We start from the raw sequence: 56008 nt of genomic DNA, 5'->3' as shown, positions 1-56008 counted from the left end.
ACCCGTCAGTGAGCTCACCCGTTTCCGGGTGGAGGTGGCGGCCGACGTCCAGGAGGACACCTCGCGACACCGGAGCCGCCGCGGCGTGCTCGATGCCGGTTACGAGGTCGCCGTCGCTGGTGACGACGTCGCCAGCCCTGCGCCCATTCCAGGCTGAACCGTGATCGAAGATGTGGCCCAGCCCGTCCCATTGGGTGGAGCACTGGAGAGGCATGGAGATCACGTCGTCAGCCCCGCCAAGTCCGTGAGGAAAGCCTTGCGTACCCCGCTCGGCATCCGTTCCCGTGTCAAGCATCGTGTGGACGGGGTTTGTCCGGCGACGCCATCCCTTCTGCGGCCCGTTCATGTCGAACGGTTGCGAAAGTGAGATGACTTCGCCTTCCCGTACCAGGGCAGCTGCCTGCTTCCGCTTGGCTGCGTCGATGAAGTTCAGGGTGCCCAGGACATCGTCCTCACCCCATCGGCCCCAGTTCCGGTAGGCCTTGCCACGGCGGGAGATTTCACCTTCAGGGTCGTTGCGGTCCAGCGATGCCGGATTGTCCAGGTTCATTGCCGACCCTTACGCTGACTCATCGACAGGTTCGGCCACACAGCGCACTACCTGGGTGCCGAGGCCTTGGATGCTGCCCGTCATGACGTCGCCGTCCCGGAGGAGCCTTCCCCAATGGGCGCCGTTGCCCGCCGGGCTTCCCGTCAGGAGGAGATCGCCGGGCAGGAGCGGCATGTTCTGCGAAGCGGCTGAAACCAAGGCGGGGATGTCGAAGAGCAGATCATCCGTGGAGGCGTCCTGCATGACGTCACCATTGAGCTCGAGCCGCACCTTGAGCTTGGCGGGATCCACGAACTGCGCCGGGACCAGGAACGGGCCGGTGGGGAGGAACCCAGGAGCGTTCTTACCGCGGTACCAATCGGTGCCAATCTCCTTCATGTCCCGGCGGAAGACCAGGTCACGGGTGGTGATGTCATTGACCACTGTGTAGCCAGCAACGTGCTGCATCGCTTCCTCGCGGCTTACCTTGAAGACTTCTTTGCCAATAACCACAGCAAGTTCCAACTCCCAGTCGTGTTTCTCGCTGTAGCCGGGGAGAACCAACGGAACGTCGTCGCCGACAACGCAGGCAGGAAGCCCGATGAAGAAGTAGGGCTCACCGTTGGCCTGGCGATCGTCCATCATCTTGCCTGCCCATTCGCGCGCTTCCTCGGGAGTGCGGGGGTCAGCCTTGTCCAGGCCCGCTACGACGAGGTCGATCACATGGGTTCTGTAATTGGCACCGGTCTGCAACACCTGCCGCGGCTCGACGGGCGCCGTCAAAACCACGCTGTCCAGCGGAACCCACGCATCCTCGTTTCCCGTGAGCTCTTCCAAACGGTCCCAGTCGGGTGCGCTCAGGAAATCGTTGAGGCTTGCAGCCCCGAGTTCCCTCTCACCGAGCGCCCGGATCCGGTCTCCGGCGATAAGACCCAGCAGCACTGCGTCCTCTTCCCGGTAACGCGCGAGTGCGAACGGTGCTTCCAACTGGCCTGACGACGTCGTCATGAACGTAACTCCCCTCGTGGGCCATCTTCGGCCCACTTCATTTAATGTCGGAATTCGACATAAGTAAATCAATTTCTGGTTATAGCGCTTATCACCGATGTGAATGCCCAAGTAGAGCCAGGGCTGCCGCGCACCAGGAACAGCAGTTTCCGGTGCGCGGCAGACTCTAGCCCTGCCCCTGGCGTGCGTAAGGGTTGAACAGCGCTTCCTTGATCTCGTCCGGCACGCCTTCTTCCGTGGCGCTGGGACCGTCTGCCGGCGGGAAGGACTCAGTCATGGACATCGGCATGGCACCGTTACGGTACATGTTGTTCGAGCCAAGCGACGGGGTCCAGGTGTTCGGCTCCCAGTCCGGAACATAGTTCCGGTATCCGCCGGTGTTCAGCTCGATGCGCAGGCTGGAGGGCTCACGGTAGTAGAGGAAGTTCTGCTCCCCGATGCCGTGGATGGAGGGACCGTACTCGATCGGGACGCCATTCTCGATCAGCGTGTCCGCAGCGATCAGGAGTTCCTCGCGGGTGTCCACCCAGAAGGCATAGTGGTTGATGCGGCCGGCCCTGGTGGAGCCATCCAGAACGACGCCGAGGTCATGGGACTTCTCGTTGGTTGTCAGCACGGAGAACACGGAGATGGGTGCTTCGTCCAGGACCGTGCGGGCCATGATCCGGAATCCAAGCACGTCGTTGTACCATTTGGCAAAGCCGTCCACGTCGGACGTTGCGACGGTGACGTGGTCCAACTGGCGGGGCGCGCCGGCCACCATGCTGCGGCGGGAAGGGCGGTCAGGGTAGGTCGAGAGCTCCTTACCCTCCCCCTGGTGGCGGGTAACATCCCAGTGCAACGTCATGCTGTGGCCCCATGGCCCAACGAAGCGGTAGGCGCGTCCGATGCCGTGGACATCAATCCACTCGCCGGTGACTCCGGCGGCCTCGATGCGACGGACCGCCTCATCGAGAGCCTCGGCACTCGACGTGCGCCATGCCATCGTGTCCAGTGCCGGTTCTGTGCCGGGGACCACCACGACGCTGTAGCGGTAGTAGTCCCCCCAGCAGCGGAGATAGACGGCGCCGTCTACGCGGTCCACAACTTTGAGGCCTACCTGGTTGACGTAGAAGTCAACGGAGGCCTCGACGTCGGGGGTCGTGATGGCTACGTAGGAGAGGTGGGAGAGAAGCTTGATCATCTTCGATCCTTTCAATGGTTTTGTGAAGCTGCCCACATCAAGTCTCAGCGTCGCATGCACATCAGGGAAGACGATATTGCCTATGCCGCAGATCAGCCTTGGTTATGCAGCCCGAGGAGTTGCACTGCAAGCTCCCGATCCTCGAGCAGCATCTCGATGTCATTGGGGCCTACTCTCGAACGGGACGCTTCAACCGCCCTGCGAAGAGTCAGCCGAGCCGACGATTCATAGCGAACCGGCGCCAGCAATCCCCCGTCCGCGGTGGTTGTTGTCACCGCGACCTTGTCCCCAGTCCTGCCCCACTCCACCTCCGTGCGAACCTCGCCCAAAGCCATCACCTTGAACTGCGGGTGCTGCGCCGTATCTGCGGGCAGCCGGGTCCTTAGTGTCACTGAGACCGGCCCTCCGGGAGCCTGCGCCTCAAGTAGGAACATTCCGGAGCTGCCGGCAACACTACGGAGTGGGCCACCAGCCAGGGTGGCCGCCCACCGCACGGCATCTCGCAGCACACTTTCGAGGCTCGAGGAAGGTGCCGCACATTCCACCGTCACCAACGTGGCTACGGTCTCCGCCCTCAGTACGAGTGCGTCGCCCAGTACGTCCGGGCGCAATCGGTGCCGCTCCACCAAAATTGGCACGCTCGCACGTGTGACGGCGGCCACCGCCGCCGACGGAACATCCTGTGGATCAGCGACCATCACCGCAAGGGCCCCTGCACGCTGCGCATCGAGCACGGTATCCCACCAAGCGCCCCGTCCGTCAACAGCTACGATGGCACTCTGCCAGGAAGCGCTGGGGCGCACACTTTCGGACAGTTCAACTATTGCCGCCTCGTAGCTCCAGGACGTTGCCGCTACAGGCAAAGCCGTCTTCAACGGAGCACCCCCGCAGTCATAGCAGCGTGAATTTGCTCTGCCACCTGGAGTGGATACAAGGCATCCTCCAGGATGTCGTCGTAGTCAACGGGCGCGGCTCCCTCGAGGAGGCTCGCGAAATACCGCCACTCCTCCTCGTAGCCATCATCGGGGGTTGTCGGATACTCCGTCCGGGACCCGTCCGCATGCATTACCGCCAACGCCCCGCTTCCCGCGTGAACGAAGGGCGGCGTGTAGTCCAGGTCCACCTGAAGGTGGGACGTAGAGAACGTGACTCGCCAGAGGGCATCCGGACCTGCGGGGAGCATGGTGAGGGCCAGTTGAACGGTCACGCTGCCGGCCCTGTATCCCACGGCGTACCCGATCGGCGGGATGAAGCGGGCATACTCGACGCTGTCAATGCGCGGCGCGAAGCGCCGGACTGCGGGAAGGTCGTGGACGGCCAGGCCCGTGATCAGTTGCTTGACGACGCTTGCGGCAACAGTGGGGTTTCCGGTGTCGGGTCGCCCACGCGCGGGCGACTGAAAGGGGCCCCCTTCCGAGACCACCTGGTGATAGCGGTCATTAGGCGGAAGCGCGAGAGTCACCGTGATGGCTTCGACCGGGTGCCCGTCTAGTAGGCGCTGGGCCCGCTTCCAGCCGGGATCATGCGCGTGATTGGTGCCCACCATCATGACGGCGCCGGCCGAGCGGCACGCGGCCACCACCTCAAGCACCTCCTCTGCGCTGGTGGCCAACGGTTTCTCACAAAAGATGGCCCGCTTCCCTGCAGCCACAGCTGCAAGGATCTGCCGTGCATGCTCCGCTGGCGGGCTGCATACTGCCACCACATTGACTTCGGGGTCGGCGAACAGATCCCGCTCCCCCACCGACCACTTTGCGTCCTGGGACTCCGCAAGCGCTTGCGCCCTTCCACTGCCGACGTCGGTGAAGTGCACTGGTCGGAACAGGTTGCCCAGGCGCGCGATCGTGGGGATGTGCAGGGCAGCTACCCCCGGACCAGCCCCGAGAAAACCTATGTTCCATGTCATGTCCCACTCCTTTTGTCAGAATTATTCCTAAGTATTTGCGATTTTGGCTATAGACACTGGAAATCCGCACCTTAGTGTCTGCTTTGTGGGAGAATCTGGAGCTATGACCACAGATTCGACGCTTCGCTTCGGCGCACAGACCGACGAAGTCACCAGCCTGCTCCGCATCGTCAACCTCGTGCGCACCGGCGAAGCAACCACCCGACCCGAAATTGGCCGCGTGACAGGCCTGGGCCGGGGTGTCGTGACGCAGCGGGTGGATCAGGCCATCCAGATGGGCTTCCTGGGGGACGGCGAGTTTGGGACTTCGTCCGGCGGCCGGGCACCGCGGACGCTCCGCTTCCGTTCGGAGCAGGGGCGCATCATTGTCTGCGCCCTTGGCGCCCTCCACATCAGGGTGGGCTATGCAGAACTGGATGGCGACATCATTGACCAGCGGCACCGGGAGTGGGACATCTCCCGGGGGCCGGCTGAAACATTGCAGGCTGCCATGGATCTTCTGGACGAACTCCTCGGCGAGGCCGCAACCTTGCCGGTTTGGTCCGTGGTTGTAGGGGTTCCGGGTCCCGTGGACTTTGAAAGCGGCCGACCCGTTGCACCGCCGATCATGCCGGGATGGAACGGCTACGACATCCGGCTGCCCTTCGAGGAGCGCTTTGACGCTCCCGTGTGGGTGGATAACGATGTCAACCTGCTCGCCTTGGGCGAACGGGCCCGCCGTCGGGACGCCTACGCCGACCTCATTTACTGCAAGATTGGCTCTGGAATCGGCGCGGGACTGCTCTCGCAGGGTCGGATTCACCGGGGTGCCAACGGCGCTGCAGGGGACATCGGCCACGTCCGCGTTCCGGATTCGGATGCTGTCTGCCGGTGCGGCAAAGTTGGCTGCCTTGAGGCCGTCGCCGGAGGCTGGGCTCTGATCCGGGACGCAGAGCTCGCCATCAAAGAAGGCGCTACCGGTCCACTCGCCGCCTCAGTTGAGCAAGGTAGGGCCCTGTCACCGGAGACCATCGCCCTTGCAGCCAACAGCGGCGACGGACTGGCGGTGCGGTTGCTTCAGAGTTCCGCGCGTGTCGTCGGTGAGTCAATCGCCGCCCTCGTCAACATGTTCAATCCCGGAGTCATCGTGATCGGCGGCGCCATGGCATCTGCCGGCGAAGTATTCCTCGCGGAGGTAAGGCAAAGGGTGTACGAGTTGTCCCTGCCGCTTGCCACGCGGGACCTCCGGATCCAATTGTCCGTCAACGATGAGCGGGAACCGTTGCGTGGCGGCATCGAGCTGGCGCGCGAGCAGCTCTTTGAAACCACTTTCCCGCGGTGGTTCGCGCAGGGCAAACCCCGGCCGGCCAGGACCATGGCCCTGAACTAAGGCGAGCTCCTCCTGCAATTGCTACGCGACGTCCCGGGCCGCGCCAGCAGATCCTTCGCAGGTTTCTCGAATCCAGGACTCCACGTGGATGGGAAGAACCAGCGGCCCATCCCCGCCGCCCCGTAGGTACGGAACCAACAAGTTAAAGTCCACTGACACGTGATGCCTGCCCTCAGATTTTCGCCGAGAGACCGGCCCGGCGGGGAAGGCCAGCACCAGCCTGTCCTGGATAAACCACCAGCCGGACTCGTTAATAAGTGAACCCGCCGGAACCGTGCGATCGCGAAGCCTAACGTTCACATCTTCACTGGGCGCCGAGTACCCGTCCGTTGTCACGGTGATCCCGGAGATGCAGGACAACGGCATGGAGCGGATCCACGGCAGGCCCAACCGGAGCTCGTAACCACCAGGGGTTGCAGTTAGGGCGCCGTCATGTAAAGCGTTCTCCAACATCTCCTTCTCCTTTGTCTGAAAGTGACATAAGTTTGTCATTAAGATACTTATTTGGAAAGGATCATCATGGAAGCCACTTCGCCTCCCAGGTGGACCACCGCGGCCAGTTCCTTCAATTGGGCTCCGGAGATCATCTCCGCCCAACGGAGCAGCCAGGACATTGTGACCGGCATCGCCGGGAACAAGGTGGCCAGCGTCATCGAACTGGAGCCCGGACTGTTGTGGCGGACATTTCCCGCGCCACAACACCACGAGGTTGACGAATTCCGGACTGCGCTCCAGGCAGCGGGCGGTCAGGTCAGTATTGTTGGTTGCAGTCTGGACGATTTCACGACGACGTCGGACCGCCGCACCACTGGCCAGCGCCTTGAGTTCCTGGTTCCGCAGCTGGACGCCGCACGCCGTGTCGGGGCATCGGGCGTCCGGCTCCCGATTGGTCAGGCGGGACCGAAATTGCTTGGATTGCTTCAGCCGATTCTGCACGATCTTGATCTGGTGCTGTTTGAGGAAATCCAAGGGCAGCAGAGCCCCCTCAATCCTCAGGTAAGGCCAGCCCTCGATCACATTTCCGCATTGGATGATCGCCGAATCCGGGTATTGGTGGACATCAGCATGCTGATGCCCGCGCTGCCTGTCACCTACCTGGAAGAACTGTCCGAAGGGGGCCTATCCCCCGTCTTGTGCGGGCTGCTCGCGCGAGACTGGAAGGACCCTTCCATCAACGATGCGGTGATGTCAGCACTGCGCTCCGGGACAATACCGGCCAGAGTGCACACCTTGTTCATGAACCTGCTCATCCGGTTCGGACGAAGCGAGGCCTCTGATCTTACGGACATTCTCCCGCTGGTGGGTGCGTTTCACTTGAAGTTTTGGGACCTTGACGATGCCGACAACCGCGTGTCCCAGCCGTTGCTGGAACTGGGAAGGCTGTTGGACCAGCACGGATTCACCGGCACGCTGACCAGCGAATGGGGCGGTCACGAGTGGCTTCAGGACGATCCGAGCGACATGACCCGGCGACATCTGGCGATGGCGCGTAATGCGCTGGCTGCCGGCGCAGGTGACCGCCTCGGCCAGTAGTTACCCGCATGACGGGGCGTCAACCTGGCAGCACGGCGGACCAACCGCCGTCGACCATCAGGTTGGCCCCCGTCACGTAAGAGGCTTCGTCAGAGGCAAGGAAAAGGGCGCATCGGGCCACCTCTTCAGGTGCACCAATGCGCCCCAGCGGGATGTGCACGGCGATAGCGTTCATGGGATGTCCCGGGGCCAAGAGATCGCCCTCCGTAGCTGACGTGCGAATCATGCCAGGGCTCACTGCGTTGACGCGAATACCGACCGGCGCTCCTTCGGCGGCAAGCTGCTTGGTCATGGCCACCACGGCGCCCTTGGCGGCGGTATGTGCCAGGCGCCCATTGGTGACGGAGCCGGTGACTCCGGCGGTGGACCCCACCAGCACGACGGCGGCTCCTCCGGCCGCGGCCAACTGTCCCCAAAAGTGCCGCACGGGTAGAAAGACGACATCCATTTCGTGCGCCACGTTCCACCGCCAATCGGCAAAGGAGATCTGCTCCACGGGGGCGAAGCGGGTGGCGGCCGCGTTCGCGTAGAGGATATGGACCCGTTCGTGGGCACCGGCCACATTGGCAGCCCAGCTGGCGACAGCTTCGTCGTCGGTAAGGTCTACGCTCGTACTTTCGGCCCTGCCACCGGCTTGCCGCACCATGTCAATGGTGGCGGCAGCGCCGTCGTCGTTCATGTCACACCCCACGACGACCGCCCCCTCCTCCGCAAACGCGAGAGCGGCCGCGCGGCCCTGGCCGCTGGCGATGCCGGTGATAACGGCAGTTTTACCTTCGAGCCTGAGTCTGCGCGACCGCATGGTCATCCCCTACTTTGTGCTGAAAGCGGCGTCGAACGCCGCAGCGGAGGGCTCGTACGAGGATAGCTTCCGCACGAAACCCAGCGCCTCCGGTGCGCCAACCAAGCGATTCATGCCCGCATCTTCCCATTCCACGGACAAAGGACCTGCGTAATCGATAGCGTTGAGCATACGGAAGGAGTCCTCCCACGGAACGTCACCGTGGCCCGTGGAAATGAAGTCCCAGCCACGGCGAGGATCAGCCCATGCAAGATGGGAAGACAGTCGACCGTTGCGGCCGTTGCTGAGACGTTTTTTCGTGTCCTTACAGTGAACGTGGTACACGCGGTCGCGGAAGTCCCACAGGAATCCGACGGGGTCGATGTCCTGCCAGACCATGTGGCTGGGATCCCAGTTCAGTCCGAAGGCCTCGCGGTTACCGATCGCCTCCAGAGCGCGCTGAGTGGTCCAGTAGTCATAGGCAATTTCGGAGGGGTGGACTTCGTGGGCGAAGCGCACTCCAACCTCGTCGAAGACGTCCAGGATGGGGTCCCACCTGTCCGCGAAGTCCTGGTAACCGGCGTCGATCATCTTCTCGCTGGCAGGCGGGAACATCGCCACGTATTTCCAGATGGATGAGCCTGTGAAGCCGGTGACCGTCTTGACGCCAAGTTTCGCAGCCAATCGGGCGGTATTCTTCATCTCCTCGGCGGCCCGGCGGCGCACCCCTTCGGGATCGCCGTCGCCCCACACGATGTCCGGAAGGATGTCCCGGTGCCGTTGGTCGATGGGATCGTCACAGACAGCCTGGCCCTTAAGGTGGTTGGAGATGGTCCAGACCTTGAGCCCGTTGCGCTCCAGGATGTTGAGCTTGTCCTGGATGTAGGCATCGTCATCCCAGCGCCACGGGTCGAGGTGGTCTCCCCAACAGGCAATTTCCAGCCCGTCGTAGCCCCACTCGCCGGCGAGTCTGGCCACCTCCTCGAACGGCAGATCGGCCCACTGCCCTGTGAAGAGGGTGATTGGTCGTGCCATGTCAGTGTCCTTCCTAGGCTTCCACCCGGACGTCCGCGGCCACGCGTGTCCAGGCAGAGTCGTTGTCTGAGCTGCGTTCCACGGCTTCCAGTACGCGCTGAACCCGCAGGCCATCGGCAAAGGTCGGGTGCGGATCCGTGTTCCTGTAGATGCCTTCCACGAGATCCTTGACCTGGTGGGAGAAGCCGTGCTCGTAGCCCAGCATGTGTCCGGCCGGCCACCACGCAGCGACGTAGGGATGAACGGGTTCGGTGACCAGGATCTTGCGGAAACCCTGCTGATCGGCCGGGGCGGTCCGGTCGTAGAATTGGATGCTGTTCAGGTCTTCCAAATCGAAGGCCAAGGCACCCTTGTCGCCGGAAACTTCGATGGAGAGTGCGTTCTTCCGCCCGGTTGCGAAGCGCGTGGCTTCGAAGGTAGCCAGCGCCCCGGAGGCAAGTCGTCCTGTGAAGATGGCAATGTCATCCACAGTGACCTGCCCGTACCCGGCAGTCGCCTTCGCGGAAAGTCCCGATCCGCTACCCAGGAGCGGCCGTTGTTTGACGATGGTATCCAGCACGCCGGAGACCTGTTCGACGTCCATCCCGGTAACGAACTCCACCAGGTCGATGGCGTGGGCTCCGATGTCCCCCAACGCGCCGGAGCCTGCGTGTTCTTTCTGGAGCCGCCATGCCAAGGGCATGTCCGGATCCACCAGCCAATCCTGACGGTAGGAAGCGCGGACGTGGGCGATCCGACCCACCGCGCCTTCGGCGATGAGCTGGCGCAGGAACGTCACGGCCGGCACCCGACGGTAGGTGAAGCCCACCATCGCTTTCACTCCCTGCGCCGCGGCACGTTCAGCAGCGGCCGCCATGGCTTCTGCTTCCGCCACGGTGTTGGCCAATGGCTTCTCGCACAGGACGTGCTTGCCTGCCTCCAAGGCGGCGAAGGCGATCTCCGCATGGGAATCGCCGGGAGTCACAATGTCCACGATGTCGATGTCATCGCGGGCGATGACATCCCGCCAGTCAGTGGCCGATTCGGCCCAGCCCCATTTACTGGCCGCGGCGGCCACCGCCGTTGCGTCCCTGCCAACGATGACAGCCATCTGGGCATCAAGCGGAAGATCGAAAACACGCGGTGCCGTCCGCCAGCCCTGGGAGTGGGCAGCGCCCATGAACCCATAGCCGATCATGGCCACCCGGAGGCTTGTCATGCGAGCACAACTTTGCGCTCAACCGCCACCCGGTTGCCCACGTAGCGCATGGGTGCGATCTGCATGTACAGCAGGCGGAGGGTCAGGATGACTTCGACGTCGATTTCCTCACCGGAGTCGGGGACCCGGTCCAGCGGGATGATAATGTCCGGCTTGTCGGCCACGAACCACAAGGTTTCCCATTGTTCCGGGAGTTCCTCAATGGAGTAGCTTCTTCCCTGCAGTTCGAACCGCAGGGCGGACTTGGGAATTTCAACACCATTGACGGTGGCGGCGACATCATCCACGGCGGAGAGCCACAAGCTGCGGTACCAGGGCAGCTGCACGGAGACAGAGATGCCCTCGGGGTGCCGGCGGACGTCAGCGTCCTGGAAAAGGGAGTTATGGGTTGCCATGATGATCCTTACTCAAAGGTCTCGACGAAGGTTTGATGCGGTACCGGCGGCTGCGGCTCCAGTGTCTGCCGGGCCGTCGGGTTGTACGGGTGGTATTCGCTGGGCACGGGTTCGTCCGCGGGCGGCATGAAGACGGGCTTGCCATCGTCCCCGAAGTACATGAGGTCCAGCGCGAAAGCGTGCTGATTCTTTTCGGCGAAGCTGATCCAGTTCTCTTCGAATGGTGCCCGCAGGAGCTCGTAGCAGCGGAACTTCCAGATCTTCCACTCACCGTCTTGGCGGAGGAAGTCCACGGCGTATTTGCACCACACCCAGTGTGCCCAGACTTTCTTTCCCAGGACTTCGCCCGGAGAGTACATATAGTCCGGGCTTTCCTTAGCAACGTCCGGGTCCGTCAGGCCCGATTCATTGCCGGTCATGATCCAAACGCCCTTGGCGGTTTCGCCGTCGGCCGCAACTTCGATGACCGGGGTTGTGGTGTAGTGCAGGATCAGCTTGCCCTCCGGGTTCGGACGGCCCTGGTGGTAACGGATAACGCTGTCGTAGTCCGTGTACTGCCCCGCGTTCGTGTAACGGGCCCGGACGCCGGGAGTTCCCGGCTTCACCCACAGAGGGATGATCTGCTCGTCCTGGAAAGCGTTGTGCAGGTACATGTAGCGGTTGAACAGGTTCTCGATGTCGCCGCGGTCGTTCGCGCGGCGAGCCAAACGTTGGGCTTCCTTCAGTTCGGTTTGGAGCTGCTGGATCACCGCGCTGAGGTCCGTATCGGTTGCTGGCATGGACATCTCCCTAGGCCGGCACTACGGCGTCTTCGATGGCGCGGCGCATGAGTGCATGCTGCTTCTTGACGAGGTCGATCGGGTCCGATTCGCCGAGGTCGGCAAAGGCGTGGCCTTCCCACTCGCTCGAAAGGAAGCCTGTGTAGCCGCCCTTGACGAACTGGCGGACAATGCGCGGGATGTCCATGGCGGGCTCGTTGCCGTGCTCGTCGATGTCGTAGAACTTGGCGTGAACATGGAACATCTGCGGCATGATGTCCAGCCACTCCTCGGGTGCCACCAGCCCGTGCATGTTGAACGCCAGGCGGGTGAAGGGCCCCAGGTTCGCCGGATCGAAATTTTTGGAACGCAGGTAGTCCTCGAACTCCTGGTTGCGTTCCTGCATGGGAAGGGGCTTCTTCCAGATCTCCTGCATCACCGCGAAGTGTTCCTGCGGCAGCCCCATCTCGGTCAGGGTCCTGTACAGGGTAGGCGAAAGGCTGTGCATCGTGGAGCTGAAGTCTGCCGTGAAGCCCAGCCGCTCGCTTCCCAGCTCTTCATACATTTCCCGTATCTGGAGGATCTTGGGGTCGTTCGGTCCCTGCGGGGCGTGGATTTCGTAACCGAGCTTCTGGTCGTACTTCTCCGCGAGCGGCAGGAGGCGGCGCAGCAGCTCCTTGCCAGCGGATCGAATGACGATCTTGTTGAAGCCCAAGGTGTTTGCCGTCTTCAGCTGGCGCGCAAAGAAGTCGAACTCTTCGTCCGGGGTCATGTCCCGATCCTTGCGGCGGCCCATGTCCAGATTGGTGCCCACCGCGCTGGGGGTCAGCCCGTATCGGTCCATGCTGTCGCGCCACAGCTTGACGAACTCAGCGTCGACGTCCGGGTAGGTGCGCAACATCTGTGCGATGTTGAATTCGACGCCGGGGCCCAGGCCTTCATCAGCGACGGCCTTGATGAGTGTCTCGGGCGTGTAGTGGCCCGCGGCGAATTCGGAGGTCAGGGAGTAAAGGGTGATTCCAAGCTCGATACCCGAGCCTGCGATGCCTGTAGACATGTTCTTATCCGTTCGTATCAGCCGAGGACCGGCTGGGTGAGGTGGCTGTTGAGGATGCTGCGGGCTTCAGCGGGATCGGTGATCATCCTGGAGCCGGCGTTGGTCGCAGCTGAGCGCTGGACGGCCTGTTCGCCCCGGATGATGTCGAAGGGATCCTCCCAGTTGTTCCAGTGCCAGCCCTCGTACTCGCTGGAGATCGCACCGGAGTAGCCGTTCTCCACGAGTTGGCGGACCAGGTCACGCACCGGAACGGATGGTTCCTCACCGTTCTCGTCGATACCGAAGAACTTGCCGTGGACATGGCGGATGTGGGGCATGATCTCCAGCCAGGTATCAATCGGCGCAGGGCCAAAGAGCCCGGTTCCGTTGATGGCGAAGTCGATTCCGAGGTCCGGACGTCCATTGCGGGCGGCCAATCCGATGAAGGCGCCGAAGCGCTCGCCGTGGACTTTCTGCGTGATGGGCGGGCCCTCAGCGTAGAAGCCGTTCCACAGTTCCACGACGTCATGGAGGAGCTCTTCCGAGGCGCCGCGGCGGCGGTACGCCTCGAGCAGCGATGGAGCGAAACCGCTGACTGTGGCTCCCCAGTCTGCGGTGAAACCGAGCAGCGGCGAGTTGAGCTTTTCGTACCGGTCGCGCAGGGCGAGGATGCGCTCGTGGGCACCGTGCTGGTCCGCGTGGACCTCCAGCGCGAGGGTTACGCCGTACTGTTCCGCCACGGGGAGCAAACTTTCCATGGCATCGGGCGTCAGGGAGATCTGTACTCGCGCGATCGGGAAACCGAGCCTGGATGCGACCTCGATCTGCTTGCGCATGTATTCCACGAGTTCGTCGTGGTTCATCAGGCGGTCCCTGCGGATGCCGGTGTCAACGTTGATGGCAAGCGAGGTGGGAACCAGGTCGACTTCGGCTACGAGGTCGCGGAAGTGACCCACGAAAGAGTCCTCCACCCGGTCCGGAAAGCCTCGCAGGCTGGAGAAGCCGATGATCTCGAGCCCGGGTCCGTAGCCTTCGGAGGCAACCTTGCGGATCAGGCTGTCCAGGTCGTATTGGCGGCTATGGAAAGCCCTTGTGAAGCTGTAGAGGGTAACGCCCTGGATGGGCGTGCCGAGGCCGGTCATCGCTGTCCTACCTTCATGGTCTTGGTGTTGTTCTCTTCGATGTGCAACACGCCGTGGTCGGTGATGATGTAGGGGATGTAGAGCTTGAGATCCACGCGGACTTCATGCTCGGCGTCCGTGTCGGTGATCGGCAGCTCGCCGGACAGGACGGCTGAATCCAGAGGGAACCACCATTCGTTCGTTTCTTCGACGAGTTCAGCGAAGCTGAACGTGCGGTTGTTCATGGTCCAGCGAAGTGATTCCTCAGGAGCAGCAACACCATCGATGGTGAGCGCGGCCCCGGCAATGCACGAACCCGGAAGGGCCCGATACCACGGGATACGGACTTCGACGGCGGTTCGGCCCGCCTCGGTTGTGAGCGTTCCCTGCTCGATCATGCGGTCGGCAATCATCGGAAATCTCCTTGTCTCACTGGGAGCAGCAGTGCCCCTCAGCGACTTTTTCCTTATTTAGTAATTCTATTGTCTGATTCTGACATAAGTAAAGTGGCAGCTAAATTCCGGGCGATTCTGCGTGCTCCACGAACAGCCAAAGCGACCGCCGTCAGGGTTGGATTACACGCCGTCGCCGTGGGGATGACCCCATTGCCGGCCACAAAGAGGCCCTCGACTCCCCAGATTTCGCTGTCCGGCGAGCACACACTCTCGCCATCGTCGGATGCACCCATTCGGGTAGAGCCCTGGTAGTGCAGGGACGAACCCGGCGGCAGGACAAACGGCCGGTCGTCCAGGGGAAGGCCTACGGCATTGCCGAGCCGGACGATCTCGCTCTTTGCCTGTTCAATGACCTCGTGATCGCGGTCCGTCAGGCGGTAGTGGATGCGTATGGCCGGCATTCCGTACGCGTCGCGCTCGTCGTCGTCGAATACCACACGGTCATCGCGCTGGAGGTCCTTGGCACAAAACAGGCCCAGTCCCACGATGGAGCCGGGAACCACTGGATCGTCGTCTGCCAGGGGAACCGGTGAGGCGTCCAGCTGCATGATCTGGCCATGGAACGGAACGTCGTCGGAATACGGAACCCAGGCAACACCACTTTGCCGGGTAAGCCCGCCGTGACCGTTCGACTCAGCCGTCTCGGCAACAGTGACGCCTTCCAGCCGGCTGGCAAAGACTATCTGCGGTTGGTCATTGAGGTAGCGGCCAAGGGCGTCCGGTTGAACGCCGGAAGCCCACAGCAGTTGCGGGGTCCGCAGTGCGTCGGCCGCCACGACGACAAAGCGGGCGGCAACGTGATGGCTGCTGCCAGTCCGGCGGTCCTGTACCTGCACACCCACTGCCCTGCCGCCGTCGAGCATCACCTTGGTGACCAGCGATTCGTCGAACAAGTCAAAGCGTGGGTTGTTTCGGGTAGCTTCGCCCATGACGACGTCTGCTCCGGACCACATGAGGCGGCCGTCCGGCTCGCGGTGGACAGCCAGAGGCATGGGTTGGACACGGCGGGCGGACTCGCGCCCATCGTCCACTGCCGCGGCTAACTTGCTGAGGACAATGTCCGAGAAGGGCGCATCATCAAAAGCGTGCGTCGTGACGCCCAAGAGGCGTTCGGCATCGTCCAGCAAAGCGTCGAGGTCCGGCAGGAATCCAATAAGTTCCTTGCCTGCGGGGCGGGGGCACGCAGCCGTCCAGTGGGCACCCATTCCTCCCACGTTGCTGGACATGGCTGCTACCGGCAGGCCGTCCTCCCCCGCAAACGCATAGCCTTCGGTGAGCAGGTAGGTTCCGGGACGTGCCCTGCGTTCGCCGCTTTTGACGGCGCCCGGCGAGTTGACCGTTGCAGCACCCGCCCCCGGACCCTCAGAGGCACGCTGCGCCAACGTTCGCCGCTGCTCATCTGCAATGTTCTTGACGTGGGCCCCCGGCGGGTTGCTGACCGTAGGGCCCACTTCAAACATGGCGATGGTTGCACCGGGGGCCTCTTCGCTGAGGATCCGCGCGTAGGCCGAGGCTGTGGGGCCGCTGCCCACGATGGCGACGTCCACCGCCGCGGGGTAAGAGCGCTGAGTCACCGTGAAGCCACCAGTTCCTGGATGCGCCGCACCGACTTGGCAGAGTCAATGGTTGGGTAGTACTCAAGGCCGATCGGACCCGTGTAGCCGCTGGACTGAAGGTCGTTGAGACGGGCAGCCCAGTCGATGGAACCGGAGCCCGGCTCACCGCGGCCCGGTGCATCGGCGATCTGAACGTACTTGATGAGCTCGCCGGCGTTGGCGAGCTCTTTGGCGATATCTTCGCCTTCGACCGTGGAGTGGTAAAGGTCGTAGAGGACGCCGAAGGACGGTGAGTTGACGCCGCGGGCGATGTAGACGGCCTCGGACGTCCGATCCAGGAGGGCCCCCGGGTGATCCACGCGAACGTTGACCGGTTCCAGAACCAGCGTGATGCCTGACCCCTGGATGTGACTGACACCCTTGGTGAAGATTTCGATGAGTTCGTCCAGCTGGTCCTGGCGTTTGCGTCCGCCGAAACCGGTCCCGCTTCCCACCACCATGCGCGGGCATCCCAGTTGCTGAGCCACAGCGACTCCTGCATCCAGACCTTCGTAGAAGGGGGCGTGGTTCTTTGGCGGAATCATGAACTGCATCCGCGGCTCCGCGAGTTGGGCAGTGAGTTGCACGCCCGTTTCATCCAGGGCTGCCTTCAAGGCGGGGATGTCTTTACCCGTGGGTCCCCACATTTCGACGGCGTCAAAGCCGGCAGCTGCTGCTGCCCGCACCCGGTCGGCGGCACTTTCGCCAGCTTCGGAGAATAGAAGGTCGATATTCGGCGCAAGTTGGAACATGGCTGTCTCCTGAAATTTAGGGGGTTGCTCTAAAACATGGGGTGGTCGTGGGCTGCATCTGCCGGGACGGACTGAAGCCGGCTTTCGGTCTCGCTCAGCCTTTCAGGCCGCCGGAGAAGCCTTGGATGAAGCGCTTCTGTGCGAAGAGGAACAGGGCCAGGATCGGGATCATGGACACGATCACGATCGCAAAGATGGAGTTCCACTGGGAAACCAGGGAGCCGATGAAGTAGTACATGGCCACCGGCAGGGTCTGGTTGCTGGATCCGCCCAGGAAGATCAGCGAGGTAAAGAAGTCGTTCCACACGATCAGGCCTGCAAAGATCGTCACAGTTCCGGTGGCGGGCGCCATCATGGGGAAGACCACCTTGGAGAAAACCTGCGTCTTGCTGGCACCGTCGATGGTTGCCGCTTCCTCGTAGTCGGTACCGAGACCGCGGAAGAAGTTGGCGTAAAGGAAGATCGAAAGCGGCAGCAACATGCCTGTGTATAGAACGATCAGACCCCAGGCTGAACCCGTGAGGCCCAAGGAGCGGGCGCCCATGTACAGCGGAACCGCCCCGAGCTGCCCCGGTAGAATGATCGCTATCAGGAACAGGTAGTAAACGCCCTTGCTCCAGCGCTTGGTTGAACGGGAGATCACGTAGCCGGTGATGGAGCCAAGGGCGATCAGGCCCAGGATGCTGCCCGCCGTGATGATCAGGCTGTTCATCAGCCCCAGCATCACGTTGGAGTTGCCTGTAGCAGTCAGTACGGCCGTGAAGTTGCTGAAATCCGGGCTTGACGGCGGCGCGAGAGGCGAGGTGGTGTAGATCTCACTGTCCGACTTCAGGGCGGTGGTCACCAGGAAGTAGAAGGGTGCCAGGAAAAGGAGGGCCAACACCCACAGCCCGATTTCGCGGAGAAGAGTCAGTTTCGTGTAACGGAACATTGTTAGTCCTCCGGGTTCGATCGCGTCAGCCGCTGCTGGATTACGGCGAAGAACAAGATGATGAGTGCAAGCACCAGGGCCAGGGCGGCACCGCCACCGAAGTTACCCAGGGCAAAAGCCTGCTTGTAGACCTGCGTGGCCAGGGTTTCGGTGGCGCCCGCTGGACCGCCGCCGGTGAGTGCCATAATGGGGTCGAAGACCCTGAGTCCTTGGACGATGCCGAGTGTTGTTGCGATTGCTACCGCGGGGCGGATCGCCGGGAGCGTGACGTTCCAGAACCGTTGCCACAGGTTGGCGCCGTCGATGGCGGCGGCTTCTTCGATTTCCACGGGGACGCTGGCCAGACCGGCCATGAATATGACCATCGCGAAGCCGGTGCTGCCCCATACCAGGACTACCAATACTGTCCAGATGGCCCACTGTGGATCGGCGAGCCACGGTTTGGCGAGATCTTCCAGGCCGACGGACTTGAGGAAGACGTTGATGGGACCGTCGAAGTCGAAGATGTACTTCCAGATGTAGGCCGTCGCCAGAGGGCTGAGGACTACGGGCATGAAGAACAGGGTGCGGAGGAGGTACCGGGTCTTCACCACTCGGTTCAATCCCAGGGCGATGACCAAGCCGGCTACATTGCCAAGGAACACTGAGGAGAAGGCCAGGAACAGGGTATTCATCAAGGCCCCAAGCTTGGTGGGGTCTTTAAAGATGGCCTCAAAGTTGGCCAGGCCCACTACCTTGAAGGACCCGATTCCGGTCCAGTTGGTGAAGGCGAAGTAGCCGCCGATGCCAGTGGCCACGTAGTGGATGGCGATGACGAGGGCTATGCCGGGAAGGGCCCACCACCAGTGTCCGAACTGCAGGGAGCCACCCCGGGAGCGGACCTTGCGGGCCGCCCCCGGGTTCCGCCTGCCTCGCCGGGGCGCATTTGCTGCTTCGGTTTTCGATTGCATCGTCGCAGTCATGGTAATCCTTGCTTGTCCCTTTGAGTCGTCGGAACGTCGTTGGTCTGAATCTGCTCTTAGCCCCAGGCCGAATCCATGGCCTGCAGGACCTGGTCAACGGACTTCTGTCCGGTCAGGAGTCCCTGGACACCAGTGGCAAGTGCGTCGTAGACAGCGGAGTTTGGCCATTGGCTGTTGGGTAGCGGACCGTACTTTCCATCCTTGATGAGGTCCCCGACGTTCTTGTAGGCGCCCGAACCGTAGTCATAGCTCTCGAGGCCGCTCACAGGGAGGGCGCCGTCGGCCTCAGCAAAGGTCTTGGTCTGCTCAGGTTCGGCTGCCCAATCCAGGAATGCCTTGGCAGCTTCCTTGTTTTTGGACGCGGCATTGATGGAGAAGGAGTAGTTGGCGCTGGCGTAGACGTAGCTCTTGCCCGAACCTTCAGCAGGCAGGGCGCGGACTGCGAAATCTGCATCCGCGGCCGCCGTCTTAATTTGCTTCCAGGTGGGACCCGGGACGAAGCCGGCAATGGAAGACCCGCTGGCAAGCCCCTTGGTGATGGCATCGAAGCCGGCGCCCGCAGCTCCCTTTTGGAAGCATCCTGCATCGTTGAGCGTCTTGACGGCCTCAAGGGAGTCCTTCCAGCCCTGGGTATCAGCGAAGGTCGTTTCCTTGTTGACGCGCTTTTCGTTCCATTTCGGGTCCTCGGCGTAGACGCGGGACGCCGCCAAGGACATGGCCATGAGGCCAGTATTCGGTGCGGCCGAGCCGGCAAGGGCAAAGAACGACTTACCGGATGAGCTCAAGGTGGAGCACTGCTTCTCCAAAGCTGCGAAGTCGGTAGGAAAATCGGAGAGGCCGGCCGCCTTGGCGGCAGTTTCGTTGGCCACGATGCCCACAACGGTGATCTCCGGCGCCTGTCCGTAGACTTTCCCATCCTTGCCGAACAGTGCCTCGCTCCCTACGGGAACCAGTTTCTTCGCGGACTCGTCCAGCGGCTCGAGGAAGTTCGCCTCGACCAGCGGAAGGATACTCCGGCCGGTGCCCGAGCCTGGCGAGGTCACGATCACATCTGAGGCATTGCCAGCCTGCAGCTGGGTGCGAACAGTCTGGTCGTATGAGTCGTTGGGCTGCGCGTTGAACGTGATCTTCACGTCCGGGTGAGCGGCCATGTACTGCTCGCCTAGCTTTTGGAAGGGGCTCTCGATGGTGTTGGACGTGGAGAACGTCAGCGAGAATTCCTTGGAGCCGCCGTTGCTGGCCGCGGGAGTGGAGCTCGAGCAGCCTGTTAGTGCCAGTGCAGCAGCGGTTGGGACAACGAGGACGCCGAGCTTAAGTCCCCGGAAGCGGTGCTGTGTCATTTTCAGCCTTTCTGACTTCTTTGTCTGTCGGAGTACCGTGACCCCGGTCACTCATCAGTATGCATGGCATTTGCCAGAAAGACACATAAGTATTTTGAATGCCGCACATAAGTCCCACTGTTCTGCCTCGCGGCCGGTTGCGGACCCCGTATTTGCCCCTCCGATGAGCTACCGGAGAGTCATCAAGGGCATGGATACACTGGTCCTGCTACGCCTTCTTTCCCATAAGGCCCAGACTCAAAGGATCCCCGGGTGACGGACCACGCACTGCTTTCCAGGCTCGACCTCAACCTGCTGACGTCCTTGGACGCCCTCATCACCGAACGCAGCGTGACGCGGGCCGCCGAACGCCTTCATTTGAGTCAACCGGCACTGAGCGCGTCCTTGGCCCGACTCAGGAGCCACTTCGGCGATCCAATTCTGGCCCGGCGCGGGAACACGTATGAGCTCACGCCATTTGCCCTCAGGCTCGCCGAACACACCACGCTTGCCCTGGACGCCGCGCGCCGGGTATTCGAGAGCCAGGCCAGCTGGGAGCCCAACGAATCGGCGCGTGAATTTTCCATCTACGGATCCGACTACGGCTTCACCACTGTTGGCCGCATCGTCTCAGAGCTCGCAGCCGAGCGGGCCCCCGGAGTCCGGTTCCGTTTTATGCTGCACAACCCTGTGGTGGTCGAAGACGCGGCCAATCGGCTACGGGCTGCAGATGGCATGGTGATTCCGCACGGGATCCTGACCGGCCTTCCCTTTGTCGACCTGTGGCGCGATGACTGGCTGGCGGTGGTTTCGGAAACCAATGAGTCCGTCGGGGATGAGGTCTCCATGGACAACATCGCCGCCCTGCCATGGGTCATGACCTACCAATCCCGGTCAGCATTCACCTCCGCCGAACGCCAGATCCAGCAACTGGGCATTGAACCGCGGGTGGAAGTAGTTGTGGAAAGCTTCCAGGCACTCCCCCACTTCATCGCCGGCACCAACAGGATTGGGCTCATTCAGGCAGCCCTGGCTCCCATTGCCCGGCGCCTGGGTGGCGTCCGTATCCTTCCGTTGCCTTTCCCGGCTACTCCGCTGGTCAACGCCCTGTGGTGGCACCCTGTTCACAACGCAGACTCCGAGCACATCTGGATGCGCGGACTCTTCGAAGAGGCCGCTGCCATTGTGGCCGCCGGAACTGCCGCCAACACGTAATGCCCAGCCGGAGAATCCGGCCGGGCATTACGTGATGCGGTACATATCAGACTGGTGCCACGGCAGCACGCATGCTGCGACGGATCAGGTCTTGCTGCTTGCGGACCAGCAGGAGCGGGTCGACTTCGCCCAATTCCGCGAAGGCGTGCCCCTCCCATTCACTAGACCAGTAGCCCCGGTATCCACCTTCCACGAAGACCCTGACGAGTTCCGGGTAGTCGATGGCGGGCTCGTTGCCTTGCTCATCGATGTCATAGAACTTGGCGTGGACGTGCATGATCTGCGGCATGATGTCCGCCCACTCGGTCGGCTTGACGTGGCCGTGCATGTTGAATGCCAAGTGGGCGAAAGAGCTCAGCCGGGCAGGGTCAAAGTCCCGCCCCCGCAGGTAACCGATAAACTCTTGCTGGCGTTCCCGCATGGTGGCGTCGGTTGCCCAAATAGCCTGCAGGCGTTCCAGCGCTTCCCCGTCCAAGCCAGCCCGGGAAACGGCCCGCAGCAGCGTCGGAGACATGCTGTGCATGGTGGACGAGAAATCGGCAACGAACCCCAGCAGCGGCGAGTCCAGCTCGGCATAGACATCCCGGACCTTCATGATCTCCGGGGAGTTGGGCCCGAGCGGAGCATGGATCTCGTACGCGAGTTTGAGCTCAAGCTTCTCAGCGAGAGGCAGCAACCGGCGTAGCAGCTCCGGCTTGGCACTCTGGATCCGCACCAAAGGGAAGCCCAGTTTACTGGCGCCTTGAAAGAGCCTCTCGGTGAATTCGTACTCTTCGTCCGGAGTCATGTCGCGGTCCCGGCGCCGCCCCATGTCCAGGTTTGCTCCGAAGGAACTCGCGTCGAAGCCGTGTTTGTCGAACGCTTGCTGCCAGGATGCAGCGAAATCAGCAGTAACTTCCGGATATGTCGGCAGTACCTGGGAAGCGACAATCTCGATGCCCGGACCGATGCCAAGCTCAGCCACCCTGTTCAGCAAGCCATCGAAGTCGTACCACCCGGCCCGGAATTCTGCACTGGCTGAGTAAAGAGTCAGCCCCAGTGAGAACGGGCCTTCGTCCGCTTTCGGCGGTGGGGGCGTGACCGCCGTCGTGGTTTTCGGTGCCGGTGCGTCCGCGTCCACGACCGTCAGTTCGAGGTTTTGGTTGACGAAGTTCGGTACGTACATGCCGGGGCCGCCATCCTGACCTGGCGCTATCTGCATGTAGGGAAGTCGAAGCTCACCGAAGACCTGGATGGTGTGCCGCTCCCCTACTTGAACGGGCTCCGGTCGCTTGGCGATCAGCAGCGGGTGCTCCTGCAGGAACCACAATGTTTCGAATTGTTGGGGAAGGTCGGCCAGGGCATAGCTCGCACCGCCGAGGCTGAGGGACAGTTCTTCGCTCGGAACCTCCTCTCCATCGACTGTGAGTTTCAGCGTGGATACGGATGAGAGCCAGAGGCTCCTGTACCAGGGAAGCGTGAGCGATACGGCGAGGCCCTCAGGGTGAGCGCGCAGGCTGTCTTCGTGAATTAGTCCATTGGGCATTGTTCTTCTCTAACTGTGAGGATACTCAGGCGAGCTCGGAGGCGATGGTGCGGATGAGCGAGTGCTGACGGCGAACTTGTTCGATGGAACGCCATGGCGTCCGTTCGCCTTCGTACTCGCTGGACAGGTAGCCGTTGTAGCCGGCGTCTTTCAGCGCTTGAAGCACAGGACGCCAAGGAATCTGCTGGTCTTCGAGATTTTCGTTGATGTCGTGGAACTTGGCCTGAACGAAGACCACGTACTGAGCAACATCTACGAAGTCAGCCGGATCAACGCCAATGCCATCGAGGAAAGCTGGCCTTGTTTCACGCGTTTCGCCTTCGCGCAAAGGGATGGGCCGGTCCTGGAAAATTCCCGTGTCTATCAGCAAGCCAAAGTTCTTCGTTCCGGTGCGTTCGATCAAGCCGATGTAGTCGTCCACTACCGGATGCTTGATGGGAGTCGGCGAGTGGATCTCCGGACAGATGACCACTCCGAGTTCGTGGGCGAGGTCCAAAGAACGTTCCACGGATTCGGTCCAGATGGGATCCGGAATCAGGTCACTGGACACCACTCCGATCTTTGGCCGCACAAACCCAAAACCCAGCCGATTGGCCAGCGTGAGGTCCCGCTGCAGTGCTACCGCTCCCTCTTGAGCCGTCATCGCCTGGCCAGGTCGGAGCCGGGTATCAATCCATGAGCCGTAGTTGGTCGGCTCCAGCGAATACTTTTCCAGCAGGCTGAACCACTGATCGATCCATACGGTGGTTGGTTCCGGATAGTTTGGCACGTGGCCTTCACCCAGGATTTCGACCCCGGTGGCTCCGGTATCTGCCACGGCTGCCAAGGCCGTCTCCAAATCCAGGACTGTTCCGTAGTCGTGCATGAAACTGTAGAGGGAGACGCCGTAGCGGAACACGCCGTCGCCACCCTCCGGGGCAAGAGTGATTCTTCGCGATGCCCGGTGCACAGTGGGCTGATGCTCGATCGGTATATAGGACATACGCAGCTTCAGTTCCACATGGACGTCATGCACTCCCTGGGGGAGCCCACCTTCAAACGGCACTGTGACGGTTGCAGCCTCTTCGAGTTGCCAACGAGCACCATCGCTCGCCCAGAGTTCCCGAAGTGTGTACGTGTTTCCACTGAGCGTCCAGAGAGGAATCTCAGCCGGGACGTCCACTACATCGCCTACACGTACTGCGATGCCGTCGATGAGCGACGCAGGCATACCGCGGTACGACGGCATGCGCACCCTGAATTGGAAGCCGGTCACGCGATCACCGTCGCGGACATTGCGGAAGCCGGTGGCTTGAATGAGGTCTCGCTCGAGAAGCATCTTTGCTCTTTCCTTGAGGGGGATGCTACGAGCATAGACCACTTAAGCATAATTTGAACATAAGTAGGTGGCTAACTGGCCAAACTTCTTTGCGGCGCCGGAGGGAGCTCGACGGGTTCGCGCAGCTGGGCCGAATCCCTCGAGGGCTGATCGGTCATGGCGCGGTACGTCACACGGTGCAGCGCTAGCGGCCTAATAGGAGCTTTGGGGACGGAGTAACTGACGCTTGCGGCCTTCGCGGGAGTCCGTAAAGAGTTCCATAAACGCGATCCAAAAGCTCGGCGACTTTGAAAGGGACCGCGATCCGCGCCGAACCCTCCCCACTTAGTCATAGTTACGCGTCGACGACATGGAAGAGACCTCCCCTGAGTACCCGGGCGCCCGTCGCGGCTGGACTCTCACGTTGCCGCGGTGCTACAGATGGTGCGCTTGCAAACAGGCGTCTCGGCTCGGACCCACGCGTTAAGTAGATGAAGGCCGAACAAGGGGCAGGCAATGGCCGTGAACAGACTCAATTGAGAAGACATAAGTGTGGACAATGTTCACCCCTCTTTGGACTGGCAGAGCTGCCACCAACCTCGTCTCCATCCCCCAGGAGCCACCCGAAACCAAGCCGGTCTCGGCGTGGGTTCTCTAAGTCATGTTGCGCTCACCGCCATTACCTATGAACAGGTGTAGGGCAACCACGACCTACCGGACGAAAGACAGGAACCCATAACCCAGCTCAGAGCAAGCGGAGGGCCGACCAGCCACGACCCTGAACCCGCTCCCCCACAATCAAACAGGCGACCCGCGGCGCCGGCACACCCCGCGGCCTGTGTCAGAGGGACCTGACCGACCAGAATGTACCCACGTTAAAGCAAAAACCCCCTCCGTAGAGGGGGTCTTCCTGTGCCCGAGGTGGGACTCGAACCCACACACCTTTCGATACTGCATTTTGAGTGCAGCGCGTCTGCCAATTCCGCCACTCGGGCGCGGATTACCGGGAAGTTAAATCTCGCTGACCGCTCTCATTTCTGTGAGCAACGCGATCCTTTCCCAGCACGCGAAACTACTCTACATGCAGATAGGCTGATTCAAAGAACCGGGCGCGCTGATGCAACAAAAACCAGCCATCAAAGAGTCCGCACTAAGATGGACATGAACCCGCCGAACCTTTTCAAGGAGATCCCGTGACCGAACAGACGGAGTCCACACCCACAGCCCAGCCGGCCCGACGCGTTGTCGTAGCCGAGGATGAGACCCTCATCCGCCTGGACATTATCGAGATTTTGAAGGGCGAGGGGTACGACGTCGTCGGCGAGGCAGACAACGGCGAGAAAGCTGTGCAGCTGGCCGAGGAACTGAAGCCTGACCTTGTCCTCATGGACGTGAAGATGCCCGTGATGGACGGCATATCGGCGGCTGAGAAGATCGTCAAGGCACGCATTGCGCCTGTTGTCCTTCTGACTGCTTTCAGCCAGAAGGAACTGGTGGAGCGGGCACGCGACGCCGGTGCCATGGCATATGTCGTCAAGCCGTTCTCCCCCGCGGACCTGATTCCGGCCATTGAGATCGCTCTCTCCCGCCACGAGGAAATCAAGGCGCTCGAGAACGAGGTTTCCGACCTCCAGGAGCAGTTCGCCACGCGCAAGCTTGTAGAGCGCGCCAAGAGCCTTCTGACCACCAAGATGGGCCTGACGGAGCCGGAAGCTTTCCGCTGGATCCAGAAGACCTCCATGGACCGTCGCCTCAGCATGCGTGAGGTTGCCGAAACCATCATCAACCAGGTCAACTAACGCAAGAACCAAAACAACGACGGCGGCCGCTCACCTCACCCGAGGTGGGCGGCCGTCGTCGTAAGCACTAAAAAGCCAAAAAAATGCGGGCCCCGCCATAAGGCGGGGCCCGCATTCAACAACCGAAGAACTAGCTCTTGGTCTTGGACTTCTTTTCGGGCCACGGGCCAACAGGTTCCTTGCGGGAACCATCATCAACCTTGGAGGTATCGGCGAGGTCACCCACCTTGTGGACCTTCAGCGAGTTTGTGGAACCGGCCTGTCCTGGAGGGGAACCGGCGGCGATGACAACCAGGTCGCCTTCGTCTACAAGATCCATTTCCAGCAGGCTCTTGTCCACCTGTGCGGTCATCTCGTCGGTGTGGCCCACAGAGGGAACCAGTACCGGCTGGATGCCCCAGGTCAGGGCGAGCTGGTTCCACACGTGCTCCACAGGCGTGAAGGCGAACACCGGCTTGACGGGGCGAAGACGCGACAGGCGTCGTGCCGAGTCACCGGACTGGGTGAAAGTACAGATGTACTTGGCATCCAGCTGATCAGCGATTTCGACGGCGGCACGGGTGATTGCGCCACCGCGGGTCTTGGGCTTGGTGCCCAGCGGGGGGACGCGCTCGAGGCCGTGAACTTCGGTGGACTCGATGATCCGGGCCATGACCTTGACGGTTTCGATGGGGTACTGTCCCACGGAGGTTTCGCCGGAGAGCATGACCGCATCGGCGCCGTCGAGAACTGCGTTGGCGCAGTCCGAAGCCTCGGCACGCGTCGGACGCGGGTTGTCGATCATGGATTCCAGCACCTGGGTGGCCACGATGACCGGCTTGGCCCAGCGACGCGCCAGTTCAATGGCCCGCTTCTGGACGATCGGCACCTCTTCGAGCGGCAGTTCGACACCGAGGTCGCCACGGGCAACCATGATGGCGTCGAAGGCGTCGATGATTTCGTGGAGCTGCTCCACTGCCTGCGGCTTCTCGATCTTGGCGATCACCGGCACGCGGCGGCCTTCTTCGTCCATGATCTCGTGGACGCGCTTGATGTCTGAGGCATCACGCACGAAGGAGAGGGCGATGAGGTCGGCGCCGCGCTTGAGGGCCCAACGGAGGTCGTCCTCGTCCTTTTCGCTCAGGGCGGGGACGTTGACGGCAACACCGGGCAGGTTGATGCCCTTGTTGTTGGAAACCTTGCCGCCAACAGTCACGGTGGCAACTACCTTGACGTCGTCAACCTCGATGGCACGCATGGCCACCTTGCCGTCGTCGATCAGCAGGGCATCGCCCACGTTGACGTCTTCAGTGAGGCTCTTGAGCGTGGTGGAGCAGATGTCCTTGGTGCCGGGGACGTCTTCGGTGGTGATGGTGAAGGTGTCGCCGACGGCCAGCTCGTGGGGTCCGTCAACAAAACGGCCAAGACGGATCTTGGGTCCCTGGAGGTCGGCCATGATCGCAACGGGCTTGCCCAGCTGCGCCGCAGCCTTGCGGACGTTTTCGTAGGTGATGTCATGCACGGAGTAGTCGCCGTGGCTCATGTTCATGCGAGCAACGTCGACGCCGGCCTCCAGCACCGCGAGGGTGTTGTCGAAGCTGGAGATAGCCGGGCCGAAAGTTGCCACAATTTTTGCGCGTCTCATATACCTACCCTAAGTAGTTCATGCTGATTGAGTAAAAGGTTGTTCCTGCCGGCGCTATAAGACCGCTATCGCCCGGTCGGTGGGGGCGACCGGTGCCGGGAGAATGGTGCTTCCCATCAGGAACTTGTCCACTGCGGCCGCACATGCACGGCCTTCCGCAATGGCCCACACAATCAGTGACTGGCCACGTCCGGCATCGCCGGCAACAAACACGCCCTCGGTGTTCGTCATGTAGTAGCCGTCGCGGGCAACGTTGCCCCGACCGTCGAACTCTGCGCTGACCTGCTCCGTGATTCCTGCCGGCTCAGCGCCGGTAAAGCCAAGGCTCAGGAACACAAGGTCAGCTGGGATGATCCGTTCTGTACCGGCCTTGGGCAGGCGCTTGCCGTCCACGAACTCGGTTTCAGCAACTTTGACGCCGGTGAGTTTGCCGTTTTCTCCAACGAACTCAACGGTTGAGGCAAGGTAGGTACGCTCGCCGCCTTCTTCGTGGGCGCTGGCGACCTCGAACAGGGTGGGGAACGTCGGCCACGGCTGGTGTCCTGCACGTTCCGACGGCGGCTGCTTGCCGATCGCGAGCGTGGTCACCGAAGCGGCCTGGTGGCGGTGGGCGGTGCCGATGCAGTCAGCACCGGTATCGCCACCACCAAGGATGACAACGTGCTTGCCGCGGGCATCAATGTGGTTTTCGGGGTTCTCCCCTGCCACCATACGGTTCGAAGGAACCAGGTAATCCATGGCGAAGTGGACACCCTCAAGGTCGCGGCCAGGGATAGGCAGGTCACGCGGCACGGTAGCACCGGTGGCGACTACGACGGCGTCGTAACGGCGACGCAGCTGCTCCCAGGTCACGTCCGTACCAACGGCGACTCCGGTCCGGAAGCGGGTGCCTTCGGCCTTCATCTGCTCCAGGCGGCGGTCGACCTGTTCCTTCTCCATTTTGAAGTCGGGGATGCCGTAGCGGAGCAGTCCGCCAATCTTGTCGTCGCGTTCGTAGACAGCCACAGTGTGGCCAACACGGGTCAGCTGCTGAGCCACGGCCAGGCCTGCCGGTCCGGAACCCACCACGGCCACTGTCTTGCCGGTGAGGCGCGTCGGCGGCAGCGGCTGGACCCAGTCGTTGTCGAAAGCCTGGTCGATGATCGAAACCTCAACCTGCTTGATGGTCACCGCAGGCTGGTTGATACCCAGCACGCAGGACGCTTCGCAGGGCGCAGGGCACAGGCGGCCCGTGAATTCAGGGAAATTGTTCGTGGCGTGAAGCCGCTCAATCGCTTCTTCACCCTTGTCCCGCCACACGAGGTCATTCCATTCGGGAATGAGGTTGCCCAAGGGGCAGCCCTGGTGGCAGAACGGAACACCGCAGTCCATGCAGCGGCCGGCCTGGCTTTTCAGGACGCCCTTCTCCTGGGCTTCGTACACTTCTTTCCAGTCCATGATGCGGACGGGAACGGGACGGCGTGGCTGCGTTTCGCGCTGCCGGACTTTCAGAAATCCGCGTGGATCAGCCACCGGTTACCTCCAGGATTCGAGACCATACTTCTTCGCCATCGGGGTCAAGGCCCTCTTCAATGGCGTCGAGACGGGTTTGCAGGACTGCTGCGTAGTCGCGGGGCAGTACTTTGGTGATGCGGGCGGCGGTGTCGTCGAAGTTCTCGAGCAGACGGCCGGCCAGGACGGATTCGGTTTCCTCAAGGTGCTTGGTGAGCAGGCCGTGAACGATGTCGCGGTCCTCGGCGTCGAGCTCCAGAAGCTGGAGTTCGCCGGTGTCGAGGGCCATCTTGTTGACACGCTCGGGCTGCAGGTCCAGCACATACGCGGTACCACCGGACATGCCGGCACCGAAGTTGCGGCCGGTGCGGCCGATGATCAGAGTCTGGCCACCGGTCATGTACTCGCACCCGTGATCGCCAATACCTTCGACGACGGCGGTCGCACCGGAGTTTCGGACCAGGAAGCGTTCGCCCACCTGGCCACGCAGGAACATTTCGCCACTGGTGGCACCGTAGCCGATGACGTTGCCTGCAATGACATTGCGCTCTGCCTGGAACACGTTGGTGCGGTCCGGGCGGACGATGATGCGGCCGCCGGAGAGACCCTTGCCGACGTAGTCGTTGGAATCACCGAACATCCGCAGGGTGATGCCTGCGGGCAGGAACGCCCCGAGCGACTGGCCCGCGGTGCCGTTGAGCGTGATGTCGATCGTATCGGTGGCCAGGACATCAACGCCGAACGTTTTGGTCACCACGTGACCCAGCATCGTACCCACGGAACGGTCAGTGTTGATGACGTCCAGGGTGATCTTGACGGGCATGCGGTCGCTGAGGGCTTCCTGGGCCATGGTGATGAGCCGCTGGTCAAAGTGCTTGTCCAGCTCGTGGTTCTGGCCGGTCATGTTGCGCAGCGGCACGTCGTCGTCGAACTCCAGCCCGTGCAGGATGGGATCGAGGTCCAGCCCTTCGGCCTTCCAGTGGTTGATCGCTTCGCGGGTGTCCAGCACCTCGGCGTGGCCGATGGCCTCTTCCAGGCTGCGGAAACCGAGCTCCGCAAGGATTTCCCGGACTTCTTCTGCAAGGAACTCGAAGAAGTTGACCACGAACTCGGGCTTGCCGTTGAACCGGGAGCGGAGCTCGGGGTTCTGCGTGGCAACACCAACGGGACAGGTGTCCAAGTGGCAGACGCGCATCATGATGCAGCCGGAAACCACCAGCGGAGCAGTCGCGAAACCGTATTCCTCGCCACCCAGCAGGGCAGCAATGACAACGTCACGGCCGGTCTTGAGCTGGCCATCAACCTGAACCACCACACGGTCGCGGAGACCGTTGAGCATGAGGGTCTGCTGGGTTTCGGCAAGGCCGAGTTCCCACGGCACGCCCGCGTGCTTGAGCGAGTTCAGCGGCGAGGCGCCGGTACCGCCGTCGTGACCTGAAACAAGCACGACGTCGGCCTTCGCCTTGGTGACGCCGGACGCCACCGTGCCGATCCCGACTTCCGAAACCAGCTTCACATGCACACGGGCCGAAGGGTTGGCGCGCTTGGCATCGTAGATGAGCTGCGCGAGGTCTTCGATCGAGTAGATGTCGTGGTGCGGAGGCGGGGAAATGAGTCCGACGCCGGGAGTCGAGTGACGTGTCCGGGCTACCCAGGGGTAGACCTTCTGCGCCATCAGCTGGCCGCCTTCGCCGGGCTTGGCACCCTGTGCCATCTTGATCTGGATGTCGTCGGCGTTGGTCAGGTAGAGGCTGGTGACACCGAAACGGCCGGAAGCGATCTGCTTGATGGCAGAGCGACGCTCCGGATCAAGCAGGCGGTCAACGTCCTCGCCACCTTCACCGGTATTGGACTTGGCGCCCAAACGGTTCATGGCAATGGCCAGGGTCTCGTGCGCTTCCTTGGAAATGGAGCCGTAGCTCATGGCACCGGTGGAGAACCGCTTGACGATGCTGGAGACCGGCTCCACTTCCTCAAGCGGAACCGCAGGGCGTACGCCGTCCTTGAACTTCAGGAGCCCACGCAGGGTCATCAGGTTCTCGGACTGATCGTCAATGCCCTTGGTGTAGGACTTGAAGATGTCGTACCGGCGTTCGCGGGTAGCGTGCTGCAGGCGGAACACCGTCTCAGGGTTGAAGAGGTGCGGTTCACCGTCGCGGCGCCACTGGTACTCGCCACCACCGAGCAACGGCTGGTGCGGGTGCTCAATGCCACCCTCCGGGTAGGCCATCTGGTGGCGCGCCGACACTTCGGCTGCGATGACATCGAGGCCGACGCCACCCAGCTGGGAATGCGTGCCGGAGAAGAATTCGTCCACGAGCTCCTGGGAAAGACCCAACGCTTCGAACGTCTGGGCGCCCGTGTAGGAAGCCACCGTGGAGATGCCCATCTTGGACATGATCTTCAGGACGCCCTTGCCGAGGCCCTTGATCAGGTTGTAGACGCCGTCTTCGGCAGTGACGCCAGTGACGTCGCCGTTGGAGATCAGCTGTTCCACCGATTCCATGGCCAGGTACGGGTTGACTGCGGACGCGCCGTAGCCAATGAGTACCGCCACGTGGTGCGTCTCGCGGACATCGCCGGCCTCAACCACCAGCGCGGTCTTGGTGCGGTTGGCGCTGCGGAGCAGGTGGTGATGGACGGCGCTGACCAGCAGGAGCGAGGGAATCGGCGCCCACTGGGCGTTTGAGTCACGGTCGGACAGCACAACGTACTGCACGCCGCGGTTGATCGCGCCTGAAACCTGTTCGCAGATTTCGGTCAGGCGGGCACGAAGTGCCGCTTCCCCACCCTCCGGGCGGTAAAGTCCGCGGACCTTCATGGCGATGCGGTCGCCGTCGGGGGTTTCGATGTTCGCGATCTTGGCCAGCTGGTCGTTGTTGATCACGGGGAACGGCAGGGAGATCTGCGGCTGGCGGACCTGGTTGCCGTCCAAAAGGTTGCCGTTGGGGCCGATGGCGCACTTCAAGGAGGTAACCAACTCTTCGCGGATGGCATCCAGCGGCGGGTTGGTAACTTGGGCGAAGGACTGCACAAAGTAGTCGAACAGCAGGCGCGGGCGCTTGGAAAGCACGGCTACCGGAGTGTCCGAACCCATGGCGCCCAGGGGCTCTGCACCCGTGCGGGCCATCGGCCCAAGCAGGATCTTCAGCTCTTCGGTGGTGTAACCAAAGGTCCGCTGACGGATGTTCACCGATGCCGCAGTGTGAACCACGTGCTCGCGCTCGGGGAGCTCGTTGATGTCGATCAGGTTGTCCTTGAGCCACTCGGCCCAGGGGTTTGCAGCAGCGACCTCGGCCTTGACCTCGGCGTCGTCAATGATGCGGCCGGCTTCGGTGTCCACCAGGAACATCTTGCCCGGGGCAACGCGGCCCTTCTTCACGATGTTGGAAGGCTCAACCTCGATCACGCCAACCTCTGAGGCGAAGATGATCAGGCCATCCTCGGTGATCCAGTAACGTCCCGGACGCAGGCCATTGCGGTCCAACGTGGCGCCAACGAGGCTGCCGTCAGTGAAGGAAACAGCGGCAGGACCATCCCAGGGCTCCATGAGCAGGGAGTGGTACTCGTAGAAAGCACGGCGAGCGGGATCCATGGTGGCATGGTTCTCCCACGCTTCCGGGATCATCATCATGATGGAGTGCGTGATGGGACGGCCGGACAGCCAGAGGAGTTCGGCAACTTCATCGAAGGACGCTGAGTCCGAGGCACCGGGGGTACAGATCGGGTACAGCTCTTCGGGGACCGAACCAAGCAGCGGACTGGCCAGCTGCGACTGACGTGCACGCATCCAGTTGCGGTTGCCCTTGACCGTGTTGATCTCACCGTTGTGGGCGATGGTGCGGAAAGGCTGCGCCAACGGCCAGGACGGGAACGTGTTGGTGGAGAAGCGCGAGTGGACGATTGCGAGCTTCGTCTTGAACCGCTTGTCCGAGAGGTCCGGGTAGAACGGCTCCAACTGGGCTGTGGTCAGCATGCCCTTGTACACAATGGTGCGCGAGGACAGCGACGGGAAGTACACGCCGAACTTGTTCTGGGCACGCTTGCGGATACGCCAGGCGCGGGAGTCGAGCTCGTTGGCTTCAAGCTGCTCACCGGTAGCGGAGGCAAAGAACGGCTGCGAGAAGTAAGGCATGCAGGCCCGCGCCATGGCGCCAACGAGGTCAGCGACCACGGGAACCTCACGCCAGCCGAGGACCGTCAGGCCCTCATCAGCGGCAAGGGCTTCTATGCCGGCTTTGGCGGTCTCTGCCTCGCGGGACTCAGCAGGAAGGAAGGCAGTGCCCACCACGTACTGGCCGGGGGCAGGCAGTTCGAATTCTGTGACGGCCCTGAAGAACTCATCCGGAACCTGCATGAGCAGTCCCGCACCGTCGCCAGTACCTTCGTCGGCGCCCACGGCGCCGCGGTGTTCGAGATTGCGGAGGGCGGTCAGAGCCGCTTCCACGATGTCGTATCCCGGTTCCCCGCGGAGCGTGGCAATAATAGCCAGGCCGCAGGCGTCCTTCTCCGTATCAGGGTTGTAAAGACCCTGGGCCTCCGGGAGCGCGGCAAAGCGCTTGAATGGAGACATGGCACCCTGAGGTTCGATATTTTCGGACCAGCCGGGGTTATGAAGATGGGTCATGGGAGACGTCCTTCCTCGAGATCGTGCGTATGGAAGGGACAACGTTGGCCCCACCTTGCCTGCCCTGTGACGGGCACAACAAAGCGCTAGTAATTGGAATTGTAGGCCAGCCGATCCAGCGCAACGAACAGTTACGCAGACCTCTGGCCCCGGCTTGACCAGTGAACATCGGTATGCTGCGGTCCGGTTTCCGGGGTGCCACGACGCTGTGGACTGGGCCCTACGAGCGGTGACTCTGTTGCCCCTTTACCGAACGTGACTACTTGGTGTCGTCAGCCTTCGGCGTGGATCCGGGGGCCTTCCTCGCGGCAGTTGCAGCAGATGTGGAATCCGTGGCAGACGTGGTGTCCTTTTCCGGCTTCCCTACTGTTTTCTGCGGCTCGTCAACGTGGCCCGAATCGCTTTGGTTATCAGGGAGATTACCACGCGAACCAGTATCTGAGACAGATGCGTCCACATCATGACTGGTGACGCTCGTCACCGGAATCGGCTCTTTTTCGGCATTCTCTTCCGGCTCGCGCCCCGCCAAATAAGGGGTGTCGGGCACCGGGCGTCCCCGTCGGCCGAGGAGGAAGAAGATCGCCAGCGCAGCAATGAAGACAAAGATGCTGGTCCACACGTTGAGCCTGGTGGTCATGCCAAACAGGTTGATCTGTTCAGCATCATCGATGCGCAAAGCCTCAATCCATACACGGCCAAGGGTGTAGTACACCGCGTAGAGCCAGAAGAGCCGTCCCCACCGGAAGTGGAACTTCTTGTCCAGCAGCAGAAGGATGGCCACGCCCACCAGGTTCCACAGCATCTCGTACAGGAACGTGGGGTGGAACAGCGTGCCTGCAGCCATGTCCGGCGGGAAGTTTGCGTTGGCTGGATCAATCTCGAGTCCCCAAGGCAGGGTGGTCGGCGCACCGAAGAGTTCCTGGTTGAACCAGTTCCCCAAACGGCCGATTGCCTGCGCCAGCAGGAGCCCGGGCGCTGCTGCGTCCAGGAAGGCCGTCAGTTTGACGCCTGCCCGGCGGCAACCGATCCACGCGCCCACCGCACCCAGGATGACGGCACCCCAAATACCCAGTCCGCCCCGCTGTATCTGGGGAATCAGCGAGAGGTCCCCGGTACCGTCAAACCCCGGACCGAAGTACGCGTCAGGCGAGGAGAACACGTGGTAGAGCCGGCCGCCGATGATGCCGAAAGGAATTGCCCAGATGGCAATGTCCCACAGGCTGCCTTCGGGAGCGCCACGGCGCTTCCATCGGGCCGACGTAAGCCACAGGCCAACGATGATGCCCGCCAGGATGCAGAGGGCGTAAGCGTGGATACGCAGCGTCCCCCACGGTAGCGGAATGTCGAAACCGGACCACGATGGGCTCGGGATACTCATGGGGACCATTGCCGCTGCGTGGAGGACGGTCTGCATTCGCTTCGCTGTTTCCTTTTCTAGGCTTCTGCAGCTGCGCGGCCCAAGCCGGCGCTGAGGTTCTTGGTGAGTTGCCCGACAGCGTCCACGCCGCCATCGCGGAGGGCCGCAACCAGGGCGGTTCCAACGATCACGCCGTCAGCATAGGCAGCAATTTCGCGGACGTGGTCCGGGTTGGACACGCCCAAACCGACGCACACGCGCTCGGCTCCGGCAGCGTGGGCCCGGGCCACCACGTCTTCAGCACTGCTGCTGACAGAGGTACGTGTTCCGGTGACACCCATGATGGAGACCGCGTAGACGAATCCACGGCTTGCCTTGACCGTCATGTCCAGCCGCTCAGGGGTGGACGACGGTGCCACAAGGAACACCCGGTCCAAGCCGTACTTGTTGGAGGCTTCGATCCACTCGTGAGCCTCGTCAGGAACCAAGTCAGGGGTAATGAGACCTGCTCCCCCGGCCTCGGCCAGGCGGCGGGAGAACTCATCCACGCCCATGCGCATGACCGGGTTCCAGTACGTCATGACCAGAACCGCAGCATCCGTAACGGCCGTGATTCCTGCAACCACGTCAAAGACGTTGGCAACGCGGAAGCCGTTGGAAATCGCTTCGGTGGTGGCGGCCTGAATGACGGGGCCGTCCATAACAGGATCGGAGTACGGGATGCCGATTTCGATCAGGTCAGCGCCGTTGCGGGCCAGGGCTATACCGGCCTCAATGCTCTCCTTGACCGTGGGGTAGCCCGCGGGAAGGTAGCCAACCAGCGCGGCGCGGCCTTCGGCTTTGGCGCGGTCAATGGCGGCGGCGGATTTGCTGGCGAATTCTTCAGTCATCAGTTCTGGTCCTCGTTGACATCCACGGCTGCTTCGTTGGTGCGCTCCGTTGGGCCCTTGGGCTTCCGCGTGGACAGCGTGGTGCCCTTGACGTGCCCTTCCTCGTCCAACATGTTGAACCAGGCAGCGGCGGTTTCCACGTCCTTGTCGCCACGTCCGGACAGGTTGACGATCACCGTGACGTCCGAGGGGTTCTCCTTGCCCTCCGTGAGCCGGTGACCAATCTTTATGGCACCTGCCAGAGCATGCGAGGACTCGATGGCCGGGATGATGCCCTCGGTCCGGCAGAGGAGGCTGAACGCATCCATGGCCTCGGTGTCGGTTACGGCCTCGTACGTGACGCGGCCAATGTCAGCCAGGTAGGAGTGCTCCGGACCAACGCTGGGGTAGTCCAAGCCGGCGGAGATAGAGTGCGACTCAATGGTCTGGCCGTCTTCGTCCTGCATCAGGTACGAGCGGGCCCCGTGAAGTACGCCCGGGCGGCCCAGGGAGATGGCTGCTGCGTGGCGGCCCGTCTCCACGCCTTCGCCTCCGGCTTCAAAGCCGTAGATCTTCACTGATGCGTCATCAAGGAACGCGTGGAAGAGGCCGATTGCGTTGGAGCCTCCACCGATACAGGCCGCAATGGCGTCGGGAAGCTTACCGGTTTGTTCAAGGATTTGGCTGCGGGCTTCCTCGCCAATGACCTCGTGGAAATAGCGGACCATGGCAGGGAACGGATGTGCACCGGCTGCGGTACCCAGAAGGTAGTGGGTGTGCTCCACGTTGGAGACCCAGTCGCGCAGGGCGTCGTTGATGGCGTCCTTGAGTGTCTGGGAGCCGTTGGTCACGGGCACCACAGTGGCACCGAGCAGCTGCATGCGGGCAACGTTCAGGGCCTGGCGCCGGCAATCCTCGGCACCCATGTAGACCACGCATTCCAGGCCAAGCAGGGCTGCAGCCGTCGCACTGGCCACGCCATGCTGTCCGGCACCGGTCTCGGCGATGACGCGGGTCTTGCCCATGCGCTTGGCGAGCAGTGCCTGGCCGAGGACGTTGTTGATCTTGTGGGACCCTGTGTGGTTCAGGTCTTCGCGCTTGAGGAAGATGCGTGCCCCGCCGGCGTGCTCGGAGAAGCGTTTGGCTTCGGTGAGCAGGGAAGGCCTGCCGGAGTAGTTTTTGTTGAGGTCCTTGAGCTGAGCGATGAACTCGGGGTCAGCTTTGGCTTTCTCAAAGGTGTCCTGAACTTCGTCAAGCGCGGCGATGAGGGACTCGGGCATCCAGCGCCCGCCGTAGTTGCCGAAGTAGGGCCCGGAGGCGTTGCGCAGCGAAGGGCCACCTTGCAGGAATGCGTCAGCCGCATTCTCTTCTGAGCCGGCTGTTGGCGCGTCGACCATCAGTCTCACCGTCCTGTTCCAGTTAGTTCATTGGGTAGTTCCACGTGCCACAAGGCAGCCGCAGGCTCAAGCCCGGGCTGCCTTGCGACCGTTCGCCGTGATTCAGTGACTGCCTCAGTTCCTGACGGCGATGGCGGCAGCTCCAGCTGCCTTGAATTCGGTGATGCGTTCGCGCGGCGTGGAGTCGCTGACCAGCGCCTCCCCCACCAGGATGGCGTTGGCGCCGCCCGCTGCGTAATGCGAGACGTCATCCGCGCCCCTGACACCCGACTCGGCGACAATAACAGCCCCGGCAGGAATCAATCCGGCCAGGGAACCGAAAACCGAGCGATCGACGTCGAGCGTCTTGAGGTTGCGCACATTGATGCCGATGATCTTGGCCTGCGCCGCGACGGCGCGTTCGATCTCTTCCTCGGTGTGGGTTTCCACCAGCACATTCATGCCGAGCTCGTGGCTCAGCGCGCTGAAATCCGCCAGCTCCGAGTCGGACAATGCCGCGACAATAAGCAGGATGAGGTCGGCACCGTGGGCACGGGCTTCCCAGATCTGGTACTCGTCCACCGTGAAGTCCTTGCGCAACAAAGGAACATCGACGGCGGCACGGACGGCATCGAGGTCGGCCAGCGAGCCGCCGAAACGGCGCTGTTCGGTCAGGACGCTGATGACGGAAGCTCCGCCGTCGGCGTACTGCACCGCCAGGGAGGCGGGATCCGCGATGGGCGCGAGGTCGCCCTTGGAGGGGCTGCGACGCTTGATTTCTGCGATGACTTTGAGGTCGTTGCGGACGGATGATGGACCGCCCAGGGCGGCCCATGCATCGTGGGCCGGGGCGGCACCTGCGGCGCGGTCCTTCAGCTCCGCAAGGGACACGAGACGCCTGCGCGTCTCCATCTCCTCCTTGACGCCAACAATGATGTCATCAAGAACGGTCACGATTAGTGGCCGTTGTTCTGCAGCTTGCTGCCGCCAACTCCGTAGCCCGCCTTGCGCATGACGAAGCCCACGATCAGGCCGATGACCATGACGACCAGTCCGCCGACGAAGATCGGCGTGTTGGCGATGACGAACGCGATGGAGGAAATCAGGGCACCGACCAGCATCACAAGTACGCAGGTCCAGGCAGCCGGGCTGTTTCCGTGGCCGATGGCGTCAGCGTGGCTGGCCATGGTGGATTCAGCTTGGTTTGCGGACACTGTTGTTTTGCTCATGTGAAATCTCCTCAGGATGAATACTGCTTACATTCTGCCATTTATTGGCGGCGCCCGGGACATCGTCCGACGTCAAGACAGGCGTGTGGGCTTTTGTTGCGCCGCACCTGCCCGCCCGCCCCCTGTGGCTGCCTACGTAGGGTCCTCACCACGCGAAAGGCTGTCCCAGCTGTCAATCTCGTCCACCGGCTCGTTGCTGCTCTTCCGGCCCCGGGCGCCGGCGTCGTATTTGGTCCGCGAGGTCCAGTGTCGGCCAGCCAGCGGCAGGGCAACAGCGCAAAGGGCCAGCAGGGCACCCGCCGCAATGGCTGCCACCGGGAACGCCGTGGGGGCAGCGTCGGCCTGACCGCCGGAGACGCCTGTTGCGGCCGCAATGGCCCCCTGGGCGGCGCCCAGCGGGTCAAGCAGGACGGTGATTGCGGCAAGAATGATCCCGGTCGCTGACAAGACGATGAGGACCGCGATGATCCAGCGCGCGATTTTCCCGGCAATGGACGCTGCGAGTCCGCCGGCCAAGGCGACCACCGCAAGTGCGGTAACCGCTGTGGCTGCCTTGCTGCCTTGGACGTGGAGGACGCTGTTGGACGCTCCGGTGGGATCAAGGCTGACCTCGATCCAGGTCTGCGTGGTGGCACCGAATACCACCAGGGCAAGGATGGTGGTGGCCAGAACCAGGGTGGATTTGCGTGCCCAGCGCGGCGGCTGCCTGACGGGAGACGCTGACGGTGCGGTGCTCATGAAGCGGAAGTCCCGTCGTCGTGGTTGTCTGCAGTTCCCACCGTGTCAGCGGAAATGTTCTGCAGCGATCCCGCGGTGTGGACGGCCCGAAGGGGTGCCGCCGCTTTGTTCACCGTCTCCAGCGCTTCGGATGGCTTGTGCGAATCGGCCACGATTCCACCGCCGGCCTGGACATAGGCGCGGCCCTCACGGAGCAGGGCTGAGCGGATGGCAATCGCCATGTCCATGTCACCGGCGAAGTCCAGGTAACCCACCACGCCACCGTAGATGCCACGCCGGTGGGGTTCCAGTTCGTCGAGCAGGCGCAGCGCGCGGGGCTTGGGAGCACCGGACAGGGTGCCCGCCGGGAACGTTGCCCTGAGGACGTCGTAGGCCTTGGCCTGGGGAGCGAGCTCCCCCACCACGGTGGACACAAGGTGCATGATGTGGCTGAACCGCTCCACTTCCATGAACTGCGTGACATCCACCGTTCCGGCTACACAGACCTTCGACAGATCGTTGCGCGACAGGTCCACCAGCATCAGGTGCTCGGCGCGCTCCTTCTGGTCGGCCAGCAGCTCTGTTGCCAGTGCCTTGTCTGCCTCAACGGTCTTCCCGCGGGGGCGCGAGCCGGCGATGGGGTGGGTGATGACTTCCTCGCCGGTCACAGTCACAAGCGCTTCCGGTGACGAGCCCACAATCGAGTACTCGCGGCCGTCAGCATCCTCCAGGCTGAAGAGATACATGTACGGGCTCGGGTTGGTATTGCGCAGGACGCGGTAAACGTCCAGGGGATCCGCAGCGCACTCCATCTCGAAGCGCCGGGAAATCACCACCTGGAAAACCTCGCCGTCAACAATGGCTTCCTTGCCGCGGTCGATCGCCTCCAGGTACTTGGCTTCATCCCACCGCTCCTGCACGCTGGAAGCGAAGTCCAGGGCAGCGGTTTCCAGCACGGAGACCGGCTGGGCCACGGGGGTGCTGATCTGGTCCAGCAAGCCCTTCACCCGGGCGACGGCGTCGTGCCAGGCGTCGTCCACGCGCTCGGAGCTGTCGTCGAAGTTGATGGCGTTGGCAATCAGGAGCACGGTGCCGTCCATATTGTCGTGAACAGCCATGTCCGTGACCAGGTTGAGGGCCATCTCAGGCAGGTGCAGGTCGTCTTCGGGCGGAGACGTCAGCCGCTCCCAGTGACGGACAGCTTCCCACCCGAGGAAGCCGACCAAACCGGACGTGAACGGCGGCAACCCATCAAAGCGGTCAGTTTGGAGGGCCGCAATGGTGTCCCGCACCGCGTCAACGGGGTTACCCGAGACGGGAACCCCTACGGGCGGCTCGCCAATCCAGTGAGCCTGTCCGTCTTTGGTGGTCAGCGTGGCACGGGACTTGGATCCGATGAAGGAGTAACGCGACCACGCACCGCCAACTGCCGCGGATTCCAGGAGGAATGTTCCGGGTTGGCCCTTGGCCAGCTTGCGGTACAAGCCAATGGGAGTCTCGGCGTCTGCCAGGACCTTGAGTCGGACAGGGATGACACGGCTGTGGACGGCGAGTTCGCGGAACTCTTCCAGGCCCGGGCTGATGATTCCAAGGTCCTGCATGGCTATGTTCTCCGCCTTTTGTCTGAGGTGGTGCGTCAGTGGAAAGTAGTGGGTGCCTTAGTCGCGGTGGCCCGTAACAACTGTGATGTCGCGACCATCGAAGCAGGTCCGGGTTCCGGTGTGGCAGGCTGCGCCGATCTGGTCCACGCGGATCAGGAGGGCATCGCCGTCGCAGTCAAGGGCGACAGACTTCACGAACTGTACGTGTCCGGAAGTGTCGCCCTTGCGCCAGTACTCCTGGCGGGAGCGTGAGTAGAAGGTCACCCGTCCCGTGGTCATGGTGCGGTGGAGAGCCTCGTCATCCATCCAGCCAAGCATGAGGACCTCGTTGGTATCGTGCTGCTGCACGATAGCGGCGACGAGCCCGGCTGAATCACGCTTGAGGGCGCTGGCAATCTCCCGCGGCAAGGGGCCTGCGGGGTCGCTGGAGAGCTCCACGGCGGGAGAGTGGCTGGGGGCGGACTGCTCTGACATCAGATCAAGTCTAGTGCCTTTGACGGGAGCCGCATTCTACGGCGGTTCCCCTGCGCATGAGCGCTCCGATCGTGCTAGTTTCACAAGTGATGCATTTCGTCGATCCTTCCCGAGAAGTACTGGCCGAAACCCTGCTGGCGGCCGGACCTGACTCCCCCACGCTCTGCGAAGGGTGGCAGACGCGGGATCTTGCTGCTCATTTGTATCTGCGCGAACGGAAAATTGCAGTGGGTTTGGGCCTTCTGATTCCCAGTTTGGGCAAGGCCTCAGAAAAGGCCACCTCCAAGCTTGCAGCCAAGCTCAAGAGCCCCGACGCCTACGCGGACCTCATCAAGACGTTCCGCGCCGGCCCTCCGGCCCTCTCCCCCTTGAAGATCAAGGCCCTGGATGAGACGTCCAACCTCATTGAGTACTTTGTACACACCGAGGACGTCCGCCGCGCGGGCGACCGTTGGGCGCCCCGCGCACTCGACGAAGCATATTCAGATGCCCTCTGGGACGACCTCATCAAACGGGCCGCCTTCCTGTATCGCGGCGTAGACCTCGGCATCGTACTGGTGCGCCCCACCGGGCCGCGGCATGTCGCCAAGCGTGCCCCCGTTTCCGTCGCCATTGTTGGCGAACCGGGCGAATTGCTCATGCACGCGCACGGCCGCACCAGCCAGGCTTTGGTCACCTTCGAAGGCCAGCCGGACGCCGTCGCGCTGTTGCAGTCCGCCGACATCGGCCTCTAAAAGCAAGGGAGGCTCACCCGCGCGGTGAACCTCCCTTGCTTTTTGTTCTCCTCCGGATCAACGGACCTCGAAGCCGGCTTCGCGGATAGCCGCCTTGACCTGGGCGATCATGTCGTCCGGCCCAAAGTGGAACACCGAGGCGGCCAGAACGGCATCAGCTCCTGCTTCTACGGCGGGCGGGAAGTGTGCCGGTTCCCCGGCGCCACCCGAGGCAATGATCGGAATGTTCACCGCAGCACGGACCAAGCGGATCAGTTCAAGGTCGAAGCCGTCCTTCGTACCGTCGGCGTCGATTGAGTTAAGCAGGATTTCCCCCACACCCCGCTCCGCCGCTTCCTTGGCCCAGGCGATGGCGTCGATGCCGGTTCCGGTGCGGCCACCATGGGTGGTGACTTCAAAACCGGACGACGTCGGGACGTCGCCCTCGCGGGTACGGCGCGCATCCACGGAGAGCACCAGGACCTGCGAGCCGAAGTGACGGGTGATTTCGTCAATGACCTCCGGACGCGCAACAGCCGCGGTATTGATGGACGCTTTGTCCGCACCGAAGCGCAGGAGCTTGTCCACCTCTGCCACTCCACGGACGCCACCACCCACGGTGAGCGGAATGAAGACTTCCTCAGCGGTGCGGCGGACGACGTCGAACGTGGTTTCGCGGTTGCCGGATGAGGCAGTGACATCCAGGAACGTCAGTTCATCTGCCCCGCCATTGTCGTAACGGTGCGCAAGTTCCACTGGATCACCGGCGTCGCGGAGGCCTTCAAAGTTGACGCCTTTGACGACGCGGCCTGCGTCGACATCAAGGCAGGGTATGACGCGGACGGCTACAGCCATGTGCTGCTCCTCAGTTCTGCTGGGCTCTACTCGATCATTGCGTGGGTTAGATGCGGCAGGCGTGGATGCTGCTGACCAGGATGGCGCGCGCACCGAGGTCGTAGAGCTCGTCCATGATGCGGTTGGTTTCCTTCTTGGGGACCATTGACCGCACGGCAACCCATTCGGAATCACGCAGCGGTGAGACCGTGGGCGATTCAAGGCCGGGAGTCAGCGCAGCGGCGTCTTCCACAAGGTCCTTGCGGATGTCGTAGTCCATCAGCACGTACTGGCGGGCCACCAGGACGCCCTGGAGCCGGCGGATGAGGGTGTCGATCTCCTTGGCCGTTCCATTGGCCGAACCGCCCGAGTTGGAGCGGCGGATGAGCACGGCCTCGGACTTCAGGATGGGATCACCAAAGATCTCCATGCCAGCAGCCTTGAGGGTGTTTCCGGTTTCAACGACGTCGGCAATTGCGTCCGCCACGCCGAGGCGTACGGAGGACTCCACGGCACCATCCAGGCGGACCACTGTTGCGTTCACGCCGCGCTCGGCGAGGTAGTCGCGCAGAAGGCCGTCGTAGCTGGTGGCCAATCGCTTACCTTCAAGCTGTTCGACGCCGGCAAAGTCGCCTACCGGACCGGCAAAACGGAAGGTAGATGGGGCAAAGCCCAGGGGAAGAATTTCCTCGGCTTCGACCTTCGCATCAAGCAGGAGATCCCTGCCGGTGATGCCGACATCCAGCGTTCCCTGGCCCACGTAAACAGCGATGTCACGGGGACGGAGGAAGAAGAACTCAATGTCGTTATCGGGGTCCACCATGACCAGCTCGCGGGTATCGCGGCGTTGGCGGTAACCGGCCTCTGACAACATGGCCGAGGCGGCTTCGGACAGGGATCCCTTATTGGGGACTGCTACACGGAGCATGGGGAGACTTTCTTGTTGGAAGGGAGGTTTTCAGGCACCTTGGCCACGCAGGGGCTCCACTACAGGCAAGCGGAGTGGCGTGGCTAGAGATGCTTGTAAACGTCCTCCAGTGTGAGGCCCTTGGCCAGCATGAGGACCTGCAAGTGGTAAAGCAGCTGGGAGATTTCCTCAGCGGCAGCTTCGTCCGATTCATACTCCGCGGCCATCCAGACTTCGGCGGCCTCTTCGACCACCTTCTTGCCGATGCCGTGGATTCCGGAGTCCAGTTCGGCAACCGTGCGCGAGCCTGCCGGGCGGGTCGCTGCTTTCTCACTCAGTTCTGCGAACAGCGTCTCGAAATTCTTCACGCCCTCCAGACTACTTGCTCCGGGGCGGACACCGCTTGTTGGGGCGTTGCATGACGAAGGGGATGTGAGTGAAGACACACCCACATCCCCTTTGGCGCCTACAGGCAACGGGCCTTAGCTGAACTGCTTCAGCGTCACTGCAGTGGCCAGGGCCGCGGTGACGGCTTCGTGGCCTTTGTCTTCCTTGGAACCGGGCAGGCCTGCGCGGTCCAGGCCCTGCTGCTCGGTGTCACAGGTGAGGACACCGAAGCCCACCGGCACGCCGGTGCGGACGCTGACATCGGTGAGTCCCGACGTCGCGGCCTGGCATACGTAATCAAAGTGCGGTGTCCCGCCGCGGATGACCACGCCGAGTGCCACCACGGCGTCAAAGTGTGGTGCGAGCCTGGCGGCGGCGACCGGAAGCTCAAAGCTGCCCGGAACCCGCAGGAGTGTCGGCTCGGCAATCCCGGCTTCCTTGGCGGCGCGGAGTGCGCCATCCACCAATCCATCCATGATCTGTGTATGCCAGCTTGCCGCCACGATGGCGAGCTTCAGCTGCGAGGTTTCCTCAGGGTTGAGGGTAGTGAGGTCAATAGTGGGTGCGCCGTGTCCGCTCATGGTGTGCTGTGGATCCGTTCAGTCTTGGTTGTTGTCAAAAGTGTGGTTCGAAGGCGTCTTGCCATTGCTGACGGGCTCGACTTCGAGCGTCAACCGGTGGTCCATCCGGTCCTTCTTGGTCTGCAGGTAGCGCAGGTTCTGTTCGCGTGAGGGCACTTCGGTGGGCACCATTTCCACCACAGTCACTCCAGCCTTGTCGAGCCGGTGCTGTTTGTCGGGATTGTTGCTCAGCAGCCGGACTTCATGGAGGCCCATCTCGGCGAGGATCTGTCCTGCCGCGCTGTACGAACGTGCATCAACCGGCAAGCCCAACTGCTCGTTGGCTTCCACGGTGTCGAACCCGGCTTCCTGCAAGGCGTAGGCCTTGATCTTGTTGGCCAGTCCGATACCTCGGCCCTCTTGGCCGCGCAGGTAGAGCAGCGTTCCGCCTTCGGCGTGGATGAGTTCCAATGCGAAAGCCAGCTGCTCTCCGCAGTCGCAGCGGTATGAGCCGAAAACATCGCCGGTCAGGCATTCCGAGTGCAGCCGTACCAGCGGCGCACGGCCGTCCTTCGGCGGATTGGGCGAACTGACGGCGAGGTGCTCGTGGCCTGTCTCAAGGTCAGTCCACGCCTGTGCCGCAAAGTCGCCAAATGCCGTAGGTAACTGCACGATCGGACCACCGCTGACGCGGTGGGGTCCGGGGCCAGTGTGGTCACTGCTGCGTGTGGTCGATGCAGTCATCGCTTCTCCTCGTCCTCCTGTAAAACATGTGCCGTCCGCGACTCTACCGCCTCAACATAGGACACCAGATCCTCGATGGAGATGAGGGGGCATCCATGGTCAGCGGCGAAATCGCGCAGACTGTCCAGCCGCATCATTTCACCGTCATCATGTACCAACTCTGCGATCACACCTACCGGAGCCAGCCCGGCAAGTCGACACAGGTCAACAGCAGCTTCCGTGTGACCCGGACGTTCACGCACTCCCCCGTTAACTGCCCGCAACGGGAAAATATGCCCTGGGCGGGTGATCGAGGCCGGAGTACTGCTCGGATCCGCCAGAATCCGGGCCGTCAGCGCACGGTCAGTGGCTGAGATTCCGGTGCTGACTCCGATCGCGGCATCGCAGGAAACGGTGTAAGCAGTACCTTTGGCGTCCTCGTTGATCTCCACCATGGGCGGCAGCACCAGTGCGTCCGCACGTTCGCCATCCAGGGGAACGCAGATGACGCCGGATGAATACCGGATGGTCCATCCCATGAGGGCGGGCGTGGCGTGCTGGGCGGCGAAAATAACGTCGCCTTCGTTCTCACGGTCCTCGTTGTCCACCACGATCACAGCCCGGCCCGCAGCCATTGCCTCAATGGCCGCTTCCACGGGATCCAGTCCTGTACGGGAAGTTCCGGCCGGTGATGTCTTGGCAGGGGCGCTCATCGCGTGCCCCCTGCCTGCGGTGCGAAGGACAGGAGGCGTTCGGTGTACTTGGCCAGCACGTCCACTTCCAGGTTGACGCGGCCACCCAATGGCTTGGCTCCCAGCCCGGTTTCTTCCAGCGTTGTGGGGATCAGCCCCACTTCAAACCATGGCTCCGGTTCGGCAGCAGCGCTGACGGCGGTCACTGTCAGCGAGACACCGTCGACGGCGATCGACCCTTTCTCGGCAATGTAGCGTGCCAGCGGGGCCGGGACACCAAAACGCAGCCGATCCCAGTTGCCCAGCGCCTCGCGCTCCAGCAACTCACCCACACCGTCCACATGCCCCTGCACCACGTGGCCGTCCAGGCGTCCGCCTGCTGGAACACAGCGTTCAAGGTTCACGGTGTCCCCTGGGGCCAGCCCGCCGATGGTGGTCCGGACAAGGGTTTCACCCATGACATCAACGCTGAAGTCCTGCCCGTCAATCTGTGTGGCGGTCAGGCATACTCCATTGACGGCGATGGACCCACCCAAGGCCAAGCCATCGGTGGTGGTGGGTGCTTTCAGCCGCAGCGTGGCGCTGGCATTGCCGTCGTGCTCAATGCCCAGCACAGTCCCTTGTTCTGCAACGATTCCAGTAAACATCAGTGTCCTCCTGTGACATGTTCCGCAGCTTCACCGCGCGGAACCAAACTCTTGTGTGGATCCAAATTCTTGATATTGGCGGCGGCGCCCCGGGGCGACCGCAGGTGCAACCGAAGGTCGTTGCCGAGCGTCCGGACCGCTCCGCCACCGGCATCGTCCCAGGACCAGCGCTGGGCGTCAGCCAGCGTGGTGATTCCGAGGTCGTGCAGGGCAGGAGTTCCGGATCCCAGCAACGTCGGAGCCAGGTAGACGATCAGTTCGTCCACGAGGTGCGCACCGAGGAATGTGCTCAGGATGGACGAGCCGCCTTCCACCATGACGTGCCTGACTCCCTGGTCGAACAGCATGCCCAAAGCCTCTGCGGGATCCCGTGTTGGCAGGTGCACAAAGCGCCCGTCGGTCCCCCGGACTGCGGCATCTCCAGGGACGTCCCGTAAACCCATCACGGCGCGCAGCGGCTGCCGGCTGAAGAGTTCTCCCTGCGCGTCCCTCGCAGTGAGCCGGGGGTTGTCAATCAGGACCGTCCCTGTGCCCACCAGGATGGCGTCGATGCGTCCCCGCAGCCCATGGTTGTCAGCGAGCGACTCCGGACTGGAAATCCATTGACTGGTGCCGTCGTCGGCCGCAATGCGGCTGTCCAACGTCTGCGCGATGTGCAACGTGACGAACGGGCGCTTGGCTGCAACGGCGTCGAACCAATCGCGGTTGAGGTCGAAGGCCCGGTCGAGGGCCAGCCCGGAACGGACCTCCACGCCGGCGGAGCGGAGCGTGCGGGCACCGCCCGCAGCGGGGTCGTGAGGATCGTCGACGGCGTAGATCACCTTTGAGATTCCCGCCGCCATGATTGCCTGCGCGCAGGGTCCGGTTCGGCCCACGTGGTTGCAGGGTTCCAGTGTGACCACCATGGTTGTTCCCACGGTGTCGATGCCCTGCTTGCGGGCTTCGGAGATCGCGTCTGCTTCTGCATGGGCCGTGCCGGCACCCCGATGGTACCCCGTAGCCAATTTCTCGCCCCCGGGACTGAGGATGACTGCCCCAACCAGCGGGTTGGCTCCGCGCGGACCGGCCAAGGCTGCGGCCAGTGCGGCATCCATGGCACCTTGCTCCGCTGAAGTGTAGATGGAGTTATCGACCGTCATCGTGCAACTCCCGCGGGTACTGCAATGCCCGGTTTGCCGGCATCGTGGTTGGTCCGTTCGCGTTTTTCAGCCCGCCACCAGACGAAGAAGCCGGCCAGGGTAAAGAATCCGTAGAACAGGTACATGACCGCGCTGGCGTAGTAGCCGGCGCTGAACAGCAGGGGCACGCCCACGATGTCCACGGCAACCCAGATCAACCAAAACTCAGTCCATCCACGGGCCATGCCGTACGTTGCCAGAAGTGACCCCATAAAGGTCCAGGCGTCAGCCCAGACCGGCGGGTAGGAGCCCAGGGCATCAAACAAGGGCGTCAGTGCTGCCGTACCGGCCACCATGGCACCAATCAGGGCGATGCGGACTTTGTTGCTGGCCCAGCCAGGCACAATGGCGCGCCCTTGGCTGCTCGATTGGCGACCTTGCTGCCACCGGTACCAGCCGTAAACGGCGACGGCGATGAACATCACCTGCCGTGCTGCCTGCCCCCACAGGGTAGCCGGCGCTGCTGCACCAAAGACGTTACCCAGGAAGACCGTGAGCAGGAGGATGTTGCCGACTATGCCGATCGGCCAAGCCCAGACTTTGCGGCGCATACCGCCAAGGGCGCTGAGGAGCCCAAAGATGTTTCCAAGCACTTCGCGTAAGACAAGAGCAGATCCTCCAACGGGGATCTGTGCTTCGAAGAGCCATCGCAGAAAGTCCATGCCGTTCCTTCCCAGTAAGCCGCGATGACTCCGGGGGTGTACGACAGCGCAATGCCGGGCGTCGCTAAAGGAACGCCCACGGCATGACTGTACGTGCTTCTCCCATCCAGACTTTAACTGTCGGTACCGGAATTTCACCAGTTCAACCGTCTGCCATCGAACATCCAATCACTTGGAATCCGATGGCTCGCGGGTCGCGGACTATAACCGCCGGTTCGGACTTACACCGACCCCGGAGCACGTATGTGTGTTGTTATTCTGCCACAACTACCAAGATGGCCGGGCTATTCCCAGCCATCTTCGTAACATGTGGTGACGATCGTCAGGCGAACGTCGCCGTCACAGCCTGGCCCGCCGACCGGAGCCGGTCTATCGCCGCTGCGGGGTCCTGGTGCCCATAGACCGCCGAGCCTGCCACGAACACATTGGCACCGGCTTCCGCGGCCCTGATGATCGTTTCCTCAGTAATGCCCCCATCCACTTGGATGGCCACGCCGATGCCGGAGCCCTCCACCGCTGCCCGCGCACGTCGGATCTTGGGCAGGGTGATGTCCAGGAAGGACTGCCCACCGAATCCGGGCTCCACCGTCATGATCAACAGCATGTCCAACTCGCTGAGCATGTCCAGGTAGGGCTCAACCGGTGTAGCCGGACGAAGGGCCATTCCAGCCTTGGATCCCCGCGCACGCAGTTCGCGTGCCAGCTTCACGGGGGCCATGGCGGCTTCCGCATGGAACGTCACCGAAGCAACGCCGGCGTCCGCGTAGGCAGGCGCCCAACGGTCGGCGTCGGAAATCATCAGATGGGCGTCCAACGGTACCGGACTGACCGCCTGGATCCGCTGCACCACCGGCAGGCCCAGCGTCAGGTTGGGGACAAAGTGGTTGTCCATAACGTCAACATGGACGGCATCGGCATTGCTGATCCGCTGCAGTTCCGCCTCAAGGTTGACGAAATCGGCAGACAGGATGCTCGGGTTGATACAGCACTGAGACAAAGCAGCCCCTCTGGGTCGGTGGGAATGGAAGGCCGGGCTACCGGCAGTTACGGCTTTTTACGGATGATGGCCATGAACATGGCATCGGTCTGGTGGACGTGCGGCCATAACTGGGCCGTTTGTTCGTGACCTGCGCCCAAGCGCCCGGTGAGGCTGACATCGTCAAGCGCCTGCCCGGCGTCGAGCAGTTCCAGATCCTCACGCTTGGCCATGACGTCGCTGACTACCGCGGTGGTTTCGGCCGGGTGCGGCGAGCATGTCACATAAGCGACCACGCCGCCGGGCTTCACGGCATCAATCGCGGACTTCAGGAGATCACGCTGCAACGGGCCAAGATCGCCAATGTCCTTGGGTGAGCGCCGCCACCGCGATTCGGGCCGCCTGCGCAAAGCTCCCAGCCCACTGCAGGGGACATCAACCAGGACGCGGTCGAAAGCTTCGGACTGCTCCGAACCAACGTCGCGTCCGTCACCGGTCCGCACCGACCACGTGTCCTCCGGGACAGCCGACAGTGCCTGCTGAACGAGCTTGGCCCTGTGCGGCGCGGGCTCGTTGGCCAACAAGGTAGCGCCGTCCCTGTGCGCCAGGGCAGCCAGAAGAGCGGCCTTGCCTCCCGGACCCGCGCACAAGTCCAACCAGCGTTCACGTCCGGAGGAGGCGCCAAGGTCCACGCCGGCCAAGGCCCGGGCAACCAACTGGGATCCGACATCCTGGACGCGGGTGGTTCCGCGACGAACTGTTTCCAGGCGGCCGAGGTCTCCACCGGCGGACAATGCCGAATCTTCTACCAGTTCCCCTGCCGTGGCCCCATTGTCGAAAGCCTCGTCCAGGCTTCCCAAACCCGGCAGCGCCACCAGATTGACCACGGGCGCGGCGTTGTCCGCCTCCAGCAGGTCATCAATTTCCGACTTCGGACGTCCGTGGTTGACCAGGGACTGCCGCAATGCGCGGACAATCCATTCAGGGTGGGCATGCCGGAGCGAGGCAATCCGGGTTTCATCGGTTTCGTTGGCCAGCAGGATGTCCAGCCACTCGCCCATGCTGTGGGCAGTGACCTTGCGCAGGACTGCGTTGATCAACGCTGACGGACCTGCGCCGATGACTGCTCGCGCCAAGCCAACAGTCTGGTCCAACGCTGCATGCGCTGGAACACGCATCGAGAGTAACTGATGGGCGCCAATCCGCAGGGCATCCAGAATTGCCGGATCCAACTGCTCAAGGGGGCGGTCCACGCAGCGGGCGAGAATGGCGTCGTAGGTACCTTGGCCCCGCAAAGCGCCATAGCTCAGCTCCGTGGCGAAGCCGGCATCCCGGCGATCCAACCGGTGTTCCCGTATGCGGGCTGGGAGCACCAGGTTGGCGTAAGCATCCTCGGAAGCAACGGCACGGAGCACTTCGAAGGCCACAAGACGGGCTGGGTCAGCGCGGCGGGTGCGCTGCGAGGGAGCATTGTTCGTGAAGCCCCGTTGAGGGCCACGGTTTCGCTCCCGGCCCTGGGCGTCACGCCGGCTTTCGCCACGTGCACCCCGGTTGCCTTGTCCGGCGCCGTCCCGGTTCCCGCTGTTGTTGGGGCCTCGCCGGCCGGACTCACTCATTCGAATACCACTCTCTCGGGTGTTGCCAAGCCGCGGGCCCAGTCAGCCGACGACATCATCTTCTTACCTGCCGGCTGGATCCTGCCGAGCTCAACGGCGTGGGATCCGGTGCCCACCAGCACAGATTTGCCCTCCACCCTGATGGCGCCCGGAGCCAGGTCCTTGATCTCAGGACGGAGTGCCAGTGGTTCAAGTTTGATTCGCTGGCCTTCCAGCGTTGTCCATGCCCCCGGCTCAGGTGTCACACCACGAGCCCGGCGGCTGACGGCAAGGGCCGGCAGCTGCCAGTCAAGGCGGCCGTCCTCCAGCATCAATTTGGGAGCGAGGGAGACTTCTCCGGTTTGGGGTTGCGGGGCAGCCTGACCGGCGTCGATCGCGGAAAGCGTCTGGCTGAGAAGCACGGCTCCGCTGATGGCGAGGCGCTCGAGGAGGTCCCCGGAGGTGTCGTCCGGCCGCACAGCTTCAGTGAGGGTACCGAACACGGGGCCGGTATCGAGGCCTTCTTCGAGCTGGAACGTCACGGCACCAGTGATTTCGTCCCCCGCGATGATTGATCGCTGGACGGGGGCAGCGCCCCGCCAAGCAGGGAGGAGCGAGAAATGCAGATTGACCCACCCATGCCTCGGAACTCCCAAGGCTGCCTTAGGAACAATTCCACCGTAGGCAACAATGGCAGCGACATCCGGGGCGAAGTCCGAGATCCGGGCGGTGGTTTCCGCATCGACCTTGGCCGCGCGGATGACGTCGATACCCAGTTCCATGGCCCGCGCTGCGACGGGCGAAGGTGTCAGTACACGCTTCCTGCCTAACGGCGCGTCCGGGCGCGTCAGGACCGCGACGACGTCGAATCCCGCCTTAACCAGAGCGTCCAACGATGGGACGGCCACCGCGGGGGTTCCTGCGAAAAGGACCCTCACTCGGGTGCCCCGAAACTGCCGCCACCAAAACTGGATCCCACGCTGGCGGCGCGCTGTGACGTGGTCTTCTCCGTGATGGCATGGTAGTTGGCGTTCCGGATGGCGCGGAGAGCTGCCTTACGGTCCTCCCCTTCCAACCTGTCCGTGTACAAGATGCCGTCAAGGTGGTCCGTTTCGTGCTGGAAACACCGGGCAAGCATGCCCTCTGCTTCCACCGAGACCGGGTTGCCGTTCATATCAACACCGGTGGCCCTGGTGGTCCGGAAACGGCGGACCGGGAAGCCCAGCCCGGGGATCGAGAGGCAACCCTCTACTTCGTCGGGCTGGAAGTCATCGCTGTTCTCCAGGACGGGGTTGATGATGTGGCCTTCCACTCCCCCAATACGGTAGGTAAAAACACGCTGGCTGACGCCGATCTGAGGTGCAGCGAGGCCCGCACCTTCCACGTCCTCCATGGTTTCAGTCATGTCAGCTACCAGCTTGGCGAGCTCCGGACCAAAATCGGTGACAGGGTCCGCTACGGTGCGCAACACCGGATCCCCGATGATTCGGATACTCAAAATTGCCATGTGCTGTCAGTCCTCACTATCGTCAAACCCGGCTCCGGGTGTTGCGGAGCCTAAGCCAGTTTAGTTGAGGTCAGTCACCGCTGGCGCTGTTTGCCGCTCCGGCGCCGACCGCTGCGAACACCGGCGGAGCAATGGGCAACAGCGCTTGTCCCGCTGCAGAGACGTCTGCCGACATTTCCCAGACGCGCCGAAGCGCGCAGAACTTCCACCAGTGGTGCTTGAGGATTTCCGGGTTGGCCCGCATCGGCCGGACTTCGGTCTCTCCGATGGCTACAGCGAGCAGCATGGGGTTGTCTCCGTATTTCCATGGCTCCCACACTCCGGCAATGGGATCGACCAGGCTTTCCTCCGCCTTCATTCCGGCCGCGAGTTGCATGACCACTTTGTCATCCAGGGACTTGACCGTTCCATCCCGCGTAGTGCCTTTGGTCTTGTAGTCGATCAGGCAGATACGCCCGTTGATCCGGGCTACAAGGTCAAGTGTCCCGGCGTAGCCCACAGTCTTGTTCCACACGGTGATCTCCGGGGCCAACGGCTCCACCCGGTACAGCTCCCACCATTCATCGAAACGGGCGGCAAATGCCTCCTCACCATGGGCTGCGAGGTCGTCCCGGCATTCCTGCATGCGGTGCGGACGACCCAGGGCACGCAAGGCAACCTGCTCGCAGTACGTGTGCACGCGGTCGCCTCGTGCTGCTGCCGCATCCCTATATATCTCAGCAGCTTTGGCCGCCTTGGTAATCGCTTGGCGGGTTTTGGCCGGGCTTCCAAGAATCGCAGGAAGCTCCGGATCCGCAGCGAGACTGCTCGCACCCATGTAGCTGAACCAGCCATCCAGCGAGTGGGCCTGTTGTCCGATCACCGTGGTGATGGAGGGAACCGAAAATTGCTCCGTGGTGGAGCGGGCATACATCCGGCCGTAATCAGTAGCGTGGGCAAGCAGTGGAGCAGTCATATAAAGACTGTGTCATACAGGGCCGACAGAATTCTCCGGTGGGAAGATCATTGCGAGTTGCTCCGGAGACAGTCGGGCGAGCTTCGCGGCAAGGATGGGAGCCGTCTCCGCCAGCTTCGAATTGGACAGCCCAGGGTCAGGAGGGGTCCAGGGCACATCAGGTTCATCGTCAGCACGCATGTTGACAAAGTGCTCCGATGAAGCGTTTCGTGACGCGAAACACCCATCGGTGTTGGCGAATGCCGTGCAATTACTGCCCCGTCAAGCGCGAAGCCGCCGTCAGCACCAAGGACTGGAGTGCTTACACCAGGCAAAAAGCGGACGTGGTGGCTGCGATCCTCACAAGCGCAGGAGAACCCGACTAGCACTAACCAGCGCCCGGTATGGATCCTTCATCGGCGCCTTGGCGTTGAACCGAATCCCCCATGTGAGAGAGGCAAAGATCAATGAAGATTGGCAACTTCGTTCCTGCGCGGGTTGAGCTGCAGGAATCCCAGGTCGGCCGCCGGCAGGTACTGATAAGCCTCGGGGGCGCAGTTCTCGTCGCCACGGTGAGTGCGTGCGCATTGTTGGAGCTCCCCGACGAGGTAGAGCTTTCTGACATTATTGGCGAGTGGACATCGAAGCCGAAGAACGGCCACACCACACTTTTGAAGCTCTGCGCTGACGGTATCTTTGAGTGGTCTGGTGTGACTGAGGGAACCTTCGGGGATGGGACCTCTTCAGAGAAGCTCGACTGGGAAAGGTTAGTGACCTATTCCGGCCAATGGTCGATCAAAAAGGACCTCGTCAGCAAAAAGTTCACGAACGTCAGGCTCCGGCCTGAGACATCACAGGACTTGGCAATCTTTCCCTTGTCTGTCTGGAAACGTGGCTCAGATCAGTTCCTCACCTATACGCTAGGCGATCCGGACGGGGGCGATAGGTTCGAATTCCATAACCGCTAAGCCCCGGTTCGGGAAGAACTCAACCGGCGCGGATGTAGCCTGCCTGTTCCACGGTGCGGACTAAATTCAGCGCCCTGATCACAGCTTTCGCTGAGCGTGGTGATGAACTTCATGGCATCACAGCCGGAGCCACCGCTTACCTGATCAAGCCCTTCCACCCCCGCCAACTACGTGAACTAGCGCTGCAACTGAGCCCTCAACAACTCACATCCCCGGAACCATAAACAAGCCCTGAAAAGACAATTAGCAATCCTGCCGGCGCGCGCTTTCTTGCGGCACAGATATGAAAGGCTGCAGCTATGGACAGAATGAACCGCACAGCGCTCCACCACGCAGCCCTGGAAAACGATGTTGCCGCCGTAGAGCAACTTCTTGCTGACGGCGCTTCTCCCGATGCCCAGGACAAAGCCGGATTCACGCCCCTACATTTTGCTGCGCAGGAATACTCAGTAGAAGCATCTGCTGCTTTGCTTGGTGCCGGCGCCACCGTTGATCTTCAAAACGGCTGGGGTAACACCGCGCTCTTTACAGCCGTCTTCAATTCAAACGGCCGTGGCGAACTGATCAAACTCCTGCGTTCGCACGGCGCTGATCCGCTCTGTGTCAACGGAAGCGGCCAGACGCCCGTGGGGCTGGCGCGGCTGATCGGCAACTACGACGTCGCGCAGTACTTCACCGACGTACCTGAGTAACCTGCGTTATCCAAGACTTATCCTGATGCCATGGATAGAGTGCTGCTCGATCAGGTGATCATGACGGACTACGGCCAGTTCGACCTCATTTGGGCTGACGAGGGCGGCTTCGACGGCATCTTTGAACGCTTCTTTGAGGGCCAAGTCAACGGCCTGGTCGGGGCTGCAGCTCCCAATGGCGTCTATATCAACCTCGGACGACGGTCTGGCGGTTCTGACATGTGCATCGTTCTCCTTGATAAGCGGCCAGCTACGGAACCCGATAGCGCATGGGAAGACATCGTAGAGGTATCCTTCGCACTCCCCCCAGGACACGATCTGCGTTGGGCCTCGTGGGCCGATGAGACGAAGGGGGAACTAGCTAACGTGCCGCCCGGGAGCTACCGGCTGCGGGTCAGTGCGATGGGCCGCGACGAAGGCCATGATGGAGAATTTTCCGAAGAAGTCGTCGATCATTACCTGCTGGAGATGTGGCCAGCTACGCCGAAACCCGACGCCATCGTGCGCTCAAAGAGCCAGAGCGCCGAGTACTGGCACAAGACGTGGGGAAGCCGCCGCTAGGCGCAGCATCGCTTCAAGACTGTTCGTCTGGCCATCACTCCGGAAGTTCGCCGGCGGCGATCCGCTCTGCAGTGACCCTGTACGCCTCAGCGATGTAGCTTTCCACATCGGTGGCAGCAAGGCGCCAGACGTTCCGGCCTCCAACCTGGATACCCCGCAGATCGCCTGACTTGAGCAAGGCCCTGATCTGGTTCGCTGACACATTCAGTTCCTCGGCAACCTGTTCCGTCGTCAGTCAGGAACCGGTGCTTCTTGGCATCCTCTGGCATACACCCATCCTAAAGTCGGCCTGCGTAGTGAACTGGCAACCGCGCAAACAGCAGTTATGCTAGTCGTTGGATTTATTGTGCTGGTTTGGGGGCAGGCATGGGAATTGCTTTTGATGACGGCGCAGCCGACGCGCTG

At 62.3% G+C, this 56008-nt stretch carries 55 protein-coding genes, 1 tRNA gene and 1 riboswitch (1 of these 57 cut by a window edge); of the genes, 8 read left to right on the top strand and 48 right to left on the bottom strand.

Going from position 1 to position 56008, the window contains the following annotated elements; all coding sequences use genetic code 11:
• From ABIE35_RS18520 to ABIE35_RS18500, 5 genes are all read right to left on the bottom strand, one after another.
• Positions 1-550: the 5' portion of a cyclase family protein gene (locus tag ABIE35_RS18520; protein WP_210064057.1), read on the bottom strand. 437 nt of this gene lie to the left of the window's left edge; the window shows 550 of its 987 coding nt (coding positions 1-550); it begins with the start codon at positions 548-550; the stop codon falls past the left edge of the window.
• Between the two features lie 9 nt (positions 551-559).
• Complete coding sequence (locus ABIE35_RS18515) at positions 560-1537, bottom strand: fumarylacetoacetate hydrolase family protein (protein ID WP_354517195.1); 978 nt, start codon at positions 1535-1537, stop codon at positions 560-562.
• A gap of 166 nt (positions 1538-1703) precedes the next feature.
• Positions 1704-2720, bottom strand: coding sequence for a VOC family protein (locus tag ABIE35_RS18510; protein WP_354517193.1), 1017 nt, complete (start codon positions 2718-2720; stop codon positions 1704-1706).
• A gap of 92 nt (positions 2721-2812) precedes the next feature.
• The gene (locus ABIE35_RS18505) at positions 2813-3595 is read right to left on the bottom strand and encodes a hypothetical protein (protein WP_354517191.1); all 783 of its coding nucleotides are present in this window, start codon (positions 3593-3595) and stop codon (positions 2813-2815) included.
• Positions 3592-4626: a Gfo/Idh/MocA family protein gene (locus tag ABIE35_RS18500; RefSeq protein ID WP_354517190.1), complete on the bottom strand. Its 1035-nt coding sequence runs from the start codon at positions 4624-4626 to the stop codon at positions 3592-3594. The genes ABIE35_RS18505 and ABIE35_RS18500 overlap by 4 nt, the downstream gene beginning before the upstream one ends.
• A 103-nt stretch (positions 4627-4729) precedes the next feature.
• Here ABIE35_RS18500 and ABIE35_RS18495 point away from each other — a divergent pair, with 103 nt between their 5' ends.
• A complete protein-coding gene (locus tag ABIE35_RS18495) occupies positions 4730-5995 on the top strand; it encodes an ROK family protein (protein ID WP_354517188.1) in 1266 nt (421 codons plus the stop codon).
• A 21-nt stretch (positions 5996-6016) separates the two neighbouring features.
• On the opposite strand, the gene ABIE35_RS18490 is transcribed toward ABIE35_RS18495, so the two are convergent.
• On the bottom strand, positions 6017-6448 hold the full coding sequence (locus ABIE35_RS18490; RefSeq protein ID WP_354517187.1) for a C-glycoside deglycosidase beta subunit domain-containing protein: 432 nt from the start codon (positions 6446-6448) through the stop codon (positions 6017-6019).
• A gap of 66 nt (positions 6449-6514) precedes the next feature.
• Here ABIE35_RS18490 and ABIE35_RS18485 point away from each other — a divergent pair, with 66 nt between their 5' ends.
• The gene (locus ABIE35_RS18485; protein WP_354517185.1) at positions 6515-7528 is read left to right on the top strand and encodes an apurinic/apyrimidinic endonuclease family protein; all 1014 of its coding nucleotides are present in this window, start codon (positions 6515-6517) and stop codon (positions 7526-7528) included.
• A 19-nt stretch (positions 7529-7547) separates the two neighbouring features.
• On the opposite strand, the gene ABIE35_RS18480 is transcribed toward ABIE35_RS18485, so the two are convergent.
• From ABIE35_RS18480 to ABIE35_RS18420, 13 genes are all read right to left on the bottom strand, one after another.
• A complete protein-coding gene (locus ABIE35_RS18480; RefSeq protein WP_354517183.1) occupies positions 7548-8330 on the bottom strand; it encodes an SDR family NAD(P)-dependent oxidoreductase in 783 nt (260 codons plus the stop codon).
• Between the two features lie 9 nt (positions 8331-8339).
• On the bottom strand, positions 8340-9344 hold the full coding sequence (locus ABIE35_RS18475) for a sugar phosphate isomerase/epimerase family protein (RefSeq protein ID WP_354517181.1): 1005 nt from the start codon (positions 9342-9344) through the stop codon (positions 8340-8342).
• 13 nt (positions 9345-9357) lie between these two features.
• Positions 9358-10542, bottom strand: coding sequence for a Gfo/Idh/MocA family protein (locus ABIE35_RS18470; RefSeq protein WP_354517180.1), 1185 nt, complete (start codon positions 10540-10542; stop codon positions 9358-9360).
• Positions 10539-10937, bottom strand: coding sequence for a C-glycoside deglycosidase beta subunit domain-containing protein (locus ABIE35_RS18465; RefSeq protein ID WP_014921469.1), 399 nt, complete (start codon positions 10935-10937; stop codon positions 10539-10541). The genes ABIE35_RS18470 and ABIE35_RS18465 overlap by 4 nt, the downstream gene beginning before the upstream one ends.
• 8 nt (positions 10938-10945) lie before the next feature.
• Positions 10946-11716: a nuclear transport factor 2 family protein gene (locus ABIE35_RS18460; protein ID WP_014921468.1), complete on the bottom strand. Its 771-nt coding sequence runs from the start codon at positions 11714-11716 to the stop codon at positions 10946-10948.
• A gap of 10 nt (positions 11717-11726) precedes the next feature.
• Positions 11727-12752 (bottom strand): sugar phosphate isomerase/epimerase family protein, encoded by a 1026-nt coding sequence (locus ABIE35_RS18455; RefSeq protein ID WP_014921467.1) that lies wholly within the window; start codon positions 12750-12752, stop codon positions 11727-11729.
• A 17-nt stretch (positions 12753-12769) separates the two neighbouring features.
• Positions 12770-13873, bottom strand: a complete 1104-nt coding sequence (locus ABIE35_RS18450; RefSeq protein ID WP_354517177.1) for a sugar phosphate isomerase/epimerase family protein — start codon at positions 13871-13873, stop codon at positions 12770-12772.
• Positions 13870-14265 (bottom strand): C-glycoside deglycosidase beta subunit domain-containing protein, encoded by a 396-nt coding sequence (locus tag ABIE35_RS18445; protein ID WP_014921465.1) that lies wholly within the window; start codon positions 14263-14265, stop codon positions 13870-13872. The genes ABIE35_RS18450 and ABIE35_RS18445 overlap by 4 nt, the downstream gene beginning before the upstream one ends.
• 53 nt (positions 14266-14318) lie before the next feature.
• Entirely contained in the window at positions 14319-15881 is a 1563-nt protein-coding gene (gene carA / locus ABIE35_RS18440) for a c-glycoside 3-oxidase CarA (protein WP_354517175.1), read from the bottom strand.
• On the bottom strand, positions 15878-16654 hold the full coding sequence (locus ABIE35_RS18435; protein ID WP_354517173.1) for a TIM barrel protein: 777 nt from the start codon (positions 16652-16654) through the stop codon (positions 15878-15880). The genes carA and ABIE35_RS18435 overlap by 4 nt, the downstream gene beginning before the upstream one ends.
• A 94-nt stretch (positions 16655-16748) precedes the next feature.
• Complete coding sequence (locus tag ABIE35_RS18430; RefSeq protein WP_014921462.1) at positions 16749-17585, bottom strand: carbohydrate ABC transporter permease; 837 nt, start codon at positions 17583-17585, stop codon at positions 16749-16751.
• A 2-nt stretch (positions 17586-17587) separates the two neighbouring features.
• Positions 17588-18547 (bottom strand): carbohydrate ABC transporter permease, encoded by a 960-nt coding sequence (locus ABIE35_RS18425; RefSeq protein WP_043470050.1) that lies wholly within the window; start codon positions 18545-18547, stop codon positions 17588-17590.
• Between the two features lie 56 nt (positions 18548-18603).
• Positions 18604-19887: an ABC transporter substrate-binding protein gene (locus ABIE35_RS18420; protein WP_014921460.1), complete on the bottom strand. Its 1284-nt coding sequence runs from the start codon at positions 19885-19887 to the stop codon at positions 18604-18606.
• A gap of 252 nt (positions 19888-20139) precedes the next feature.
• On the opposite strand from ABIE35_RS18420, the gene ABIE35_RS18415 reads away from it, so the two are divergent.
• Complete coding sequence (locus ABIE35_RS18415; RefSeq protein WP_014921459.1) at positions 20140-21081, top strand: LysR family transcriptional regulator; 942 nt, start codon at positions 20140-20142, stop codon at positions 21079-21081.
• A gap of 46 nt (positions 21082-21127) precedes the next feature.
• Here the strand turns inward: ABIE35_RS18415 and ABIE35_RS18410 are convergent, their stop codons facing one another.
• The 3 genes from ABIE35_RS18410 to ABIE35_RS18400 form a co-directional block, all read right to left on the bottom strand.
• Positions 21128-22606: a C-glycoside deglycosidase beta subunit domain-containing protein gene (locus ABIE35_RS18410; protein ID WP_354517170.1), complete on the bottom strand. Its 1479-nt coding sequence runs from the start codon at positions 22604-22606 to the stop codon at positions 21128-21130.
• A 25-nt stretch (positions 22607-22631) separates the two neighbouring features.
• Positions 22632-23924 (bottom strand): C-glycoside deglycosidase beta subunit domain-containing protein, encoded by a 1293-nt coding sequence (locus ABIE35_RS18405; protein WP_354517168.1) that lies wholly within the window; start codon positions 23922-23924, stop codon positions 22632-22634.
• Positions 23925-24816: 892 nt separating this feature from the next.
• Positions 24817-24898 (bottom strand) — tRNA-Leu (locus ABIE35_RS18400).
• A gap of 198 nt (positions 24899-25096) precedes the next feature.
• On the opposite strand from ABIE35_RS18400, the gene ABIE35_RS18395 reads away from it, so the two are divergent.
• A complete protein-coding gene (locus ABIE35_RS18395; protein ID WP_026540371.1) occupies positions 25097-25702 on the top strand; it encodes an ANTAR domain-containing response regulator in 606 nt (201 codons plus the stop codon).
• A 130-nt stretch (positions 25703-25832) separates the two neighbouring features.
• Here ABIE35_RS18395 and pyk read toward each other — a convergent pair whose 3' ends face one another.
• The 11 genes from pyk to hisI form a co-directional block, all read right to left on the bottom strand.
• Positions 25833-27326, bottom strand: a complete 1494-nt coding sequence (gene pyk, locus ABIE35_RS18390) for a pyruvate kinase (protein ID WP_089594632.1) — start codon at positions 27324-27326, stop codon at positions 25833-25835.
• A gap of 54 nt (positions 27327-27380) precedes the next feature.
• Complete coding sequence (locus ABIE35_RS18385) at positions 27381-28838, bottom strand: glutamate synthase subunit beta (protein WP_207597218.1); 1458 nt, start codon at positions 28836-28838, stop codon at positions 27381-27383.
• A complete protein-coding gene (gene gltB / locus ABIE35_RS18380) occupies positions 28831-33444 on the bottom strand; it encodes a glutamate synthase large subunit (RefSeq protein WP_354517166.1) in 4614 nt (1537 codons plus the stop codon). Before gltB ends, ABIE35_RS18385 begins: the two co-directional genes overlap by 8 nt.
• Before the next feature lie 259 nt (positions 33445-33703).
• Positions 33704-34858, bottom strand: coding sequence for a prolipoprotein diacylglyceryl transferase (lgt, locus tag ABIE35_RS18375; RefSeq protein ID WP_354517164.1), 1155 nt, complete (start codon positions 34856-34858; stop codon positions 33704-33706).
• A gap of 20 nt (positions 34859-34878) precedes the next feature.
• Positions 34879-35691: a tryptophan synthase subunit alpha gene (gene trpA / locus ABIE35_RS18370; protein ID WP_354517162.1), complete on the bottom strand. Its 813-nt coding sequence runs from the start codon at positions 35689-35691 to the stop codon at positions 34879-34881.
• On the bottom strand, positions 35691-37067 hold the full coding sequence (trpB, locus tag ABIE35_RS18365; protein ID WP_354517160.1) for a tryptophan synthase subunit beta: 1377 nt from the start codon (positions 37065-37067) through the stop codon (positions 35691-35693). Before trpB ends, trpA begins: the two co-directional genes overlap by 1 nt.
• A gap of 114 nt (positions 37068-37181) precedes the next feature.
• Positions 37182-38000: an indole-3-glycerol phosphate synthase TrpC gene (trpC, locus tag ABIE35_RS18360; RefSeq protein WP_354517158.1), complete on the bottom strand. Its 819-nt coding sequence runs from the start codon at positions 37998-38000 to the stop codon at positions 37182-37184.
• A 2-nt stretch (positions 38001-38002) separates the two neighbouring features.
• Entirely contained in the window at positions 38003-38275 is a 273-nt protein-coding gene (locus tag ABIE35_RS18355; RefSeq protein WP_089594626.1) for an HGxxPAAW family protein, read from the bottom strand.
• Positions 38276-38407: 132 nt separating this feature from the next.
• Complete coding sequence (locus ABIE35_RS18350; protein WP_354517156.1) at positions 38408-39013, bottom strand: Trp biosynthesis-associated membrane protein; 606 nt, start codon at positions 39011-39013, stop codon at positions 38408-38410.
• On the bottom strand, positions 39010-40593 hold the full coding sequence (locus ABIE35_RS18345; RefSeq protein WP_354517155.1) for an anthranilate synthase component I: 1584 nt from the start codon (positions 40591-40593) through the stop codon (positions 39010-39012). The genes ABIE35_RS18350 and ABIE35_RS18345 overlap by 4 nt, the downstream gene beginning before the upstream one ends.
• 57 nt (positions 40594-40650) lie before the next feature.
• Complete coding sequence (gene hisI / locus ABIE35_RS18340) at positions 40651-41067, bottom strand: phosphoribosyl-AMP cyclohydrolase (protein ID WP_354517153.1); 417 nt, start codon at positions 41065-41067, stop codon at positions 40651-40653.
• Between the two features lie 89 nt (positions 41068-41156).
• Between hisI and ABIE35_RS18335 the strand changes: the two genes are divergently transcribed.
• Complete coding sequence (locus tag ABIE35_RS18335; protein WP_207597537.1) at positions 41157-41801, top strand: TIGR03085 family metal-binding protein; 645 nt, start codon at positions 41157-41159, stop codon at positions 41799-41801.
• A 57-nt stretch (positions 41802-41858) separates the two neighbouring features.
• On the opposite strand, the gene hisF is transcribed toward ABIE35_RS18335, so the two are convergent.
• The 14 genes from hisF to ABIE35_RS18265 all read right to left on the bottom strand — a co-directional run bounded on the left by hisF (position 41859) and on the right by ABIE35_RS18265 (position 53403).
• Complete coding sequence (hisF, locus tag ABIE35_RS18330; protein WP_354517151.1) at positions 41859-42635, bottom strand: imidazole glycerol phosphate synthase subunit HisF; 777 nt, start codon at positions 42633-42635, stop codon at positions 41859-41861.
• 46 nt (positions 42636-42681) lie between these two features.
• Positions 42682-43542, bottom strand: coding sequence for an ATP phosphoribosyltransferase (gene hisG, locus ABIE35_RS18325; RefSeq protein ID WP_354517149.1), 861 nt, complete (start codon positions 43540-43542; stop codon positions 42682-42684).
• A gap of 83 nt (positions 43543-43625) precedes the next feature.
• Positions 43626-43889 carry a phosphoribosyl-ATP diphosphatase gene (locus ABIE35_RS18320; RefSeq protein ID WP_024820576.1) on the bottom strand — a complete coding sequence of 88 codons (264 nt, stop codon included), beginning with the start codon at positions 43887-43889 and terminating at the stop codon, positions 43626-43628.
• A gap of 114 nt (positions 43890-44003) precedes the next feature.
• Positions 44004-44489: a 6,7-dimethyl-8-ribityllumazine synthase gene (gene ribH / locus ABIE35_RS18315; RefSeq protein ID WP_207597207.1), complete on the bottom strand. Its 486-nt coding sequence runs from the start codon at positions 44487-44489 to the stop codon at positions 44004-44006.
• A gap of 18 nt (positions 44490-44507) precedes the next feature.
• Positions 44508-45212, bottom strand: coding sequence for a GTP cyclohydrolase II (gene ribA / locus ABIE35_RS18310; protein ID WP_354517148.1), 705 nt, complete (start codon positions 45210-45212; stop codon positions 44508-44510).
• Positions 45209-45904: a 3,4-dihydroxy-2-butanone-4-phosphate synthase gene (gene ribB / locus ABIE35_RS18305; protein ID WP_354517146.1), complete on the bottom strand. Its 696-nt coding sequence runs from the start codon at positions 45902-45904 to the stop codon at positions 45209-45211. Before ribB ends, ribA begins: the two co-directional genes overlap by 4 nt.
• On the bottom strand, positions 45901-46530 hold the full coding sequence (locus tag ABIE35_RS18300) for a riboflavin synthase (RefSeq protein ID WP_354517145.1): 630 nt from the start codon (positions 46528-46530) through the stop codon (positions 45901-45903). The genes ribB and ABIE35_RS18300 overlap by 4 nt, the downstream gene beginning before the upstream one ends.
• Positions 46530-47669 (bottom strand): bifunctional diaminohydroxyphosphoribosylaminopyrimidine deaminase/5-amino-6-(5-phosphoribosylamino)uracil reductase RibD, encoded by a 1140-nt coding sequence (ribD, locus tag ABIE35_RS18295; protein WP_354517143.1) that lies wholly within the window; start codon positions 47667-47669, stop codon positions 46530-46532. Before ribD ends, ABIE35_RS18300 begins: the two co-directional genes overlap by 1 nt.
• Positions 47666-48370 (bottom strand): nicotinamide riboside transporter PnuC, encoded by a 705-nt coding sequence (gene pnuC, locus ABIE35_RS18290; RefSeq protein ID WP_354517141.1) that lies wholly within the window; start codon positions 48368-48370, stop codon positions 47666-47668. Before pnuC ends, ribD begins: the two co-directional genes overlap by 4 nt.
• Positions 48371-48459: 89 nt before the next feature.
• Positions 48460-48615, bottom strand: a riboswitch (FMN riboswitch).
• 77 nt (positions 48616-48692) lie between these two features.
• Positions 48693-49367, bottom strand: a complete 675-nt coding sequence (rpe, locus tag ABIE35_RS18285; protein WP_354517140.1) for a ribulose-phosphate 3-epimerase — start codon at positions 49365-49367, stop codon at positions 48693-48695.
• A gap of 47 nt (positions 49368-49414) precedes the next feature.
• On the bottom strand, positions 49415-50962 hold the full coding sequence (locus tag ABIE35_RS18280; RefSeq protein WP_354517139.1) for an RsmB/NOP family class I SAM-dependent RNA methyltransferase: 1548 nt from the start codon (positions 50960-50962) through the stop codon (positions 49415-49417).
• A complete protein-coding gene (gene fmt / locus ABIE35_RS18275; RefSeq protein WP_354517137.1) occupies positions 50959-51879 on the bottom strand; it encodes a methionyl-tRNA formyltransferase in 921 nt (306 codons plus the stop codon). The genes ABIE35_RS18280 and fmt overlap by 4 nt, the downstream gene beginning before the upstream one ends.
• A complete protein-coding gene (def, locus tag ABIE35_RS18270; RefSeq protein ID WP_354517135.1) occupies positions 51876-52448 on the bottom strand; it encodes a peptide deformylase in 573 nt (190 codons plus the stop codon). Before def ends, fmt begins: the two co-directional genes overlap by 4 nt.
• A gap of 70 nt (positions 52449-52518) precedes the next feature.
• Positions 52519-53403: a cytochrome gene (locus ABIE35_RS18265; protein ID WP_354517133.1), complete on the bottom strand. Its 885-nt coding sequence runs from the start codon at positions 53401-53403 to the stop codon at positions 52519-52521.
• A 446-nt stretch (positions 53404-53849) separates the two neighbouring features.
• Here ABIE35_RS18265 and ABIE35_RS18260 point away from each other — a divergent pair, with 446 nt between their 5' ends.
• From ABIE35_RS18260 to ABIE35_RS18250, 3 genes are all read left to right on the top strand, one after another.
• The gene (locus ABIE35_RS18260; protein ID WP_354517132.1) at positions 53850-54350 is read left to right on the top strand and encodes a hypothetical protein; all 501 of its coding nucleotides are present in this window, start codon (positions 53850-53852) and stop codon (positions 54348-54350) included.
• Between the two features lie 299 nt (positions 54351-54649).
• The gene (locus tag ABIE35_RS18255) at positions 54650-55042 is read left to right on the top strand and encodes an ankyrin repeat domain-containing protein (protein WP_354517130.1); all 393 of its coding nucleotides are present in this window, start codon (positions 54650-54652) and stop codon (positions 55040-55042) included.
• A gap of 30 nt (positions 55043-55072) precedes the next feature.
• Entirely contained in the window at positions 55073-55603 is a 531-nt protein-coding gene (locus tag ABIE35_RS18250) for a hypothetical protein (protein ID WP_354517128.1), read from the top strand.
• A 34-nt stretch (positions 55604-55637) separates the two neighbouring features.
• Here the strand turns inward: ABIE35_RS18250 and ABIE35_RS18245 are convergent, their stop codons facing one another.
• Positions 55638-55805: a DNA-binding protein gene (locus ABIE35_RS18245; RefSeq protein ID WP_354517127.1), complete on the bottom strand. Its 168-nt coding sequence runs from the start codon at positions 55803-55805 to the stop codon at positions 55638-55640.
• Positions 55806-56008: the final 203 nt, after the last annotated feature.

Origin of the sequence: Paenarthrobacter sp. 4246, from assembly GCF_040546855.1 — a bacterium.
Lineage (GTDB): Bacteria > Actinomycetota > Actinomycetes > Actinomycetales > Micrococcaceae > Arthrobacter.
This window is presented reverse-complemented; position numbering and strand designations above follow the sequence as displayed.

What these genes read in the sequence shown, in the direction of transcription:
- ABIE35_RS18515 (WP_354517195.1), bottom strand. Translation starts at nt 1,537, where the DNA reads ATGACGACGTCGTCAGGCCAGTTGGAAGCACCGTTCGCACTCGCGCGT.
- ABIE35_RS18510 (WP_354517193.1), bottom strand. Translation starts at nt 2,720, where the DNA reads ATGATCAAGCTTCTCTCCCACCTCTCCTACGTAGCCATCACGACCCCC.
- ABIE35_RS18500 (WP_354517190.1), bottom strand. Translation starts at nt 4,626, where the DNA reads ATGACATGGAACATAGGTTTTCTCGGGGCTGGTCCGGGGGTAGCTGCC.
- ABIE35_RS18495 (WP_354517188.1), top strand. Translation starts at nt 4,730, where the DNA reads ATGACCACAGATTCGACGCTTCGCTTCGGCGCACAGACCGACGAAGTC.
- ABIE35_RS18490 (WP_354517187.1), bottom strand. Translation starts at nt 6,448, where the DNA reads ATGTTGGAGAACGCTTTACATGACGGCGCCCTAACTGCAACCCCTGGT.
- ABIE35_RS18485 (WP_354517185.1), top strand. Translation starts at nt 6,515, where the DNA reads ATGGAAGCCACTTCGCCTCCCAGGTGGACCACCGCGGCCAGTTCCTTC.
- ABIE35_RS18480 (WP_354517183.1), bottom strand. Translation starts at nt 8,330, where the DNA reads ATGCGGTCGCGCAGACTCAGGCTCGAAGGTAAAACTGCCGTTATCACC.
- ABIE35_RS18475 (WP_354517181.1), bottom strand. Translation starts at nt 9,344, where the DNA reads ATGGCACGACCAATCACCCTCTTCACAGGGCAGTGGGCCGATCTGCCG.
- ABIE35_RS18470 (WP_354517180.1), bottom strand. Translation starts at nt 10,542, where the DNA reads ATGACAAGCCTCCGGGTGGCCATGATCGGCTATGGGTTCATGGGCGCT.
- ABIE35_RS18465 (WP_014921469.1), bottom strand. Translation starts at nt 10,937, where the DNA reads ATGGCAACCCATAACTCCCTTTTCCAGGACGCTGACGTCCGCCGGCAC.
- ABIE35_RS18460 (WP_014921468.1), bottom strand. Translation starts at nt 11,716, where the DNA reads ATGCCAGCAACCGATACGGACCTCAGCGCGGTGATCCAGCAGCTCCAA.
- ABIE35_RS18455 (WP_014921467.1), bottom strand. Translation starts at nt 12,752, where the DNA reads ATGTCTACAGGCATCGCAGGCTCGGGTATCGAGCTTGGAATCACCCTT.
- ABIE35_RS18450 (WP_354517177.1), bottom strand. Translation starts at nt 13,873, where the DNA reads ATGACCGGCCTCGGCACGCCCATCCAGGGCGTTACCCTCTACAGCTTC.
- ABIE35_RS18445 (WP_014921465.1), bottom strand. Translation starts at nt 14,265, where the DNA reads ATGATTGCCGACCGCATGATCGAGCAGGGAACGCTCACAACCGAGGCG.
- ABIE35_RS18435 (WP_354517173.1), bottom strand. Translation starts at nt 16,654, where the DNA reads ATGTTCCAACTTGCGCCGAATATCGACCTTCTATTCTCCGAAGCTGGC.
- ABIE35_RS18430 (WP_014921462.1), bottom strand. Translation starts at nt 17,585, where the DNA reads ATGTTCCGTTACACGAAACTGACTCTTCTCCGCGAAATCGGGCTGTGG.
- ABIE35_RS18425 (WP_043470050.1), bottom strand. Translation starts at nt 18,547, where the DNA reads ATGACTGCGACGATGCAATCGAAAACCGAAGCAGCAAATGCGCCCCGG.
- ABIE35_RS18420 (WP_014921460.1), bottom strand. Translation starts at nt 19,887, where the DNA reads ATGACACAGCACCGCTTCCGGGGACTTAAGCTCGGCGTCCTCGTTGTC.
- ABIE35_RS18410 (WP_354517170.1), bottom strand. Translation starts at nt 22,606, where the DNA reads ATGCCCAATGGACTAATTCACGAAGACAGCCTGCGCGCTCACCCTGAG.
- ABIE35_RS18405 (WP_354517168.1), bottom strand. Translation starts at nt 23,924, where the DNA reads ATGCTTCTCGAGCGAGACCTCATTCAAGCCACCGGCTTCCGCAATGTC.
- pyk (WP_089594632.1), bottom strand. Translation starts at nt 27,326, where the DNA reads ATGAGACGCGCAAAAATTGTGGCAACTTTCGGCCCGGCTATCTCCAGC.
- gltB (WP_354517166.1), bottom strand. Translation starts at nt 33,444, where the DNA reads ATGACCCATCTTCATAACCCCGGCTGGTCCGAAAATATCGAACCTCAG.
- lgt (WP_354517164.1), bottom strand. Translation starts at nt 34,858, where the DNA reads ATGCAGACCGTCCTCCACGCAGCGGCAATGGTCCCCATGAGTATCCCG.
- trpA (WP_354517162.1), bottom strand. Translation starts at nt 35,691, where the DNA reads ATGACTGAAGAATTCGCCAGCAAATCCGCCGCCGCCATTGACCGCGCC.
- trpB (WP_354517160.1), bottom strand. Translation starts at nt 37,067, where the DNA reads ATGGTCGACGCGCCAACAGCCGGCTCAGAAGAGAATGCGGCTGACGCA.
- ABIE35_RS18355 (WP_089594626.1), bottom strand. Translation starts at nt 38,275, where the DNA reads ATGAGCAAAACAACAGTGTCCGCAAACCAAGCTGAATCCACCATGGCC.
- ABIE35_RS18350 (WP_354517156.1), bottom strand. Translation starts at nt 39,013, where the DNA reads ATGAGCACCGCACCGTCAGCGTCTCCCGTCAGGCAGCCGCCGCGCTGG.
- ABIE35_RS18345 (WP_354517155.1), bottom strand. Translation starts at nt 40,593, where the DNA reads ATGCAGGACCTTGGAATCATCAGCCCGGGCCTGGAAGAGTTCCGCGAA.
- hisI (WP_354517153.1), bottom strand. Translation starts at nt 41,067, where the DNA reads ATGTCAGAGCAGTCCGCCCCCAGCCACTCTCCCGCCGTGGAGCTCTCC.
- ABIE35_RS18335 (WP_207597537.1), top strand. Translation starts at nt 41,157, where the DNA reads ATGCATTTCGTCGATCCTTCCCGAGAAGTACTGGCCGAAACCCTGCTG.
- hisF (WP_354517151.1), bottom strand. Translation starts at nt 42,635, where the DNA reads ATGGCTGTAGCCGTCCGCGTCATACCCTGCCTTGATGTCGACGCAGGC.
- hisG (WP_354517149.1), bottom strand. Translation starts at nt 43,542, where the DNA reads ATGCTCCGTGTAGCAGTCCCCAATAAGGGATCCCTGTCCGAAGCCGCC.
- ribH (WP_207597207.1), bottom strand. Translation starts at nt 44,489, where the DNA reads ATGAGCGGACACGGCGCACCCACTATTGACCTCACTACCCTCAACCCT.
- ribA (WP_354517148.1), bottom strand. Translation starts at nt 45,212, where the DNA reads ATGACTGCATCGACCACACGCAGCAGTGACCACACTGGCCCCGGACCC.
- ribB (WP_354517146.1), bottom strand. Translation starts at nt 45,904, where the DNA reads ATGAGCGCCCCTGCCAAGACATCACCGGCCGGAACTTCCCGTACAGGA.
- ABIE35_RS18300 (WP_354517145.1), bottom strand. Translation starts at nt 46,530, where the DNA reads ATGTTTACTGGAATCGTTGCAGAACAAGGGACTGTGCTGGGCATTGAG.
- ribD (WP_354517143.1), bottom strand. Translation starts at nt 47,669, where the DNA reads ATGACGGTCGATAACTCCATCTACACTTCAGCGGAGCAAGGTGCCATG.
- pnuC (WP_354517141.1), bottom strand. Translation starts at nt 48,370, where the DNA reads ATGGACTTTCTGCGATGGCTCTTCGAAGCACAGATCCCCGTTGGAGGA.
- ABIE35_RS18280 (WP_354517139.1), bottom strand. Translation starts at nt 50,962, where the DNA reads ATGAGTGAGTCCGGCCGGCGAGGCCCCAACAACAGCGGGAACCGGGAC.
- def (WP_354517135.1), bottom strand. Translation starts at nt 52,448, where the DNA reads ATGGCAATTTTGAGTATCCGAATCATCGGGGATCCGGTGTTGCGCACC.
- ABIE35_RS18265 (WP_354517133.1), bottom strand. Translation starts at nt 53,403, where the DNA reads ATGACTGCTCCACTGCTTGCCCACGCTACTGATTACGGCCGGATGTAT.
- ABIE35_RS18260 (WP_354517132.1), top strand. Translation starts at nt 53,850, where the DNA reads ATGAAGATTGGCAACTTCGTTCCTGCGCGGGTTGAGCTGCAGGAATCC.
- ABIE35_RS18255 (WP_354517130.1), top strand. Translation starts at nt 54,650, where the DNA reads ATGGACAGAATGAACCGCACAGCGCTCCACCACGCAGCCCTGGAAAAC.
- ABIE35_RS18250 (WP_354517128.1), top strand. Translation starts at nt 55,073, where the DNA reads ATGGATAGAGTGCTGCTCGATCAGGTGATCATGACGGACTACGGCCAG.